Below are 57420 nucleotides of genomic sequence, written 5' to 3'. Positions count from 1 at the left end.
GGGGCGAACCGTCGGTAGGCTGGCCGGATGGCGATCGAGGCGGTGCTGTTCGACTTCTCCGGCACCTTGTTCCGGCTGGAAGCCGACGAGTCGTGGTACTCGGATCTGACCCGGCCGGACGGGCGGGCCTTCGACGTGGACGAGAAGGCCGAGATCATGCGGCGGATGACGGCGCCGGTCGACCACATCGCCGAATTCGACGCCGAGGCGCAGTACGCGTGGGACAACCGGGACCTGGATCCGGCGCTGCACCGCAAGGTGATGATGACGGTGCTGCGCCAGTCGGGTGTGCCCACCGACGAGGACGCCGAACGACTCTACGCACGGCTGCTCGATCCGCTGGAGTGGATGCCGTATCCGGACAGCGAGGCCGTTCTCGATCTCCTGGCGGCACAGGAGGTTCCGGTGGCGGTGGTGAGCAACATCCCGTTCGACATCCGTCCGTCGTTCGCTGCGCGCGGCTGGGACCGGCTGGTCGGGGCGTTCACCCTCTCCTATGAGGTCGGCGCCATGAAACCCGATCCGGAGATCTTCCATGCCGCCTTGGGCGAACTGGGCGTGCCCGCCGAGGCGGCTCTGATGATCGGCGACAGCGCCGAGGCGGACGGCGGCGCCGAAGCCCTGGGCAGCCGATTCGCCCTGGTGGAGGCCCTGCCCACCGCCGAGCGTCCGGATGCGTTGCTGGCGGCCCTGCGGCGGCACGGTCTGGTGGAGTAGCTCCTCGTCCGGACGATGCGCGCGCCCCGTCGGTTCTTTCGCCGAAGTCCGAGTTCGTCGAAGTCCGAGTTCGTCGAAGTCCGAGTTCGTCGAAGTCCGAGTTCGTCGAAGTCCGAGTTCGTCGAAGTACGAGTTGTCCGGGATGTCACCGTGTTACCGTGCGATTCCGGCGTGTTCGTCCAGCGCGCCGGAACGTTCGGTACCAACGGGGGTACGGCTGTGAGCTTGGCGTTTTCGGGTGAGGAGCCGTCCATCGGTGTGGAAACCACCATGCCGGAGGCGGTTCGGGACGTGCGGGAAGCCGTCGCGGGTATGGCGGGATTCGGCCTGGCCTATCCGGTGCTCATGAATCTGACGCGCGGCGACGACGCGGCCGCCACGGCGTCCGTCCAGTTCTGCGTGGCCTGGGCTCTCGGTCTGCTCGTGCTCGGGTTCGCCGAGGGAGCGCACCCCGTGCGCCGCCTGACGATCACGCTCGCGATCCTGCAGGCCGTCGTCGGGTGCTGGGCGATCAGGGACCTCGAGACCGTACCGCCCGCCGTCGGCCTCGTCGCCGCCGGGTACTCGCTCGCCACCTCCGTAGCCGTCGTGCGCCTGCTGTGCCGCCCGGATGCCAAGGCCTGGTTCGGCGTCCGCGTACCGTGAGCCGTCCGGCAGCGCTGCCGTGGGCGGGTGGTAGTCGGCGGTCTCCGGGATCTGTCGAACCTCGCTCGGGCCGGATGGGCGGTGGACGAACTGTGTCCGACCGCGTCGATAGGCTGGATGGGTGGCAGATCCAGCGACGTACCGGCCCGCGCCGGGCACGATTCCCGTCGAACCCGGTGTCTACAAGTTCCGGGACGCCCATCGGCAGGTCATCTACGTCGGCAAGGCCAAGAGCCTGCGCAGCAGGCTGAACTCGTACTTCGCCGACGTCGCCGGTCTGCACCCGCGTACCAGGCAGATGGTCACCACGGCCGCGAGCGTCGAGTGGACGGTCGTCTCCACCGAGGTGGAGGCGCTGCAGCTGGAATACAACTGGATCAAGGAGTTCGATCCGCGGTTCAACGTCCGCTACCGCGACGACAAGTCCTACCCGGTGCTCGCGGTCACTCTGAACGAGGAGTACCCGCGGTTGTTCGTCTACCGCGGCGCGCGGCGCAAAGGCGTCCGCTACTTCGGCCCGTTCGCGCACGCCTGGGCCATCCGCGAGACGCTCGATCTGCTGCTGCGGGTGTTCCCGGCGCGCACCTGCTCCAACGGAGTCTTCCGGCGGCACCACCAGATCGGGCGTCCCTGCCTGCTCGGCTACATCGACAAGTGCTCCGCGCCGTGCGTCGGGCGGGTGAGCGCCGAGGAGCACCGCGCGATCGTCGAGGACTTCTGCGACTTCCTCGCCGGCCGCACCGACCGCTTGGTCCGGGAGCTGGAGCGCCGCATGCACGAGGCCGCCGAAGACCTGGACTTCGAATCCGCCGCCCGGCTGCGCGACGACGTGCAGGCGCTGCGGCGCGCGCTGGAGAAGCAGGCGGTGGTGCTCGGCACGGGCACCGACGCCGACGTGATCGCTTTCGCCACCGACGAGCTGGAGGTGGCGGTGCAGGTCTTCCACGTGCGCGACGGCCGGGTGCGCGGGCAGCGCGGGTGGGTGGTCGACAAATCGGGTGACGCGGTCGACGTCCCGGAGGCGGGCGGCGAGCTCGCCGCGCTGGTCGAGCAGTTCCTCACCCAGTTCTACGGCGAGCAGGTGACGGTGGCCGAGCAGGCCGCCAACGAGCAACCCGCCGCCGTGGTGCCCCGCGAAGTGCTCGTGCCCGAGCTGCCCGCCGACGTCGAGGAGGTCCAGCAGTGGCTGTCGGGGTTGCGCGGCGCGGCGGTGAAGGTGCGCGTGCCCCAGCGTGGGGACAAGAAGGCGCTCGCCGAGACCGTGCAGCGCAACGCGATGGAGGCGCTGGCCCAGCACAAGCTCAAGCGGGCGGGGGATCTGACGTCCAGATCCCAAGCGCTGCAAGAGATCCAGGACGCGCTGGAACTCGACTCCGCGCCGCTGCGCATCGAGTGCGTGGACGTCAGCCATGTGCAGGGCACGGACGTGGTCGCCTCGCTCGTGGTCTTCGAAGACGGTCTGGCCCGCAAGTCCGATTACCGCCACTACACGATCCGGGAAGCGGCAGGCGACGGCCGCTCCGACGACGTCGGCAGCATCGCCGAGGTGACTCGCCGCCGGTTCTTCAAATTGCGCCGCGAGCGCGACGCGATGGAGCAGGAAGACCTCGCCGCGACCGGAAGCGACGACGACGCGCTCGAGCTGATCTCCCGGCCGGGTATCGACCCCCGCACCGGACGCCCGCGCAAGTTCTCCTATCCGCCCAACCTCTACGTCGTCGACGGCGGCGCGCCCCAGGTCGCCGCCGCCGCGGAGGTGCTCGACGAGTTGGGCATCACCGACGTCGCGGTGATCGGTCTGGCCAAACGGCTCGAGGAAGTATGGGTGCCCGGCGAGAGCGACCCGGTGATCCTGCCGCGCAACAGCGAGGCGCTGTATCTGCTGCAACGGGTCCGCGACGAGGCGCACCGTTTCGCCATCACCTTCCATCGCAGCAAACGCTCGCGCCGGATGACCGCCTCGGCGTTGGACTCGGTGCCGGGTCTCGGCACGGCGCGCCGGACCGCGCTGGTTACCCATTTCGGGTCGGTCGCCAAGCTGAAGCAGGCGACGGTCGAAGAGATCACCGAGGTGCCCGGCATCGGGTTGGCGACCGCGAAAGCGGTCCTTGCGGCCCTCGAGTCCGAATAGTCAGTCGACAGTGCACCGGAAGATTCGGTTTCGCGTACGTTGTGTGTCTGCGGCCGATACCGAAACCGGTGCGCGATGATCGGAAGGCACCCCAGAGACGGATCCGGTAGGACATGACACGCGTCGAATCGAACAGCAGTGCGGGCAGTCCGCCGACGAGTGCGGGACGAGTGGCCTCGTCCGGCGCCGTCGGCGGAGCGAACTCGCAGGTCGAGGTCGTGATCGTCACCGGGCTCTCGGGCGCGGGCCGCGGCACCGCGGCCCGAGTGCTCGAGGACCTCGGCTGGTACGTGGCCGACAACCTGCCGCCCGAGCTGTTCGGGCGGATGGTCGAACTCGGTGCTTCCGCGAAGCCGCCGATCCGCCGCCTCGCGCTGGTCATGGACGTGCGCAGCCGGTTCTTCACCGGCGATCTGTCGGGGGTCACCGACCAGTTGCGAACTCTCGGCGTGCGCACCAGGGTCCTGTTCCTCGAGGCCTCCGACGACGTGCTGATCCGCCGCTTCGGCTTCGCGCGGCGCAGGCATCCGTTGCAGAGCGAGAGCAAGGACGGCACGTTGTCGGCGGGTATCGCCGCCGAACGGGTGCGGCTGTCCGCCGTGAAGGCCGCCGCCGATGTGGTGATCGACACCACCGAGCTGTCCATCCATCAGTTGCACCGCAAGATGGAAGAGGCCTATGGCGGCGGCGCGCCGAGCGCGTTGCAGCTCACCGTGCAGTCCTTCGGCTTCAAGTACGGGGTTCCGCTGGACGCCGACATGGTGTTGGATGTGCGTTTTCTACCCAATCCGCATTGGATACCGGAGTTGCGGGAACACACCGGTCAGGAGACCGTGGTCAGCGAGTACGTGTTGTCGCGCCCCGGCGCGGACGACTACCTGCGTACCTGCCACCACCTGGTCGAGCTGACCACGAACGGTTACCGCCAAGAGGGGAAGCGATACATGACGGTCGCAGTGGGCTGCACCGGAGGCAAGCACCGAAGCGTCGCGATTGCCGAGGCGCTCGGCGAGTTGATGAGCGAGGTCACCGGCGGGCCGGAGGAATCCGCCGACGTGGTCCGGGTGGTCCATCGAGACCTGGGGCGCGAATGACCGGCTGGGAATCGAATCCCAGCATCGTCGCGCTGGGTGGTGGACACGGCCTGTACGCGACACTGACCGCAGTGCGGCGGCTGACCAGGAAGATCTGCGCGGTGGTCACCGTCGCCGATGACGGCGGCTCCTCGGGCCGGCTACGCGCGGAGCTGGGGGTGCTGCCCCCGGGAGATCTCCGGATGGCGCTGGCCGCCTTGGCCGCGGACGCCGACGGCGTCTGGACCCGGACGGTCCAGCATCGTTTCGGCGGGACCGGCGCTCTGGCCGGGCACTCCGTGGGCAACCTGATCCTGGCCGGGCTCACCGAGGTGCTCGGCGATCCGGTCGCCGCGCTCGACGAAGTCGCCCGCATGTTGCGCATCACCGGACGGGTGCTCCCCATGTCGCCGATCGCGCTCGATATCGAGGCGGATGTCTCTGGGCTGGAGGCGGATCCACGGGTGAGCCGTTGCATTCGCGGTCAAGTTGCCATCGCGACGACGCCGGGTAAGGTGCGGCGAGTGCGGCTGATTCCGTCCGATCCACCGGCCAGTCCGGAGGCGACCTCGGCGATCGAACACGCGGATGTCGTGGTCCTCGGCCCGGGATCGTGGTTCACCAGCGTGATTCCGCACGTCCTCGTCCCGGAACTACGGGAAGCCCTGGTATACACCAGGGCACGGAAAGTGCTCGTGCTCAACCTCGCCGCGGAACCGGGGGAGACCGCGGGGTTCTCCGCGGAGCGGCATTTGCATGTGCTGTCCCAGCACGCGCCGGAATTCGTCGTCGACGAGGTGCTGGTCGACTCCGGCTCGGTCCCGGAAGGCCGTGAGCGGGAACATGTGGCCAGGGCTGCCGAACAGTTGCGGGCACGAGTAACCTTCTCCGATGTCGCCGAAGCGGGAACCGACCGGCATCACCCCGGAAAGCTTGCCGCCGCACTGGATCAACTGATCCGGCAACCTCGGCCGCAAATGGCAGGGCTTCGAGTCGAGGGACGGCACATGGGTCAGGATGTGCGTTCCGGGTTGGGTGGAAAGGAGCGCGTCCCGTGGCGATGACAGCCGATGTGAAAGACGAGCTGAGCAGGCTCACAGTGTCGCAGGTGAGTTCCCGCAAGGCGGAACTGTCCGCACTGCTGCGTTTCGCGGGCGGCCTGCACATCGTCGGCGGCCGGGTGATCGTCGAGGCCGAGGTGGACATGGGGTCCATCGCGCGCAGGCTGCGCCGGGAGATCTTCGAGCTCTACGGCTACGGCTCCGATGTGCACGTGCTCGGCGCGGGCGGACTGCGCAAGACCTCCCGCTACGTGGTGCGCGTCTCCAAGGAGGGCGAGGCGCTGGCCCGGCAGACCGGACTGCTCGACGTTCGCGGTCGTCCGGTGCGCGGCCTGCCCGCGCAGGTGGTCGGCGGCAGCATCGCCGACGCCGAAGCCGCGTGGCGCGGCGCGTTTCTCGCCCACGGCTCGCTGACCGAACCCGGACGGTCCTCGGCGCTCGAGGTCAGCTGCCCCGGCCCCGAGGCGGCGCTGGCGCTGGTCGGCGCGGCTCGGCGGCTCGGCATCACCGCCAAGGCGCGGGAAGTGCGCGGCACCGACCGCGTGGTGGTGCGCGACGGTGAGGCGATCGGCGCGCTGCTGACCAGGATGGGCGCGCACGGCACCCGGATGGTCTGGGAGGAACGCAGGCTGCGCCGGGAGGTGCGCGCGACCGCGAATCGGCTGGCCAATTTCGACGACGCCAACCTGCGCCGGTCGGCGCGGGCGGCGGTCGCCGCGGCGGCTCGGGTGGAACGCGCGCTGGAGATCCTCAGCGACGACGTGCCCGACCATCTCGCCGCCGCGGGCAAGCTGCGTGTGCAGCACCGGCAGGCGTCGCTGGAGGAACTCGGCCAGCTCGCCGACCCTCCGATGACGAAAGACGCTGTCGCGGGCCGCATTCGGCGGCTGCTGTCGATGGCCGACCGGCGCGCCAAGGAACTGGGCGTCCCGGACACCGAGTCGGCCGTCACGGCCGAACTGCTCGACGAAGCCTGACCTCGGGCTTTCGGTGATTTCCGCGACGATCCCCGCGACGCTGCCCGTCGCGGGGATCGTGGCGTTCCCCGGCTGCCGACTTTGGGTTGGTCGGGCGTCTGACCAGGCAACCCGTCTCGACGAAAGCCAGGTGCGTGTCGGCGGAGGCACGGCAGGGCGTTAGTGTGGGTGGGCATCGGAACGATCCGCTGGAAAGTTGAGGAGCGATAACGTGACTGTCCGGGTAGGCATCAACGGCTTCGGTCGTATCGGACGTAACTTCTTCCGGGCGGTGGAGGCGCAGAAGGCGCTCGGCACCACCGACATCGAGATCGTCGCGGTCAACGACCTCACCGACAACGCGACCCTCGCGACCCTGCTCAAGTACGACTCGATCCTGGGCCGGTTGCCCCAGGATGTCTCGCTCGACGGCGACGACACCATCGTGGTGGGCGACCAGCGGATCAAGGCGCTGGCCATCAAGGAGGGCCCGGCGGCGCTGCCGTGGGGCGATCTGGGCGTCGACGTGGTCGTCGAGTCCACCGGCATCTTCACCGATGCCACCAAGGCCAAGGGCCACCTCGCCGCGGGCGCGAAGAAGGTGATCATCTCCGCTCCGGCCAAGGGCGAGGACATCACCATCGTCATGGGCGTCAACGACGACAAGTACGACGGCAGCCAGAACATCATCTCGAACGCCTCGTGCACCACCAACTGCCTCGGCCCGCTGGCCAAGGTGCTCAACGACGAGTTCGGCATCGAGCGTGGCCTGATGACCACCATCCATGCCTACACCCAGGACCAGAACCTGCAGGACGGCCCGCACAGCGACCTGCGTCGCGCGCGCGCCGCCGCGCTGAACATCGTGCCCACCGGCACCGGCGCCGCGAAGGCCATCGGCCTGGTGCTGCCCGAGTTGCAGGGCAAGCTGGACGGCTACGCGCTGCGCGTGCCGGTCCCGACGGGCTCGGTCACCGACCTGACCGCCACCCTGCGCAAGTCGGCCACGCTCGAGGAGATCAACGCCGCCTACAAGGCCGCCGCCGAGGGCCCGCTGAAGGGCATCCTCAAGTACAACACCGACCCGATCGTCTCCTCCGACATCGTCACCGACCCGGCCTCGTCGATCTACGACGCGCCGCTGACCAAGGTGATCGACGACCAGGTGAAGGTCGTGTCCTGGTACGACAACGAGTGGGGCTACTCCAACCGTCTCGCCGATCTCATCGGCCTCGTCGGCAAGTCGCTCTGACGCGCATGGCTGTCAAGACACTCGCGGATCTGCTCGGCGAGGGTGTCGAGGGTCGGGGCGTGCTGGTGCGCTCCGACCTGAACGTGCCCCTCGACGACAAAGGACAGATCACCGATCCCGGCCGCATCATCGCCTCGGCGCCGACCATCAAGGCGCTCGCCGAAGCGGGCGCGAAGGTCGTCGTGACCGCGCACCTCGGCCGCCCGAAGGGCGAGCCGGACGCGAAGCTCTCGCTGGCGCCGGTGGCCGCCCGGCTCGCCGAGGAACTGGGCCGCAATGTGCAGCTGGCCGGTGACGTGGTGGGTCAGGACGCGCTCGCGCGGTCCGAGGGCCTCACCGACGGCGACGTGCTGCTGCTGGAGAACATCCGGTTCGACCCGCGTGAGACCAGCAAGGACGACGCGCAGCGGGCCAAGCTGGCCGCCGCGCTGGTCGAGCTCGTCGGCGACGACGGCGCGTTCGTTTCCGACGGTTTCGGTGTGGTGCACCGTAAGCAGGCGTCGGTGTACGACGTCGCCCAGCAGTTGCCGCACTACGCGGGCACGCTGGTCGCGGCCGAGGTCGAGGTGCTGGCCAAGCTGACCGAGAACCCCGACCGGCCGTACGCGGTCGTGCTCGGCGGTTCCAAGGTCTCCGACAAGCTGGCGGTCATCGAGGCGCTCGCGCCGAAGGTCGACACGCTGGTGATCGGAGGCGGCATGTGCTTCACCTTCCTTGCGGCACAGGGCCTCTCGGTGGGCTCCTCATTGCTGCAGGAGGAGATGGTGGACACCTGCAAGCGTCTGCTCGAGCAGTACGCCGACGTCATCCACCTGCCGCGCGACATCGTGGTGGCCGACGCGTTCGCCGCGGACGCGGAGTCGAAAGTTGTTGCTGCACATGAGATCCCGGACGGCTGGCTGGGTCTGGACGTGGGCCCGGACTCGGTGGACCGCTTCGCGGTACTGCTGACCGAGGCGCGCACCGTCTTCTGGAACGGGCCGATGGGTGTGTTCGAGTTCGAGAAGTTCGCCGCGGGCACCCGCGGGGTGGCCGAGGCGATCGTGACCGCGACCGGTAAGGGCGCGTTCACCGTGGTCGGCGGCGGTGATTCGGCCGCGGCCGTGCGCGCGCTCGGGCTGCCGGAGGACGGTTTCTCGCACATCTCCACCGGCGGCGGCGCGTCGCTGGAATACCTGGAGGGCAAGGAACTCCCCGGCATCGCGGTGTTGGAGGGCTGAGCATGGCACGCAAACCGCTCATCGCGGGCAACTGGAAGATGAACCTCAATCACCTCGAGGCCATCGCCCTGGTGCAGAAGATCGCGTTCGCGCTGCCGGAGAAATACTTCGACAAGGTCGACGTGGCGGTGATCCCGCCGTTCACCGACCTGCGCAGCGTGCAGACGCTGGTCGAAGGGGACAAGCTCCTGCTCACCTACGGCGGTCAGGACGTCTCCGTGCACGAGGCGGGCGCCTACACCGGTGAGATCAGCGCGAGCATGCTCGCCAAGCTGGGCTGCACCTTCGTCGTGGTGGGGCACTCCGAACGGCGGCAGTACCACAACGAGGACGACGCCACCGTGCTGGCCAAGGCCAAGCAGGCGTTGAAGCACGGCATCACGCCGATCGTCTGCATCGGTGAGGGCCTGAACATCCGCGATGCCCGAACGCATGTCGAGTACAACCTCGAGCAGCTGCGCGGATCGCTGAAAGGCCTTACGGCGGAGCAGATCTCGAAGATCGTCATCGCCTACGAGCCGGTGTGGGCGATCGGCACCGGCAAGGTGGCCACCCCCGCCGACGCGCAAGAGGTCTGTGGCGCGATCCGCGGGGAGCTGGAGAAGCTCGCCTCGCCGGAGGTGGCTTCGGGGGTCCGCGTGCTCTACGGCGGGTCGGTGAACGCCAAGAACGTCGGAGAACTGGTCGCCCAGACCGATATCGACGGCGCACTGGTCGGCGGCGCTTCGCTCAAGGGTGACGAATTCGCCACCCTCTCCGCGATCGCCGCGGGCGGCCCGCTGCCCTGACCTGGGCATCAGCGCGACAGCCCGGTATCGCTTCCCGCGATACCGGGCTGTGTCGTTTCGCCGACAGTGATCACGGGTGCTCGGCGGCCGGTGCTCGTGCGATGATGGCCGAGCTCGATTCCGTGGCTCGACAAGGACTTTCGTGACTCTTCGCAAGCTGTACACCGCACTTCCGGTCGCGCTGGTCGCGCTGGCCACACTCGTCGGCTGTTCCGACGATTCGTCGCACGATCACGATCACGATCACGCCCATCCCGGCGTGACATCCACCACCACCACCACCGCGGCGGTGCGACCGGAGCAGCAGGACGCGGGACACCGCAGGCTCAATCAGCTGGTGGGGGAGTGGAAGGGCGAGAAGTCGACCTTCGTCGCGGGCGGCACGGCGGACAACCCGATCAAGCGGGAGATCGTCTCGCGCTGGGAGTGGATCGCCGAGACCGGCAACAACTTCCTGCGCGAGGAAGCCGAGGACATCCAGGGAAGCGCCGCCTACTACCGGCTCGGACTGCTCGGATTCTCGCCGACCGACAACCGCTACGAGTGGTCGACCGTCGACAGCATCACGCCGATGACGATGAGCTACAAGGGCGCCAAGGGAAGCGGCGGCGACGCCGAAATCGTCATGGCCGGTGAATTCACCGATCCCGGCGTCCTCGGCGAGCAGTTCATCGGCAAGACGATCGCGATGCGAACCGTGATTCGGCTGGAGTCGGCCGACCGGGTGGTCATGGAAATCTCCTTCACGCCGCCCGGAGAAGCCGAGCGAGTCGCCGATCGCGTCGTGCTCACCCGGCGGAAGTAGTCCGCGCGCTCACTGCGCGTGCAGGACCAGGCCCGCGCCGTTGTCGTTGCGCAGGGTCAGCGTGCCGGCGTCCACCGTGGCGTTCGTCCCGCCGTCCAGAGCGTTCAGGACGGCTTGCTCGACCTCCATCACCTCCGGGGAGCACATCATCTTCGTGGTGGCGATCCGGAAAGTGATCTGCGCACCCGACACCTCGGCGCTGCCGGTCATCTGGTTGCACCCGGCGGCGCCGGAGACGCTGCCGTCCTCGGCGATGGTGAGCGTCGGCCGCGCTTCGTCGAGGGCGCGCGAGCGGACCTGGCTGTTGTCGGTGATGAGCGAGGTGACCCGCCAGGACGTGCCCTTGACGGGCTTGTCCGGCTGAGCGACCTTCTTGTCGAGCAAGGTCACCGTGCGGTCGGCACTGTGCAGGGTCAGGCGCGAGTCGTCGAGCCGCCAGCTGGGCTGAGAGTTCAGCAGGCCGCTGAGCCACTCGTCGGCGCCTCGCCGGTCGTCCTCGCAGGCCATCAGCGTGGTGGCCAGGCCGGAGACGTGCAGAACGTGATCGTCGAGAGTTACCGCGCCGGTGAACTTGTTGCATCCCGCGTCGGCCGCCAGCCGCCCCTCGGTGAAGCTGATCGTCAGCGGCCCGCCGCCGGGAATCGGGGCGCCTTCGACGTTGGTCGAGAGGAAGGTGCGGCCCACCGGAGTCGGCTCGTCGGCGCCGCGGTCGGGTTCCTGGCCCGAGCAGCCCGCGATCGCGCAGAGAGCGAGCAGGACGACCGGTCCCAGTCGCACGAAGTGTGCCGCCATGCGGCGATGCTACCGGCGATTCGTCCGCTGACCTGGATTACGCCGGTCGCGACGGCCTGGCGAGGAGCCCCGAGAAGGATCTTCGCGGCGGGAAACCGAAACTCATGGGATGACTCGTCCGGTGTCGTATTAGTATCTGTGCGTGCACCGATGCTTCCCCATCACCCCGCCGCCCGCCTCCTGAGCGAGGTGTAGATATCCAGCGCGCCACCGTGCGGTGAGCGCGCTCTTTCGGCATCGCTGTGCACCTCGCGTCCGCGACCTCTATCCCTTTTCGTCGCAGGAGCGCGATCTTTCATGTCCTCATCTGTCTCCACGCCCGCCCGTTCCGGGCTGGTCTACCTCGTCGGCGCCGGAATTCTCTGGGGCACCGGCGGTCTGCTCGGCACGTTGTTGCACCGGGCCACCGGTTTGGCGCCCGTCTCCGTGGCCACCTGCCGGCTCGCCGTCGGCGGGCTGCTGCTGATGATCCTGCTCGCGGGCACACGGCGGCCATGGCCGCGAAATGCGACGGCGTGGCGGCGGATCGGCGCCGTCGCCGTGCTCGCGGCGACCTTCCAGGCCGCCTATTTCGGCGCCGTCGCGGCCTCGTCGGTCAGCCTCGCCACGCTGATCACCATCGGTACGTCGCCGGTGGTCGTCGCGGTGGTGGAGCACGTCACCGGAAGGCGGGCGGTGGACCGCCGCCGTGCGGCGACGATCGGCATCGCCCTGTGCGGGCTGGCATTGCTGGTCGGGGTGCCGACCGGAAACACAGGGACGGCCGGGTTGCTGGTCGGCGCGGCCCTCGCTGCGGTGGCCGCGACGGCGTTCGCGACCGTCACCGTGATCAACGCCGTGCCGGTTCCCGGGCTCGACGCGACGACCACCATCGCCCTCGGATTCACCGGTGGAGCGTTGCTGCTCGCACCCCTCGCGGCAACGAGCGGGCTGGGATTCGACCCGACGCCGGGCAGCGTCGCGCTGGTTGTTCTGCTGGGCCTGGCGCCGACCGCGGTCGCCTACACGTTGTACTTCCGCGGACTGTCGGATTCCGGCCCGGGAATTGCCGCGGTGCTGGCTCTGCTCGAACCGCTTACGGGAGCGACGCTTGCGGCAGTCGTCCTGGGAGAACGTCTCACCGCGCCCGGGGTGGCGGGGGCGGCACTGCTCATCGTGGCACTGCTGCTCACCGCCACACCCGCGCGTCCGGCGGTCCAGGGGCCGGACTCGGCGGCGGAGCGGCGCCACGCCCGCGACTAAGCTTCGGCGCGTGACCACTGCCGCGACGAGCCCGGGTTCCACCTGGGCGCCGCTGCGTTCGCCGGTGTACCGGGCGCTGTGGGTGGCGCAATTGGTGTCGAATCTCGGTACCTGGATGCAGACCGTCGGCGCGCAGTGGATGATGGTCGACCTGCCCAACGCGGCGGCGCTGGTGTCGTTCGTGCAGACCGCCATCACACTTCCGGTGATGCTGCTGGCCATCCCGTCCGGCGTGATCGCCGATCTGGTGGACCGGCGCAGGCTGCTGCTCGGCGCGCAAACCACGATGGCGCTGCTCGCCACGGTCCTCGCTGTGTCCACGGCGACCGGGCACACCACCCCCGCCGTGCTGCTGACCTTGTTGTTCCTGCTCGGCTGCGGTCAGGCGCTGACCGCGCCGGCCTGGCAGGCGATCCAGCCGGAACTGGTTTCGCGCGAGCAGATCCCGGCGGCGTCCGCGCTGGGCAGCATGAACATCAACCTCGGAAGGGCGGTGGGGCCCGCGCTGGCCGGTGCGCTGGTCTCGCTGTCCGGGCCGACGCTGGTGTTCGCGCTGAACGCGATGTCGTTCGCCGGGATCGTCGCGGTACTGACGGTCTGGCGCAGGCCGTCGGCCGACCGGCGCTTGCCCACGGAACGTCCGATGGCGGCATTGCAGGCGGGTACCCGGTTCATCCGGGCGGCGCCCGCGATCCGCCGGGTGCTGCTGCGCTCGATCCTGTTCATCGCGCCCGCCAGCGCGGGGTGGGCGCTGCTGCCGGTGATCGCTCGCGACCGGCTGGGGTTGTCGTCGTCCGGGTACGGCCTGATGCTCGGCGCCCTGGGCGTCGGCGCGGTGCTCGGCGCCGCGGCGCTGTCCCGGTTGCGGGCGTGGCTGACCCCGACACAGCGGCTCACCATCGCCGCGACCCTGTTCGGGGTGGCGACGGCGGGTACGGCACTGCTGCGCGTCGTTCCGGTGGTGCTGGTGCTGCTGGTGTTCGCGGGATTGGCCTGGCTGCTGGCGATGTCCACGATGAACGCGACCATGCAGCTGCTGCTGCCCGCCTGGGTGCGGGCGCGCGGGCTGTCGGTCTATCTGCTGGTGTTCATGGGCGGCCAGGCGATCGGCTCGCTGGTCTGGGGTCTGGTCGCCGACTCGATCGGCTCGGTGCAGGCGCTGTTGTGGGCCGCGTCGCTGCTGGCGCTCTGCGCGGTCAGCACCGTGTGGCTGCCCATCCGGAACGACCCCGAGATGCTCGACTTGACTCCCTCGGCGTTCTGGCCGGAACCTCAGCTGGCGGTCGAGCCCGATCCCGACGACGGTCCCGTACTGGTCCTGCGCAGCTACGACGTGCCGCCGGAGAGCGTGGAGGAATTCCTCGCCGCCATGGCCTTCGTCGGCCGGTCCCGGCAGCGCACCGGTGCGATGGAGTGGCGTCTCTATCGCGATGTCGGGGTGATCGACCGCTACGTGGAGGCGTTCGTGGTGCGGTCCTGGGCCGAGCACATGCACCAGCACCAGGTCCGGCTCACCGCCCAGGACCAGGTGCGAGAAGAGGCCGTCGCGAAGTTCGGCACCGCAGAGGGGGAGCAGGTCACCCACCTCGTCGCGGTCGACCGGCGCTAGGTCGGCACCCGGCGGCGCGGGCCCCGAGTGCCTGATTCGGTGCGATCGCACCGACCGCCTAGACTGTCCGGCATGCGGATGTTCCTGGATATCCTCCTGATCATCACCAGCGTGCTGCTGGTGCTGCTGGTGCTGCTGCACCGCGCCAAGGGTGGAGGTCTGTCCAGCCTGTTCGGCGGCGGTGTGCAGTCCAGCCTGTCCGGGTCCACCGTCGTGGAGAAGAACCTCGACCGCGTCACCATCTTCACCGGCGTCATCTGGCTGATCGCCATCCTCGGCATCGGCCTGGAGATCAAGTTCGCCTGATTCCGGCGGCCGCCGTCAGCACCGCCACGTCGAGCGCGAGTTCGGCCAGGACGACGGCGGGACAACTCGACCGAGTCGGCGCATAGCGCCGCGCCCTCACCCCCTGGCGAATGGTGGGTCGGCTGCCGCGCGCGGAAGGTTCGCTTCGTCTTGCGCGTGTTGCCCTCGGGGCAGGGTCGGCCGACGCGCGCGCGTACCGCTCGCGCCGTACCGGGTGGCGCAAGCGGTGGCCGCACATCGAGGCGCGCCTCGGAACCCGAGCGCGCCTCCACCGGAATCAGTCGACGCGCGGAACGCGACCGTCGACGTCGGTGAACCCGTAATACTCGGCGAGATCCGCTACCGGCCAGGGCAATCCCGTGCGGGAGCGACGGCCCGCGTCGGTGGCGAGCGCGACGACGGCGCGGCCGGTGAAGCGCGGCGTCTGCGCGTCACCGAGGTCGAAGGTGCCCTCACCGGGCAACGTGACCAGACGCCTGCCGGTGGCGTCGGCCGGAACCAATTGCAGCAGTTCGGTGTCGACGATGCCGGGCCAGAGCGAGACCACGGTCACTTCCGTGCCCGCGAGGTTGTGCGCCATGTCGGCGGTGAGCCGGTCCAGAGCGGATTTCGCGACGCCGTACACCGCGTTGTGCATGTATCGGCGTGCCCCTGGCGAGGAGATGTTGACGATCAACCCGCCCGACTCGATCAACAGCGGCGCCGCGAAAACGCTCGCCACGTAATGCGATCGGACCCCCACGTCGAACGACTCATCCCATGCCGCCGGCGGCACCTCCCAGAACGGCTTGCCCAGCCAGCGGGCCGCGGCGGGGGAGTTGTAGACGTTGTTCACCAGGACGTCCAACCTGCCGTGCTCGTCACGGATCAGCTCGAACAGCCGCTGCACCGCGTCGTCGTCGCGGTGATCGCACACGAACGGGATGCCGACTCCGCCCGCGGCATCGATTTCCGAGGCAGTGGCGTGTACGGTGCCGGGTAGCCGTCCCTGTGTCGCCGAGCGTCCGGTGACGAGCACCGTGGCGCCCGCCGCACCCAGTTCCAGCGCGATCCCCTTGCCGATGCCGCGGCTGGCGCCGGTGACCACCGCGACCTTGCCTTCGAGCCTTTCCGGTATTCCGTTCACGGAATCGGAACATTACCGTGAAGCGATAACGTGTTCTAGGTTTTGGAGGTCCGAGTGGAGCTGACTCATCGGTTCGTGACGACCGACGGTATCCGTATGCACGTCGCCGAGCAGGGCGAGGGGCAGCCGGTGGTCTTCTGTCACGGGTTTCCGCACACCTGGTACATCTGGCACCGGCAGCTTCCCGCGATCGCCGCGGCCGGCTACCGCGCCCTGGCGCCGGACCTGCGCGGCTACGGGCGGACCGACGTCCCTGCCGACCTCGAGGCCTACACCAATCGCGCGGTGTGCGGCGACCTGCTCGCGCTGCTCGATGACATCGGCGCCGAACGGGCGGTGTTCGTCGGCCTGGATTTCGGCGCGGCGCTGGTGTGGGAACTGGCGTTGCGCGCGCCGGAGCGGGTGCGCGGCGTCATCGTCCTGAACAATCCGTTCGCGCCACGTCCGCCGCGTGCTCCGTCACAGCTGTGGGCGAAGGCCGCGGCGCGGCACTTCTTGCACCTGCACTACTTCCAAACTCCGGGCGTAGCCGACGCGGAACTCGGCGCGCGGCCCCGGGATTTCCTGGCCCGCGTGTACTACGCGCTCAGCGCCGACTATCACTACCTGGACACCTGGCGTTTCCCGGCCGAGGGCACCGGCTACCTCGACGTGCTGCCGGAGGCGCCCGCACTGCCCTGGCAGTGGCTCGGCACGAACGAGTTGGACGTACTGGCAGCGGATTTCGAGCGCACCGGGTTCACCGGCGGATTGAACTGGTATCGCAGCCTGGACCGCAACTGGGAGCTCACCGCCGAGTACGCGGACGCGAAAGTCACTGTGCCCGCGTATTTCCTGTACGGCGACCGCGACCCGGACATGGAAGGCTTCAGCGGACGTGACCCGCTGGCCACCCTGCGCGAGCACGTCGTCGATCTGCGCGCGGTGACCGAGATCGCCGGAGCGGGCCACCTCGTCCAGCTGGAGCGAACCGAGCAGGTGAACGCGCTGCTCACCGCTCATCTCGGCCACCTTGCCGCGCATCCCGCCGAGCTCCCGGCCTGAAGCGAATCGCCTTCGGTCCCAGTGGCGTTCGTTGTCGGTGGGCACCGCTAATGTTCGGTGAATGAGTTATAGCCTGAGCATCTACGTCGTCGAACTGGACAGGGTCAAGGGCGCCATCGGGTCCGGGGACGAGAAGCTCCGGCGCATGATCGGCGGCCGGTTCAAAGCCCAGCTGACCCACGACGACGACTGGTTCGCCGACGAGATCGCCGGCGGCGCGCCCACCCGCTACGAGGCCGTGCGCGCCGTCATCGACGGCGGCCCGTTCGACCCGGCCTACGGTTTCCAGTACGGCTACGCCTACCAGACGATCTGCCAGTTCTACGGCCGCTTCGCCGACAACCGCTATTTCTCGGCGTTCCGTGGTCGCTGGCTCGACCACATCGACGACGGGCTCGCCACGCTCGGCATCAAAGCGGTCAGCGTCCGCGCGTTCATGTACCACTCGCTGCCGCCTTCGCTGCCGCAACCGGACGAACTGCCCGGCTACGGCGAATGGACGCCCGAGCAGTGCGCGGAGGCGCTCGTGCAGTGGGAATCGACCACGCCACCGCAACGCGAAGAGGTCGATCACGAGGTCCTCGCCGCCATCGAGTCCTGCATCGAGTGGATCCGGGAGGCGCAGGCGCGCCCCGGCTGGGGGATCGCCGGGTTCTTCTACTGAGCCGCCGGGTCAGCGCATGCCGCCATGGCTTCAACTCATGCGTTGCGCATGCCGGGGGAACTGCCTGGCGGATCGAGTTCGTCCAGCGGCGTCGAGCGCACTCCGGGAGGCCGCTCGGCTCGCGATCGGGTGCAGTCCCGCGGAAGGCGCGAGGCCTAGCGGTATTCCTCGGCCAGCTTCGGGTAGTCCGACCACCGCGGCAGCGGCTCGAAGTCGAGATAGGCGGTGAGACGGTCGAGCAGGTACTGCCAGCGGGGGCCGATCGCCCCGGCATCGGCGGGGCAGACGTGGCGGCGGGTCAGTTCGACGGTGGTGACCACGCCGACCTGGCTCATCCGGACTTCGAGCAGACAGCCGTCGATGTGCACGACCAGTTCGTGCGGCGCTTGACAGTGGTCGACCCGCACCGCGACCGGGCCGGGAACAGGACCGTCGAACAAGTCGATGGTGAGGTTCCCGTTGCCGCCGGAGACGGCGCCGAGCCAGCGCGCGAGCTGGCCGCGTTCGGTGGCCGCCGACCAAACGTCGAGCACAGGCTTGTGGAAGGAACGCAGGTAATGCAAGAGCACCAGGTCCCCGTCGGCCGTGTGCTCGTGCTCCGGTCGCACCTCGCCGAGCATGGACATCGTGGTCATCGCCATGTCCTTTCCGCTGCTGGTCACCGTCACCCTGACTGTATGTCCACTATTCCCCGGCCGAATCGAATTCCCGCGAAGGCCGGGCCTCGGCGCGGCGCGGTTGCGCGACGGTCGCTCCGCTCAGCAGCCGCAGGGCCGCGGCCTCGATCCGGTCCTCGTCGAGCAGCACCGTCGCGGCGGCCGGACCCAGCGGCACGAAACTGTCCTCGCTGGTGACGCGCGCGAGAAGCCCGGTGAAACCGGCGTCGATCACGGCCGCGCACACAGCCTCCGACACGCCACCACTGCGACGGGTCTCGTCCACGACGAGGACCCGGCCGGTCGCGCGCGCGTGCCGCAGCAGATCACTCACCGGTAGCGGAGTCAGCCAGCGCAGATCGAGCACACGCGCGTGGACGCCGTGCCGGGCCAGGCGGCGCGCCGCCCGCAGGCTCATCGGCACACCGTTGGCGAAGGTGACCAGGGTCACGTCGGTCCCGTCGCCGTAGACGCGCGCGCGGCCGATCTCGACGTGATCGGACGTCGACGGGTGCGCCAGCCAGCCGTCGTCTCCTGGATGGTGCAGGTCGCGGGTGTGATAGAGCGCGATGGGCTCGAGGAACAGACACACCCTGCCATCCACTCGGGCAGCCGACACACAGGTGCGCAGCATCGCCGCGGCGTCGTCGGCGCGAGCGGGTGAGGCGAGCACGATACCGGGGATGTCGCGCAGCGCGGCCACCGAGTTGTCGTTGTGGAAATGACCGCCGAAGCCCTTCTGGTAGGCGTATCCGGCGATCCGCACCACCATCGGGTTCCGATAGCGGCCGTCGGAGAAGAACGACAGCGTGGCCGCTTCGCCGCGGATCTGATCCGCCGCGTTGTGCAGATAGGCGAGGTACTGGATCTCCGGGATCGGCACGAATCCGGCCAGCGCCGCGCCCAGCGCGGTGCCGAGGACGCTCTGCTCGTCCAGCAGGGTGTCGAACACGCGGCGCGCGCCGAAGGTCTTCTGCAACCCCTTCGTCACGCCGTACACACCCCCTTTGCGGCCGACGTCCTCCCCGAAGACGAGCACGTCGCGATCACGCGCGAGCAGACCGGCGAGGGTGTCGTTGACCGCTTGGGCGAAGGTCATCGGACCGCCTTGTGTGACAGCGCCGTTCGCGCTCACAGGACGAATGGCCGCCGGGCCCGGATGACCCGTGTCCGCGCGTTTGGTCTCGTCGATCGGAAGCGGGCCGGTTCTGAGCGCGTCGGCGCGCACGAGGGCGGGACGGGATGCAGCGATCGGTGCGATCACCGCCGCCGCGGAAGCGAGTTTCGGTTCCGCGGCGACGAGTTCGGCTGTCGTGGCGACGCGGCGGCCCGACTCGGTGTAAAGATGGAGCACGTCGGCGGGTGTGGCGACACCGGACTCGACCAGCAACCGTGCGGTCGCCAGGACCGGATCGCGGGCGAGGTCGGCGGCGATATCGGCCGGGCGGCGGTAGGCGGTTTCGACGTCGGATCCCGCGTGCGCGAGCAGTCGCACGGTCCGCAGGTGCAGGAACGCGGGCGCGCGGTTGTCCCTTACCCACCGCACGGCGGCATTCGCGCTGGTCAGCGCATCGAGGGCAGCGCAGCCGTCCGCATCGAAGTACGCCAGGCCCGGCCGGTGGCCGTAGGCCTGCTCGATCCAGTCCGGCGGCGTGGGAACACTGATGCCGATGCCGTTGTCCTCGCAGACGAACAGGACCGGCACCGCGATCCCCTGGTGGGCGGTGTGAATCGCGGCATTGATGGCCCCGGCCGCGGTGGAATGGTTGGCCGACGCGTCACCGAAACTGCATATCACCACGGCATCGCAGGGCCATGGGCTCGCGACGCCGAGCCGTGCCGCGCGATCGATCGCGAACGCCAACCCGACCGCGCGCGGAAGGTGGGAGGCGATGGTCGACGTCTGCGGGATGATGTTCGCGGCAGCACTGCCGAGCACCTTGTGCCGTCCACCCGAGATCGGGTCCGCCGCCGCGGCGACCACGCCGAGCAGGACATCCCGGATCGGGTCGAGCCCGGGAACGCGCCGGGCGCGGTGCACGAAGAACGCGCCCGACCGGTAGTGCAGCAGAGCGGGATCGGTGGTCCGCGAGGCCGCCGCCAGCGCGGCATTGCCCTCGTGACCGGACGATCCGATGCTGTAGTAACCGCGCCGGGCGCTGCCGAGGCGGCGCGCCGCGAGATCGAGGTGCCTGCTCGTCGCCTGTGCTTCGAACAGTCGCAGGCACGCCGTGCCGGTGACCGCGCACCCGGGAGCGATCGGCTGATCCGCCGGATGGCCCGGTCGCGGGACGAGTGCGGCGACGGCGGTGCGGAACCGCTCGTCCAGATCCACTGCCTGCTCGGTCACCGACCGATCATCTCGTAGATTCCGCCACCAGGTGGCATTATCTCTCGGCGTTTTTCCGGTAGCGGCAGAGAGAAGCAAGCATATTTACGAGGAATCGGGACCGACTCACGTACGAGCCGATCCCGATCGGCGTCACCGGAACGCTCAGCGCACCGCGGACGCGGCCTCCTGATCCAGCAGCCAGGTGGTGGAGTCGATACCCGTCGCACCGGCGGCGGGCACGTCCACCGGGTCCGCGCCGCCGATGGCCGCGGCGACCGCCTCGGCTTTGGCCGCGCCGCCGACCACCAGCACGACGTGCCGGGTGCGGCGGACGGCGGGCAGGGTGAGGGTCACCCGCACCGGCGGCGGCTTCGGCGAGTTCGTGACGGCCACGACGAGCTCGTGCTCTTCACGCACCGCGTCGGTGTGCGGGAACAGCGAGTTGACGTGGCCCTCGCCGCCCATGCCGAGCAGGTGCAGATCGAAGGCACCGTGGTCGGTGAGGTAGGCGTGCACCGTCGCGGAGTACTCGGCGGCGGCTTCCACCGGGTCGGGGTACTCGCCGTCGGAGGCGGCCACCGGATGCACCCGTGCCGGGTCGACCGGCACGTGGTCGAGCAGCGCCTGTCTTGCTTGCAGGTGGTTGCGCTCCGCGTCGTGCGCGGGCACGAAACGCTCGTCGCCCCAGAACACGTCGAGCCGGGACCAGTCGATGTCGCCGGGCGACTTGCGTACCTGCTCGAGCAGGGCGATGCCGGTTCCGCCGCCGGTCAGCACCACCGACGCGGAACCGCGCTCGGCCTGGGCCGCGACGACGACCGAGACGAAGCGGGCCGCCGCGGCGGCGACCAGCGATTCGGTGTCCAGATGCACCTCGACGGTGTCGCTGGGGAACGGCGAATCGGTGTGCTCACTCATAGATCACCTTCTCGATCCCGGCCAGCGCCTCCGCGTAGATCTCGTCGGCGTCCAGCCTGCGTAGGTCTTCGGCGAGGCAGTCACGGGTCTCCCTGCGCGCCAGCGCGATCCGTTGCACCGGCTCGCCGGTGCGGGTCAACGTGGCGGTGCGGCCGGTCTGCGGTCGTTCGATCGCGATGGAGACGGTGGGGCGGTGCAGTTCCACCCGCAGCGGGCCGGTGCGGCGGCGAACGGGACAGTCGAGCCGGGCGGCCAGCCAGCCGGCCAGGATGTCCAGGGCGGGCTCGTCGCGCAGCCCGGAGACCGTGACGGCATCCACCGCCTCGAAGGGCGGCTCGTCCATGGCCGCCGCGAGCAACGCACGCCAGTACGTGATCCGGCTCCAGGCCAGATCGGTGTCACCGCTGGCGTAGGAATGCAGCCGCTTCTTGATCGCCGCCTGGGGATCGGGCGCGAACGTGGCATCGGTGATGCGGCGGCCCGCCAAGCGCCCCACCGAATCCTTGGACGGGAACTCCGGGGCTCCGCGCGGCCACCACGCCACCACCGGAGTATCCGGCAAGAGGAACGGGGTGACGACGCTGCTCTCGTGGCTGACCAGTGCGCCTTGCAGCCTCAGCACGATCACCTCGGCGGCCCCCGCGTCGCCGCCCACCCGGATCTGGGCGTCCAGCCGAGTGGCAGCCTCCCGGTCGCCACGCGCCAGCACCACCACGCGACAGGGGTGCTCGCGGCTGGCTTCGTTCGCCGCGTCGATCGCCTGCTCGGCCTCGGAGCTGTCCAGCGTGCACACCACCAGCGTGAGAACGCGACCCACGGTGATCACGCCGTTGCTCTCGCGCAGCTGCACGAGGCGCTTGGTGACCTCGCTGGTCTTGGTCTCGGGCATGTCGACGATCACGGGCGCCGCCATTCCCGCCCGGTGCGGGCGATCATCTCGTCGGCCGAGGCCGGACCCCAGGTGCCCGCCTCGTACGGTTCCGGCCTGCCGTCGGCGGCCCAGTGTTCGAGCACCGGATCCAGGATGCGCCACGACAATTCGACCTCCGCGTTCACCGGGAACAGCGACGGCACCCCGAGCAGCACGTCGAGGATCAGGCGTTCGTAAGCCTCGGGGGAGGACTCGGTGAACGCCTCGCCGTAGGTGAAGTCCATGTTGACGTCGCGCACTTCCATGCCGGAGCCCGGCACCTTGGAGCCGAACCGGGTGGTGATGCCCTCGTCCGGCTGCACGCGGATGACCAGCGCGTTCTGGCCCAGTTCCTCGGTCATGGTCTGGTCGAACGGCAGGTGCGGCGCTCGTTTGAAGACCACCGCGATCTCGGTCACCCTGCGGCCGAGCCGTTTTCCGGTGCGCAGGAAGAACGGCACGCCCGCCCAGCGGCGGGTGTCGATCTCCAGGCTGATCGCGGCGTAGGTCTCGGTTCTCGAGTTCGGGTCGAAACCCTCCTCCTGCAGCAGGCCTGCCACATGCTCGCTGCCCTGCCAGCCCTCGGTGTACTGTCCGCGCGCGGTGGTCTCGTCCAGCGGTGCGATGAGCTTGGTCGCCGAGAGCACCTTGATCTTCTCGGCCTGCAACTGCTTGGGCTCGAAGCTGATCGGCTCCTCCATGGCGGTGAGCGCCAGCAGTTGCAGCAAGTGGTTCTGGATCACGTCCCGCGCGGCGCCGATGCCGTCGTAGTAACCCGCCCGACCGCCCAGGCCGATGTCCTCGGCCATCGTGATCTGCACGTGGTCGACGAAGTTGGCGTTCCAGATCGGCTCGTAGAGCTGGTTGGCGAAACGCAACGCCAGCAGGTTCTGCACCGTCTCCTTGCCGAGGTAGTGGTCGATGCGGAAGACCTGCTCCTCGGGGAATACCCCGTTGACCAGTGCGTTGAGCTCCTGCGCGCTGTGCAGGTCGTGCCCGAACGGCTTCTCGATCACCACCCGGCGCCAGGGTTTGCGGGCCCCGTCCGGCCCGGTCGTCTGCGCCAAGCCGCGCGCGCAGAGCTGATCGAGCACGACCGGGAACATGTTCGGCGGGATCGACAAATAGAAGGCGTGATTGCCGCCGGTGCCGCGTTCCTTGTCCAGGGTGGTCAGGGTGTCGGCGAGCCGGTCGAACGCCGCGTGGTCGTCGAAGGTGCCCTGGACGAACCGGATGCCCTCCGAGAGCTGATCCCAGACCTCCTGGCGGAACGGGGTGCGCGCGTGCGCTTTCACCGCCTCCAGGACGACCGCGGCGAAGTCCTCGTCGGCGTAGTCGCGGCGCGCGAAGCCGACCAAACCGAACGCCGGGGGCAGCAGCCCCCGGTTCGCCAGGTCGTAGATGGCCGGCATCAGCTTCTTCCGGGACAGGTCACCCGTGACGCCGAAGATGACCATGCTGCACGGTCCGGCGATGCGGGGGAGCCGTTTGTCCCGTTTCTCGCGCAGCGGATTCTGCCATTCGACGGTGTCGGGCCGATCCGCGGGCGCTGCCCCGGCCATCGATCAGCCGTTCCCGGTCGACGCCGACTTCAGCTCGTCGGTCGTGGCGGCAAGCAGCTCCTCCCAGGACTTCTCGAACTTGTCCACGCCCTCGCGCTCGAGCACCGCGAACACGTCGTCGAGGTCGATGCCGACCGCGGCGAGCCGGTCGAAGACCTCCTTGGCTTCGGCTGCCTTGCCGCTGACGGCGTCGCCACGGATCACGCCGTGATCGGCGACCGCCTCGAGTGTCTTCTCCGGCAGCGTGTTCACCGTGTTCGGCGCGACCAGTTCGGTGACGTACATCGTGTCGGCGTAGTCCGGGTTCTTCACGCCGGTCGAGGCCCACAGCGGCCGCTGCCGATTCGCGCCGGACGCGGCCAGGGTCTGGTAGGTGGAGGTGTGCTTGCCGCCGTCGAACACGTCCTGGTACTCGGCGTAGGCGAGGTGGGCGTTGGCGATGCCCGCCTTGCCGCGCAGCGCTAGCGCCTCCTCGGTGCCGAGCGCCTCGAGCCGCTTGTCGATCTCGGTGTCGACGCGGGAGACGAAGAACGAAGCGACGGAATGGATCTTGGCCGGGTCGTGGCCCGCGACCTTGGCCTTCTTCACGCCCTCGAGGTAGGCGCCCATCACCGCGCGGTAGCGCTGCACCGAGAAGATCAGCGTGACGTTCACGCTGATGCCCTCCGCGATCACTGCGGTGATGGCGGGCAGGCCCTCTTCGGTGGCGGGGATCTTGATGAACAGGTTGGGCCGGTCGACGATCTTCCACAGTTCGACCGCCTGGGCGACGGTCCGGTCGGTGTCGAACGCCAGGCGCGGGTCGACCTCGATGGACACCCGGCCGTCCACGCCATTGGTGGCCTCGAAGACCGGAGCGAACACGTCGCAGGCCGCGCGGACGTCGTCGGTGGTGATGGTGCGGATCGCGGCGTCGGCGTCGGCGCCTTGCGCGGCAAGCTCTTTCAGCTGGCCGTCGTAGGCGTGGCCCTGGCTGAGCGCACCCTGGAAGATTGTCGGGTTGGTGGTGACCCCGACGACGGACCGGGTCTCGATCAGCTCGGCCAGGTTGCCGGACCGGATCCGGTCCCTGGACAGATCGTCGAGCCAGGCGGACACTCCCGCCGCCGACAAGGCGGCGAGGTTCTCGTTCTGAGCCATGAGCGCTTATCCCTTCACGTTCTCGAGCGTGCGCTGCGCGGCGGCAACGACGGCTTCCGGAGTGAAGCCGAATTCGCGGAACAGGGTCTTGTAGTCGGCGGAGGCGCCGAAGTGCTCGATCGACACGATCTCGCCCGCGTCACCGGCGAACCGGTGCCACGGCATCGCGATACCGGCTTCGACGACGACGCGCGCGGCGACCGCGGGCGGGAGCACTTCGTCCCGGTAAGCCTTGTCCTGTGCGTCGAACCACTCCACACACGGCATCGACACCACGCGGGTGGCGATGCCCTGCTCTTCCAGCGTAGTGCGGGCGGCGACCGCCAGCTGGAGCTCCGACCCGGTGGCGATCAGGATCACCTGCGGGGTGCCGGTGGACGCGTCGGCCAGGATGTAGCCGCCCTTCGACACGCCCTCGTAGCTGGTGCCTTCCACGATCGGCAGATCCTGGCGGGTCAGCGCCAGCGCGGACGGGCCGTCCTGGTGCGGCGGCTCGGAAACCGAGAAGTGCGAGCTGTGCTCGGCGCTGTCGCGCTCCAGAATGGTGCGCCAGGCGTAGGTCGTCTCGTTGGCGTCACCCGGGCGGACCACGTTCAGGCCGGGGATGGCGCGCAGCGCGGCGAGGTGCTCGATCGGCTGGTGCGTCGGACCGTCCTCACCGAGGCCGATGGAGTCGTGGGTCCACACGTAGACCGCGGGCACCCGCATCAGCGCGGCCAGTCGGACGGCGGGACGCATGTAGTCGCTGAACACCAGGAAGGTGCCGCCGTACGGACGGGTCGGACCGTGCAGCGCGATGCCGTTGAGGATCGCGCCCATGGCGTGTTCGCGGACGCCGAAGTGCAGGGTGCGGCCGTACGGGTTGGCCTTCCACATGCCGGTGGAGATCGACTCCGGCCCGAAGCTGGGCTGGTCGGGCATGGTGGTGTTGTTGGATTCGGCCAGGTCGGCCGAACCGCCCCACAGCTCGGGCAGCACCGGCGCCAGCGCCGCGAGCACCTTGCCGGACGCCTTGCGGGTGGCCATGCCCTTCGGATCGGGTTCGTAGCTGGGCAGATTCGAGGTCCAGTTCTCCGGCAGCCGTCGCGCGAAGAGGCGGTCGAACAGGGCCTTGTTCTCCGGGTTGGCCTCGGCCCACGTGTCGAAGGACTGCTGCCATTGCGCATGGGCCTGCTTGCCGCGCTCGACGGCCTTGCGGGTGTGCTCGATGACGGCGGGATCCACGTCGAAGCTCTTGTCCGGATCGAAGCCCAGGATCTTCTTGGTGGCGGCCACCTCGTCGCCGCCCAGCGCCGCGCCGTGGGCGGAACCGGTGTTCATCTTGCTGGGGGCCGGGTAGCCGATGATGGTGCGCAGCACGATGATCGAGGGCTTGCCGGTCTCGGCCTTGGCGGCGGCCAGCGCGTTTTCGATCGCGACGACGTCCTCGCCGCCTTCCACGATCTGCACGTGCCAGCCGTAGGCCTCGTAACGTTTGGCGACGTCCTCGGTGAAGGCGATGGTGGTGTCGTCCTCGATGGAGATCTTGTTGTCGTCGTAGATCACGACGAGGTTGCCCAGCTCCTGGGTGCCCGCCAGCGAGGACGCCTCGGAGGTGACGCCCTCCTCCAGGTCACCGTCGGAGGCGATGACGTAGATGAAGTGGTCGAACGGGCTGGTGCCGGGTGCGGCGTCGGGATCGAACAGGCCGCGCTCGCGCCGCGCCGCCATCGCCATGCCGACCGACGCGGCCAGACCCTGGCCGAGCGGGCCGGTGGTGATCTCGACGCCGTCGGTGTGCCGGAACTCGGGGTGGCCCGGGGTGAGCGAGCCCCACTTGCGCAGATTCTTCAGGTCGTCGAGTTCCAGGCCGAAGCCCGCCAGGTACAGCTGGATGTACTGGGTGAGGCTGGAGTGCCCGGCCGACAGCACGAACCGGTCCCGGCCGACCCAGCTCGGATCGCTGGGGTCGATGCGCATGGTGCGCTGGTAGAGCGTGTATGCCAGCGGCGCCAGGCTCATCGCGGTACCGGGATGGCCGTTGCCTGCGTTCTGCACCGCCTCGGCGGCCAGGACCCGGATGGTGTCGACGGCCTTGGTGTCCAGATCCGTCCAGTCGTCCGGGTGGTTCGGCTGAGTGAGGGCGCGGATGTCGTCTGTGATCGACACGACCGAGGTTCTCCTGACATTGGTTCGTCGACGGCGGGTGGGTTTCTGACGGCGATGATCGCGCGGCAGCTACGGCGTGCGTACCGGATATACCCAACTACCCTAGATGTGCCCGATGACCGGCACACCATTAACCCTGTGTTGGTTTCGCGGGGCCGGTTGCGCTGCGTGTTCGCAGGTGGCGTTCCGTCGGTGGCCCGAGGGTCGGCGGCGTGTTCGCGGCCTTGCACGGCCGAGGTTCCAGCGGGGCCGGATTCGCGGTTCGGTCGCACGCGCTTCGCTCCTCTCGAACGCGAGGCGCGCCGCGCACGTGCTCGAACGAGTCGCGGTCGATGGGCAAAGGTGCTGGTCAAGCGTTTGCTTCGGAGCCCTTGCGAAATGGTCGCGAAGAGTTGCCGGTGCAGGACCGTTCGGTGCGCCGAGTATTCGCCGGCCTCCCGAGCGCCCGAAAAGAAACTTCGCGCTCCGGAATGCGCTGCGTGTCGTGGGCGAGTTCGGCAGTCGGGCACCGCGAAGCGGACCGTGCCCTGGGGCCCCCGACAAGGGGGGCACCGGCGGGTCGAACGTCCCTGGCGAAGGCCGTGTCCCCGACGCGAGACGGGCAGTCGGGCGCGTCACATACGGGTCCCGTTGCGCGGGGGCGAGGGGAGGGGCGGGGGCGGCGGGGGTCTACCATCCTCTGTAGTAGTAGTCGCGCCGTACCGGTCGGATCGGGCGCCGGGGCGGACGGCAGTCCGGCACGGACACATCCGTAGCACCGGAACCAGCGCACTGCTGGTCGATGCCGGATGCGATGCACAGCGTGCGAGGAGAGACAGTGCGGATTGGGCAACAGCCGGGTGGCGATGGTGCGCACGGCTCCTCCGCGACGGCGCTGGCCGACCGGTTCACGGGTCCCGGCCTACCGTCCCGGCTGATGCGACGGACACTGGCCTACATCGCGCTGACCAAGCCCAGGGTGATCGAGCTGCTGCTCGTCGCGACGATCCCGACCATGCTGCTGGCCGACCGCGGCGTCGTCGACATCCGGCTGATCCTCGCGACCCTTTTCGGCGGTTGGATGGGCGCGGCCAGCGCGAACACGCTCAACTGCGTCGCGGACGCCGATATCGACAAGGTCATGAAGCGCACTGCCAAGCGCCCGCTGGCCCGCGAGGCGGTGCCGACCCGCAACGCCTTCGTCTTCGGTGTGGTGCTGGGCGTCGGCTCGTTCGCCTGGCTCTGGTGGCAGGCCAACCTGCTCAGCGGCCTGCTCGTCGTCGCGACGATCCTGTTCTACGTCTTCGTCTACACCTTGGGCCTCAAGCGCCGCACGTCACAGAACGTGGTGTGGGGCGGCGCGGCGGGCTGCATGCCCGCGCTGGTCGGCTGGTCGGCCGTGACCGGCGGCATCGGCTGGCCCGCCCTCGCGCTGTTCGGCGTCATCTTCTTCTGGACGCCGCCGCACACCTGGGCACTGGCCATGCGCTACAAGGAGGACTACCGCGCGGCGGGCGTGCCGATGCTCCCGGTGGTCGCCACCGAGCGGACCGTCACCAAGCAGATCGTCGTCTACACCTGGCTGACAGTGCTCACCACCCTCGCCCTGGCGCCCGCGACCGGCGTCATCTACGCGGCCGTGGCGCTGGTGGCCGGAGCGTGGTTCCTGCTCATGGCCCACCAGCTGTACGCGGGCGTGCGGCGCGGCGAATCGGTGAAGCCCCTGCGGCTGTTCCTGCAGTCGAACAACTATCTGGCCGTGGTGTTCTGCGGTCTCGCGGTGGACTCGGTGCTCGGCTGGGACACCGTCGGCAGCTTCTTCAGTTGATCGCGCCGACTGATCGCACCGACGTAGCCGTCGGGCCGCACGACCACCCGGGTGCCCTCGACCGCGGCATAGGCCGCGTGGGCGTGTCCGTCGACATCCACCACGTGCTGCCCTGACACCCGCGTTCCGGGGTGTACCACCGCATACGCGTGTGGGTCCGCCTCCGCGGGCGCGCCGAACGACAGCACCGTCGCGTGCGGGCCGCGAAACAGGTCGAACAACCGGACGTGCCGACCTCCCTCGTCTTTCACCGGCGCGTCCGGAGCCCGGTCGCCCGCGGCCAGCGGCTCGCGCACGGCCGGATCGCGGTAGCTGATGTCCAACTGCTGAGTCTCCGGTCCGCGCCGCATCGCGTCCTCGTCGCCGTCGACGAGTTTGTCCAGCAGTTCGGAACTCAGGCCGAGCACCCTGGCGGCGACCGTCCTGCGCTCGGTCTCGTAGCTGTCCAGGAGCGTGTCGTCACCGGCGAGGGCGGCGGCCAGCTTCCATCCGAGGTTGTAGGCGTCCTGGATGCCGGTGTTCATACCCTGGCCGCCGGTGGGCGGATGCGCGTGCGCGGCGTCCCCGGCGAGGAAGACCCGGCCGTCGCGGAACCTGCGCGCCAAGCGGACATTGGGCCGCCATACCGTCACCCAGGTCAGGTCGCTGAGCGTGACGACGTGGCGTCCGCAGTAGCGATCGGCGTAGGACTGCAGCAGTTCGAGACTCGGTGGCGCGTCCGCGCTCAGTGGCGCGGCGAATTGGAAGTGACGTCCGCCTGGCAGCGGAGACAGCGCGATGCCCCGCATCGGCTGGTCGGCGGCGGCGAACCAGTAGCCGAAGTCGTGGTCGAGCGCGTCGGCGCGCACATCGCCGAGCAGCATCCGGATCGACTCGTCGGTCTCGCCCTCGAACGCGATGCCCAGCGTCTTGCGCACGGTGCTCCTGCCGCCATCGGCGCCGACCAGGTACGCGGCGCGGACGGTCTCGCGGGCGCCGTCGCGCTCCAGCGTCGCCGTGACGCCGCTGTCGTCCTGGCCGAATGTAACCAGGGCTGTTCCCAGCTCCACGGGTACGCCGAATTCGGCGAGCCGTTCGCGCAGGATGGCCTCGGTGCGGGATTGGCCGAGGACCCACCCGTTGGGGTAGGGGACGGCAGGGGAGGGCTCGACCGGCTCGCTCATCCTGCGCTCGGCGACGAACGTGCCGTCGAGGTGCACGCGCATCACCGGCGCCGGCATCCCCGCAGTGTGCACCGCGTCCAGAACTCCCAGGTCGTCGAAGACTTCCAAGGTGCGCGGCTGGATGCCGTCGCCGCGGGAGCCCGCGAAGAACGTGTCCGCCTTGTCGATGATCCGAACGGGAATGTCCCGGCGGGCGAGATCGAGGGCGAGGGTGAGGCCGGTGGGTCCGGCGCCTGCGACGAGAACGAGCTGTGACACCAGTAACTCCTCATATGAATTTTGATTCACTGAATGCTGATTCAGCATCGCTCTTGATACCTTTCGTTGTCAAGGAGGTGAGCTGGTGTCGTTGAGTCGCAAGGAGAAGTCGGCCGAAACCGAGCAAGCGTTGAAGGCCGCGGCGCGGCGGTTGTTCGCCGAGCGCGGCTATCTGAACACCAAGATCACCGATATCACGGCGGCGGCGGGCCGGGCGGCCGGGTCGTTCTACAACCACTTCGCGAGCAAGGAAGAATTGCTCCAGGCATTGCTGAGCGATCTGGCCGCGGCAGGGGACGAGCGGGCGCAGGGGCCCGGCCACAACCCGGACTTCGGCGACCCGGAGGCGGTCCGCTACCACGTCGCCGGGTATTGGACTTTCGCGCGGGAGCACGCGTCCGTGCTACGCGCGGTGAACCAGGCGGCTCTGGTCAACGACGAGTTCGCGCGCATGGTCGCGCAGTTCGGCGTGCAGCAGCGCGCGGACCTCGCCGATCACGTGGCGGGTTTCGCCGACCAGGGATTGCGGCTGCCGAGCACGGTCGATGCCAGCCTCGCGATGATGTTCCTGCTCGCGCAGAGCCTGCTGGCCGCGGTAGAGGAAGGCAATGTCGAACTGACCGACGAGCAGGCCGTGGACGGGCTGACCCGCTTCATCTATCGCGGTCTCACCGGCCGCGACTACTGACCGGGCGGCGGACGACCCGTCGGATCGCCCGCCGCCGGTCACGGGAGCAGGACGATGGAACCGGTGGTCTTGCGGCCTTCCAGGTCGCGGTGGGCCTGTTCGGCGTCGGCGAGCGGGTAGGTCGCGCCGATCCGGATGTTCAGCGTGCCCTTGGCGATGGCATCGAGGATGTCGCCCGCGCGCCAGGTGAGCTCGGCGCGGTCGCGGGTGTAATGCGCCAGCGTGGGGCGGGTGACGAAAAGCGAACCGGCCGTGCTGAGTCGTTGCAGGTCGAACGGCGGCACCGGACCGCTCGCGCCACCGAACAGGGCGAGCGTGCCGCGCACGCGCAGCGCCGCCAGGCTCGCCTCGAAGGTCGCGGCGCCGACGCCGTCATAGACCGCCGCCGCGCCGACGCCGTCGGTGAGTGCGCGCACCTGGTCGGCGAGGTCGTCGCCATAGCGCAGCACCTCGGCCGCTCCTGCCGCGCTGGACAGCGTCTCCTTCTCGTCGGACGACACGGTGGTGATCACCCGCACGCCGCGCGCGGCGAGCAGTTGGGTGAGGATCAGCCCGACGCCGCCCGCGCCGGCGTGCACGAGCACCGTTTCCCCCGGCTCGGGCCGATAGATCGACTCGATGAGATAGTGCGCGGTCATACCCTGCAACAGCGCCGAGGCGGCCACTGGCGGCTCGACGCCGTCCGGCACCGCGATGGCGACGGCGGCCGCGATCGCGACCTTCTGGGCGTAGCTGCCCGGCCCGGCGGCCCAGGCGACCCGGTCGCCGACCGCGAAGTCGCTGACGTTCGCGCCGACTTCGGCGACCACGCCGGTGCCCTCCGCGCCCGGGATGTAAGGGACATCCTGGGGGTAGCGCCCAGTGCGGATGTAGGTGTCGATGAAGTTGACGCCGATCGCCTGGGTATCGACCAGCAACTGGTCCGGCCCGACCTGCGGATCAGGCGCCTCCATGTACTTCAGGACCTCGGGACCACCGTGTTCGGAAACCTGAATGGCGCGCATGAGTTTCAGTTCTACACCCGAGCGGCGGGGCCCGCTTTCTACCGGCCGGTAAACTGCCTGCCATGAGTACTGAAACCGCCACGACGCCGGTGAAGCTGTCGGGCGCCCTCGTGGAGTCCGTCAAGGGATTCGTCGCGGACCACGGCAAATCCGCCACGGCCGTGCTCCAGCCGATCGGTCGCGCGGGCGTCCGCGTCACGCTGGTCGGTTCCGACGGCGTCCTCGGCGACCGGGTCGTCTCCGACCTGGCGACCGCCAAGGCGCTGGTCGACACGATCGACGGTCTCACCGAGGCCGATGAATGGGATCGTGAACTCACCTCGATCGTCACTCCCCGCCAGGGCCACTGGGCCAAGATGGCGGGCTGGGTCGCCAAGCAGGCCCGTTTCCCCAAGGCGCGCAACGAGAAGTGATCGGTGCGTAACCGAGTGACGCCGACCGGCCGCGTCGGCGCGGTTCTGGCCGCCGTTTGCGCGGTCCTTGCCGGCGCCGCGGTTCCGGCGGCCGCGCGACCGGCGGAGATCTCGACGGTGCTGCGCGCCTGCACGCCCGGCGACTATCCGCCGTACTCGATCAGGGACGACGAGGGCGGCTATCGCGGCGTGGACGTCGATCTCGCGCGGGGGTTCGCCACACTGCTCGGCCGCCCGATCGAGTTCGTGCCCGTGACGTGGGCGACGCTGCGGACGGACTTCGCCGAGCGGAACTGCGACCTCGCGGCCGGGGGAATCTCCGACCTGCCGTCACGACGCGCGTTCGCGGACTTCTCGATCACCTACGGCACCGACGGAAAAGCGCCGATCACCCACCGTGCGAACGGCGCCGCCTACGCGACCATCGCGGAGATCAATCGTCCCGGTGTTCGCGTGATCGCCAATCGCGGTGGAACGAACGAGGAGTTCGCGCGCAAGAACTTCCCCGACGCGCAGTTGACCTTGTGGCCGGACAACCTGACGATTTTCGGCGAGATCGAACAGGGCCGCGCCGAGGTGTTCGTCACCGACTCCGTCGAGGGCCGCTACCGCGTGCGCGAGCACCCGGACCTGCAAGTGCTGCACCCCGAAGCGCCGTTCGACTCATTCGGGAAGGTGTGGCTGGTACGCAAGGACGATCCGGTCCTGGCGACCGCCCTGGACGCGTATCTGGCGACCCAGCTCGCGACCGGCGCGGTGGACCGGCTGTTCGACCAGTGGATCGGACCCGGCGCTTCCGCCCCCTGATCTTCCCTCAGCGGACCTCCCGGGATGCTTCGCGGGCGCGTTCTCAAACCCCATTGCGAACCGATCCCGCACGTACGCCATTGAGAAAATCGGTTGTCATAGCTGGTCCCAGCGAACAAGGTCTACGCCGTGAACATAGACTGGAACGCTGAGATACGTGCTCAACTCCAGACGCATTGGACGAGGCAGCTGCGCCCTCGGCTCGAGGGGCTGACTGACGAGGAGTACTTCTGGGAGCCGGTGCCTGGTATGTGGACCGTGCGCCCCGTCGACGGTCGGTTCGTCAGCGACTTCGCGGTCCCTCCGCCCGAGCCTGCGCCAGTTACCACCATCGCTTGGCGGCTGGGTCACGTGGTGTTCTTGCTGGAGGCAGGCCTGCATCGATTCGGCCACCCACCCATCGACTTCCGATCGTTCCGTTATGCCGGGACTGCGGAGGAGGCGCTGAGTCAACTCGATGACGCGTACCAGGCGTGGATCGACGGCGTCAGCGGTCTGGGCGTCGACGGGCTGGCTGAACCCGCGGGGCCTCCGAACAGCATGCTGGCCGACTGGTCGACCGCGGGAATCGTTCTGCACACACAGCGAGAGCTGCTACACCACGGAGCAGAGATTGCACTGTTGCGTGACCTGTATCGCGCTGGCATGCGACGGTGACTTCATTCCGGCGCCCACCAACACCCGGGTCTGTCCGGCCGACGTGAGGCAGAGCCGTTTTATCCAGTGTGACGATCTTGTGGTCGATCGGTTCGCTCCGCCGTTGTTTTCCCGCTTTCGTGGCTGTTGTAAGTTTTGCGGCCGGCCGACACTCGGGACCGGCCGACATGGCTCGAGAGGAGCGTGACATCGCCCCGACCAAGATTTCTCAGACACGCCTCGGGGACCCGTTTGCAATCCGGCGGGTGAATGGATCGGCGGCCGTCACGATGGTCAGCATGACGGACACGGGAGAGCATTGAACAGCGTCGATTCGGCGGACGCCCTGCCAGAAGACCTTTCCGCAAATCGGTGCTGGATGCCGGGCAGGGTCAGGTAGCAGGACACGATCCCGTGGTGCAAGGCCGGTTCGGCAGTGCGGCATGTGGCAGTTGAGGGCGTGTCGGCACGGCGTGACTGCTGTATTCGGCAACGTGTTTCGCCTTGCATCTGACGTAGGGTCAGGTTCTAACGTCGGCGACACCGGCGCAAGGTGCGTCGGTGGAAGTGAGATGAAAACGGATGGACCAGCCCGGAACCGAACGTGTATGGAAGGTCGGTGAACTCGCGGCCGAGGCCGGACTGACGGTGCGGACGCTGCATCATTACGACCGTATCGGGTTGATACATCCAGCGGAGCGGACCAGCACCGGCCACCGGCTCTACACCGCGGGCGATGTCGAGCGTCTGTACCAGGTGCTGGCCCTGCGTCAGTTGGGTTTGGGACTGGACCAGATCGGGGACCTGCTCGAGGGCGCCGTGGCGGTGTCGCAGGTGCTGTCTGCTCATCGCGACTTTCTGGCCGCGCAACTGGCCGCGACCCAGGACCTACACGCCTTGGTCGCGGCGCTGGCCGCCACGGCGGAGAGCAGGCCCGACGCATCCGCGGATCGCTTCCTCGAATTGATCAGGAGGACCGTCATGGTAGACGACACCTTCAAGGAGTATTTCACCGAGGAACAGCTGACGCAGCTCGCGCAGCGTCGGGAAAAGCTCGGTGAACAGCGCATTCAGCAAGTCGAAGCGGAATGGGGTGTGCTCATCCCCAAGGTCGACGCGGCGATCGCAGCGGGAGTGGACCCGGCCTCACCCGAGGCGCAGAAATTGGCGGCGCAGTGGATGGAGCTGTTGGAAGGGTTCCACGGTGGTGACGCGGGTCTGCGTGACAGCCTGTACCGGATGCAGGCCGGCGAGGCCGACCGGATCGAGAGCGAGTTCTGCGGACCGTCACCCGCTCAGATCGAGTTCATCACGGCCGCGAACGCGGCACGCCGATAGCGGCTTCGGCAGCCGGCGTATCGATTGAGACGGGAGCAGCTGAGGTTACGCACGGCGCCTGGTGTGCGGGAGAGTTTCTTGCGCACCAGGCGCCGTGCTCTGGATTCCGGCATGAGGATGTGGTCGGCAGGCTCCCTCAGTCCGACGAAATGCACGTCCACGACGTCGCTTTTACCGATACCAATCGTTCGGGGGCACACTGACCGACGCCCGTATTCGCCGATGGACGGCGTCGGAATTCACCAGCACAGCCATGCTTTCCGCGTCGTCTCCCGGTGTGGTGTGGGGCTGTACCCAACACCACGGCCGTCGCCGGACGAAGGCTGTGCGGCCGGAATCGCTGAGGCTTACCTGTTCAGACGACGCGAAACTCAGTGCAATCAATCGACATCGGACGTTGACCTCTCGATCCGATACGGCCCGATCAGCGGCGCGAACGGCATCTGCCCGGCTTCCGGCCGGACGCCGGGGTTCAGGGGATTCCACCCCACCTGAGAGCGACCGAGCCCGTGGTTGCCCGGTGCGGCGGGGTCGCTGATCGGTCCGACGAATTCGGCGTGAGCGTTCAGAGTTGGCCGATGAGCAGGTCACCGGCCAGGACAACGGCAGGTTGTGGCTCACGCCGTTGTGGTTGTTTGCCCAGGGCTGCCTGTTGCTGATTTCCTCTTGTCTTCGGCAAGAAGGTTGTTCGACGAGAGGGCGAAATTGAAATTCGTGGAAAAAGTCCAGCGTGCGATCCGGCTGACCGAGGAGCTGAACATGCTTCGGTACGCCGATCAGAAGGCGATCCAGGAATGCTGGAGCGAGCTCACCGGCCAGGCTGTCGAAGAGACTTTCCATCTCATCCCGCCGGTCTACTCCGATCACGGAGTCAACATCCGGATCGGCCGCAACGTCTTCGTCAACCAGGGCTGTCGATTCAATGACGTCGGTGGGATAGAGATCGGCGACGACGTGATGATCGGGCCCAGCGTCAGCCTGATCACTTCGGGTCACCCGGTCGAGCCGGCACAGCGCCGTACGGGGATAACCGCGGCGCCGATCCGGATCGAGCGCAACGTCTGGATCGGGGCCTCCGCGATGATCATGCAGGGCGTGACCGTCGGTGAGAACGCGGTTGTCGCTGCCGGAGCCGTGGTCACCCGCGACGTGCCTGCGGGAACTTTGGTGGCCGGCGTGCCGGCGACTGTACTCCGGCAGATCGCTTAGTCAGCTCGGCAACATCCGGACCTCGTACCACGAGCGGCCATCGGTGAAGTCTGACGTCATCGGCGAGCGGGCACGGCGGGCGCTTGGGTACGTCCGGCAAACCCACGCTATTGCCGGGATGAGGACGTTGTCTCGTACGTTAAAGCACGATTCGACTGGACTTGACAGGGGTTGCTCGGTCAGGGCTTTGTGGCTTCGATCAGGGTGCGGGTGGAGTGGGCGAGGAATGGGCGAGCGCTAGGTCACGACGCCGGTCTCGGTCGCGCTCGCGGTTCTCGCCCTGCTCGTCGCCCTGACGTGACTGCGGGCGCGAGCCAAAGGTAGCCCCGTCTCGACAGCGCCGCTTTGCCGCGTCCCGCCCTCGTCGGGGCAGAAAGGGCGTTCATGATGCACACGCTCGAGCTGTTCAGGGTTACCGCCGGTCAACGATCGGTCGCCAGCCGCCGCAGCGAGGCGTCCAGTTCCCGCCATAGCTCTCCCACGCGGCCGCGGCCACTCGGGGCGTGTGGGTAACGCATCAGGACGTTCACCACGATGGGCCCGGCCAGATCGGTCACTTTCCGGATGTAGTCGACGCCGACGTCACGGTCGTCGCCTGCCTCGAGTTCGAGCGCTCGAGCCGCGTGGGCGGCCGACATGAGGATGTGCCCGCCCTGGGTCGCCTTCGCCAGCGGGTGCAGGTACGCGGCCGCTCCCGCGTGACCGGCGGCGCTCGCCGCGTCGAACGCGGCGGAATGTCCTTCCTCTCGAGCTGCTTTTGCGGCCCGGTGCGCGTCCAGTGCGGTCACTCGAAGCGCCTTCGTCCGCTTGGCTCCGGCCGCGAACCTACGCGCCTCGTCGAGCACGGCCCGGGGGCGCGGGTCATCGGGACAGTCGCGCTCGAAGATCACCAGCACAGGCTCCGCGCATGCCAGCGCGAAGGTCGTGACCTCGCGTAATTCGGCCATGCTGAGTTCGATGTTCAGATGCTCGTCAGCCGCACTCATGACATTCGACAGTATCGTTGAACCGCCGGTTGGGACTTTTCGGCAACAATGGCAGGACAGTGCGGTAAAACCTTCAAAACGAGAGGAGGCTCAGCTGTCGACCGGCCCCATGTCGGAGACCGGCCTGGTGACTTCGCCGCCACTGCCGGTCTCGTACCGCACAGTGTCGGGAACGCGCACGCGTTGTCGGCACAACCGAGCGGCGTGGTGTCCAGCGGCGGTGCGAGTCAGTTCGGATGGTCGGCGCTGGTTCGGCGTGGATGCCCGAGGAGCGCTTTCCAGGCCGCCTGCCATGGGAAGTGGGGCAGACGCGCTTCCCCGGTGCCTCGCTCGTGCGGTTCACCCTCACCGATCACGATGGTTACGCCCCAATCGGACAGCTTGCGCAACCCCTCCTGAATGGCGGGAAAGCTGATCTGCGCGCGATTCGAGTAAGGCACGCCCACGATCGGCAAACCCTTGCCGAGCCCTTCGACCAGCAGGCCGAGCAGAAGCGTATCGGATATGCCCGCAGCCCATTTCGCGATCGAGTTGCCGGTGAGCGGAGCGGCGATGATGCCGTCGGCGGGCGGCAGCACATCCGGCGTGCCGGGTTCCTTGTACTCACTGCGCACGCGATAGCCGGTTTGCGCCGCGATCGCGTCGGCGTCGATGAACCGCGTGCCGGATGGCGAGGCGATCACGCATGTGACCCAGCCATCCGCTCGAGCCAGGGTGATCAACTTGCCGACATCACGTGCGGCGGGCGAGCCGGTCACCAGGGCGTACAGCACGGGATTTCCATTGGCGTCCACGGGATCATGGTGTCACGCCCGCGTCGCGCGCATGGGGCGTGAAGTCGGCATGAACAGGGACGGCGTTCGCCGCAGTCGCGGCAGCGACGAGGACGCCCACCGCTCGCGCCGAGGCGATGAGCAGGCGCGGGTTTGTCGATCTAGTGTGTTTCGTCGGACTCGGGGGAGTTGTCAGGTGGGGACGGCGCCGATGCGTTTGGCGAGGCGGCCCAGGTCGCCGGTGGTGAGGTCGCGGCGGGCGGTGCGCATCATGTGGCCGACGAGTTCGCGGACGTGGGTCATGCCGCGGATTTGTTGGGGGGCGATGTGTTCGGCGCGCAGCAGGGCGTGCAGGGAGTTGCGGTAGTCGCGCCGGAGGGCGTGGGCGCGGCCGATTTCGACGAAGTATTGGGCTCGGCGGCCTTCGGCGGGGATTGTCTGGGGGTCGAGGGTGGGGGCGAGTTCGAGTACCTGTCCTGGTTCGCGACGTTCCATGGCTGCCGACATCTGCCACAGAGTGACGTTCGCGGCGTCGAACGTCGGGTTGCGCAGAGTCGCGGTTTCCGGGGGAACCTGAGCGAGGCGGGTCACTTGCTGGCGCGCTTCGTCCAAGTGATCGCCCGGATCGCCACCGAGTGCGGCGGTGACGAGGGCGGCCTGTAGATGCAGCATGCCGTAGGTTTCGATTTCCCCCAGCGATCGCACATCCGAACCAAGGCGCTCGGCAACATCGGCCGCGCCGTCGAGAGCGGCTTTCAGTGAGCCTGGGCGCGACAAAAGGATTTGGCTTCGGGTGAAGGCGGCGGTCGCTGGACCTGATGTGCCACCGATGTTCGCGGTTGCGTACTCGATCTCCTGCGACGCCGTCCAAGCCAACGCCGGATATCCCCGCGCCTTCAACGACGCGGCTGTCGTATATGCCGCCGCCGCGAGTACGTCCCACGCGACATCACGATCGGCTCCGGTCGAATCACGGGTGCGTCGATAGCAGTCGGTCAGCAAAGGAGGCAACAACGGTCCGAGCGCCGCGTAGTCGCACGCACGGCGCAGATGGGCGGCATGACGTGCTGTTGCGGCGAGGTCCTCGAGGCTGCGGGGCGGCGCAATCGGGGTGCTGTCGCCCCGGGTCCAGAGGGCGGTTTCGATAGCGGGCACTGCGGCATGGAATCCGGCCGACGACGGGTCGAACCGGTCGTCCTGGTCGCCGGTCAGGTCACCGACCGCCACGCCGAGCGCCTGGGCGAGTGCGTGCAGAGTGCGCCGGGAGTCGATGGGACGCTCGCCGTTCTCGTACTTGGCGATGGCTCCCCGGCTGACGCCGACGCGGTCGGCCAAGACTTGCTGCGAGATCCCCCGCCGTAGGCGAATGGTGCGCACTCGACGGCCGATGTACCGGCCTTCGTCGTCCTTCCCCAGATCTTCGCTCATCGGCTCTCCCTCGCCGGGTGCTGATCGAAACCCCATGCTAGAGGTAGGCTGCTGCACCCCACCCCGCAAAGCGGTATGACTACCGGTGCATCGGGTACCTCGATTCAGCTGGATTTCAGTGTGAAGACCATCTGAAAGTCAGCGTGACCAGGGGAGACGACGTGTCCGTTGGTGGCTTGGAACGCGCAGTCCATGATCAGCTTGTACCGCTTGTCGAGCTGCAGGTTCTTGACCACCGAATGCCATCGGTAGTCCTTCGGGATGGCACTGTGGTGATCGGTGTAGTTCGCTACACCCTCGACGTAGGCGCCGCACGCCATGTCGCCCACGATCAACCCCTGTACATAGGGCGACAGCGTCAAGGACCAGATCAAGCGATTACCGCCATCAGGTTGCTGGAACGAATAGACGGCGTCCCCGGTGAAGGTGCCGTGTTTTCCCTCGTATCGGTAACTCGTTGCATGGGGCGTGAAGTCGGCATAGCCGGGGACGGCGTTCGCCGGAGCCGCGGCAGCGACGAGGACGCCCATCGCTGAAGCCGAGGCGATCACGAGGGTCAGTTTCTTCGATGGACCGATTTGGCGCGGCATGTGAATTCCCCCTGTGGAATCTGCTCGATATCGACGTCGACCGGCAGACCTTCGGCGATTGTGGTGATGTTCAAATCACCGCAGGCGTCCGACAGGTGGAACCATACGAGCGTGCTGTCGGCGTCATCGAGCTTGATCACGCCGGTACCGTTCCCCGGCTTCCAGCGCCATACAGTTCCGCTTTGCATCGTTTCCGTCTCCTGTCCCGTCGTACCCGGTCGATTGCAAGGATCGCTCAAAATCTTGTGTACTGCGAAGGATTTGATCTCGGATGAGCAGGCGCGGGTTTGTCGATCTAGTGTGTTTCGTCGGATTCGGGGGAGTTGTCAGGTGGGGACGGCGCCGATGCGTTTGGCGAGGCGGCCCAGGTCGCCGGTGGTGAGGTCGCGGCGGGCGGTGCGCATCATGTGGCCGACGAGTTCGCGGACGTGGGTCATGCCGCGGATTTGTTGGGGGGCGATGTGTTCGGCGCGCAGCAGGGCGTGCAGGGAGTTGCGGTAGTCGCGCCGGAGGGCGTGGGCGCGGCCGATTTCGACGAAGTATTGGGCTCGGCGGCCTTCGGCGGGGATTGTCTGGGGGTCGAGGGTGGGGGCGAGTTCGAGTACCTGTCCTGGTTCGCGGCGTTCCATCGCCGCAGACATCCGCCACAAGGTCACGTTCGTCGCGTTGAAGGTCGGGTTGCGCAGGAGGGCGGGGTCCGGGGTCGACCGCTCGCGCCGGGCGACTTGCTCGTCCGCCTCGTGCAAGTGGTCGGCCGGGTCGCCGCCGAGTGCGGCGGTGACGAGTGCGGCTTGCAGGTGCAGCATGCCGTAGGTTTCGATTTCCCCCAGCGATCGCACATCCGGTGCCAGCCGCTCGGCTGTGGCCGAGGCGTCATGGAGGGCGGCAGGCAGAGTCCCGGGACGGGCGAGGAGTATCTGGCTTCGAGTGTAAGCGGCTGTCGCCGGACCCGATGTGCCGCCGATTTTTTCGGCCGCGCGTTCGATTTCCTGCGCCGCTGTCCACGCCAGCGCGGGATACCCCCGGCGCGATGCCGACTGGGCCGTGAGATAGGCGACCGTGGCCAGCGCGTCCCAGGCTCGGTCCCGGCCTGCGCCGGTCGCCTCGCGAGTATGGCGATAGCAGTCGATCAGCAGAGGGGCGAGCATTGGACCAAGCGTGGCGTAGTCACATGCACGCCGCAGTTCAGCAGCGTATTGCGTCGCAGCGGTGAGTTCGTCCAGACTTCGCGACGGGGCGGCGGTCGTGATGTTCCCGTGCGTCCAGAGCACGGTTTCGATGTCGGATACCGCGGAGTGGAACCCGGCGGAGATCGGATCCAGCCGATCCTGCTGGTCGCCGGTCAGGTCACCGACCGCCACGCCGAGCGCCTGGGCGAGTGCGTGCAGAGTGCGCCGGGAGTCGATGGGACGCTCGCCGTTCTCGTACTTGGCGATGGCTCCCCGGCTGACGCCGACGCGGTCGGCCAAGACTTGCTGCGAGATCCCCCGCCGGGCGCGAATGGTGCGCACTCGACGGCCGATGTACCGGCCTTCGTCGTCCTTCCCCAGATCTTCGCTCATCGGCTCTCCCTCGCCGGGTGCTGATCGAAAACCCCATGCTAGACGCGTTGCCAGGTGTCCCGCACCGGGACAGCGCGAGTTTCGCTGCCCGCCAAGCTTTCTCGAGCACTCGCCCTGACACGGGCCGACCATGCGCGCGGCGCGTCGGCGCGCCGCACATCGGTTGCGCTCGCCCGGTGGGTGCTCACAACGAACGAGCAGGGGAAGGCAAAGTGATGCGGGGAAAGGTTTTCGCGTGCGCGCGGTACGACATGTCCGTGGAACCGGACGCTGACGACATCGTGGTGCGGCCGGTCGCCGACCGGTGCCGGCATGAGGTCGGCGCGAGCTGCGCAGCCGGTGTGGAGCTCGAGCCGGGTTCGGCGCTATGGCTACTGAGTTGCGGCGCGTCGGCCGCGGCGGAGAGCGCGCGGTGAGCGAACCCACCGATCCGGCGGCCGACACCCCGGTCAGCCGGTGCCGCTTCTACCGGCAGTGCGGACTCGCGGCGGCCGTGCAACCGGAGCTCGGGCGCATCATCGTGCCCGCGGGCCGGGTGGGTGCGATCACCATGCCCGCTCGTCTCGGTCAGGAGGTGAAGGCGCTGATGCAGGTCCGGCGGGCGGCGCTGGGGCCGATCATCTCGCATCCGCGCTCGAAACGCTGGACCTATCTGGTGCGGCCGGACCTGCCCGACGAGGTCGGCTTGTTCGCCGAACTGTTCCGCCTGGACGTGTCGGTCGCCCGCTGCGGTGCGCAGATCGCGCTGCCTTCGCCCGCCGACCGGTCACCGTGCTTCCGGGTGTGGATCGAACCGCCGCGCGACACGTTCCGGCCATCGGGCTCGGTCGTGGTCGCGGCGATTCGTCAGCGCACAGGGCGCCGGTGGTGACCGCGCCGGACCAGCCGTCGCCACGGCCGGAGGAGAACGATGTCCACCTGTCGGTCCAATTCCATGATGTGCGTTTGGATTTCGCGGCCTGCGCGACCGCCGCCGCGTTGTTCGTCAAGGAATGGCGTTCCCGTCACTACGAGGATGCGGTGACGGTGCTGCCGGATGATCCGACCGGTCTACCTCGCCTGCCCAACGAGAGGCTGTTCCTCGACCCGTGAGGGTGAGCGGGAGGTGCACGCGGCTGCGGCTTCCGAGCGCCGAGGTGGACTCGGCGGGAAGTCGCGCTGCGATCGGTGTCTGGACGGTTGATCGGTTCCGGAACGTGGGTCGCGGCGCAGGCGGCGCGTTGGCCGGTTCAATCGTCGAAGACGGCAATGCGGGTGCTGCCGCCGGCGAGGCTGTGCTGTGAGTGAGCGAGTCAGCGAATTATGTGCAACGTAATCAATCTGTAGGTCTCGCGCAGATGCAGCGCCTGCCCCACGCGGAGCGATACCCTGGAACAGGGGAATTCAACGTCGAGGAGCGGATGTGAAACACCTACAAGGCAAGGACGCATCGTGCGAAGCCGCCGTTTGATCGACCACGGCTGATTCTGAGCTACCGATGCGTGAGCCGATCGATCTGGCCGATGCGGCGGAACGAACCCGTGGGGCGCTCGCCGCCGTCGTGGCGCAGTTCGCAGAGGCTTGGGCGTCCGGATCTCCACCCGACCTGTCGGCCTACCTACCTCGGGACCGAGCCGAGCGGCGCACGATCCTGATCGAATTGATCAAGGTCGACCTCGAATATCGCTGGATTCGCTACGACTTCCCAAAGCGGCTGATCGACTACCGCGCGGAATTCCCCGAGCTGCGAAACGGGCCGTTTCCGGCCGACCTGGTCTACGAGGAATACCACGCCATGCGCCGCGGCGATCGTGGAAGCGATGCCGCCGACCTGACCGCCACCGCCACGGCGGCCGCTGGTGAACTCGACCGGCTCACCAGCGACTACCGCAGCACGATGATCGCCCGCCCGGGTGCGCAAATCGCGCTCGACGCCATCGACGTCGGCGACCAGGTCGACGATTTCGACCTCCTGATGAGGATCGGGGTCGGTGCGTTCGCGCAGGTGTATCTCGCTCGCCAGCAATCGATGCAGCGACTGGTCGCGGTCAAGATCTCGCACAACCACGGCAACGAGCCGCAGACGCTCGCGCAGCTGGACCACGACTACATCGTGCGCATCTTCGACCAGCGACTCATCGCCGACGGCGAACTGAAGCTGCTCTACATGCAGTACCTGCCCGGCGGAACACTGCTCGACGTGCTGCGCTTGTCGCGCGCGACGCCTCGGGACCGGCGTGGTGGGCAACTGCTGCTCGACGCCGTCGACAAGGTACTCGCCGACAAAGGCGAGGTACGGCCGACGGAATCAGCCGTTCGCACCCGGATCGCCGCACTGACCTGGCCGGAGACCGTCGCCTGGCTCGGCCGCCGACTCGCGGACGCGCTGCAGCACGCGTCCGAACGCGGGGTGCTGCACCGGGACATCAAACCCGCGAACGTGCTGTTGAGCGCCGAGGGAATTCCGAAGCTGGCAGACTTCAACGTCAGTTTCAGCGAACGGGTCAAGGGCACGAGCCCCTTGGCGTACTTCGGCGGATCACTGGCGTATATGTCGCCCGAGCAGTTGGCAGCCTGTCATCCTGACCTGCCCGGCACCGCCGCCGACCTCGATACTCGAAGCGACATCTTCGCGCTGGCGGTCATGCTGTGGGAGTTGCTCACCGGACGCCGCCCCTTCGTGGACGAAACCTCCGCAGGCGAGTCGGAGACATCGCTGGCCCGCATGATCGAACTGCGGCGCAGACCCGTCGAGCCGAAGTTCCTCTCGGAGCTTCCGCCGGATTGCCCGGTCGCGCTGCGCCGCGTGCTGTTGAAATGTCTGTCACCCGACTGTGCGGACCGCTACTCGTCCGGTGCGGAACTGGCCCAGCAGTTCGACCTGTGCCTCGAGGAGAGGGCCCGCGATCTCGTCTATCCGCCGCCGAACAGCTGGCGGCTACGACTTTCCCGCTGGCCCACCCCCGTCCTGTGGTTGTCGTCGCTGGTCGGCGTCGGCCTGGCCACGATCTATATGGCCGCGCACGTGCAAGAACTGCTCAGAGAGCGTCTGTCGGATGCCACCAATTGGCAGCTCAACATGGGTGTCTACATTTTCGTTCTCATCGCAGGCCCGCTGTCCATCGTCATCTACGTATTCATGTCCCGTGATCAGCTCGCGGTTCTTCGCGGCTTGCGCGAGGGCAGACGCTATGACGACGCTCTGCTCGCGCGGGTGCGGGCGCGAACACTGTTCTGGGGCGATATGTGTGCGCTGAACACCTTCCAGACCGGGCTGACGGCCACCGTGACGGGGGTGTTCCTGTGCCTCTGGCTCACCGACCTTCCGGCGCGGCTGGTGATCCACGCGGCGATGACGGTTTTCATGGCAGCCGTCATCTCGGTCGCCTACACGTTCTTCCTGTCGACCTTCTACATCGTCCGCTCCGTCTATCCGGTCTATTTGCGCTACAGCCGCCCCACGGCGCACGACTCCGGCCATATTCGCGCACTGCGTCGAAGAACCACGATCTATCTCGCGGTCACCGCGTCCGTTCCGGTGGTCGGAGTGCTGGCCGGATTCAGCCTGCTCGAACCCGAGCAGGAGCTTCCGCTGGTGCGCGATTCGGTCCTGGGCCTGTGCGCGGTCGGCGGACTCGCTTTCGTCGCCGTCTATTGGCTCTACCGGACGCTCGACGCGGATCTGCGCGCGTTGCAGCGGGTGGTCAGGGGACCGGTGGCGGGCGTGCGCTGATCGGCCGCGCCGGTGGAGCCTATGTGGCGAACCGGGCGATCGCGCGCAGGACGGCGGCACCCATGGCCGAGCTGCCGGTGTGCCCCGAATCATCGATGACCTGCAGTTCGGATTCGGGCCATGCTCGGGCCAGCTGCCAGGCGGTGTACAGCGGGGCGCTCAGGTCGAGCCTGCCGTGGATCAGCACGCCCGGAATGCCCGTCAGCCGGTGCACGTCGCCCAGCAATTGCCCGTCCTCCAGCCAGGCCGCGTTGGCGAAGTAATGCGTGCAGATCCGGACGAACGCCAGTCGCGCGGCGTCCGGCTTGGCGCTGTACTGGCCTGGGCTGCCCAGATTCTCGTGCGCGATCACCGCGTCCTCCCAGGCGCACCACCGCAGCGCGGCCGCCTCGCGGGTCGGGGCGTCGGGGCTTTCCATCAGTCGGCGATAGGCGTCGACGAGGTCGCCGTGACGGTCGGCGAGCGGAACGCCCGTGCGGAAGGTCTCCCACTGTTCGGGCAGCAGCCGGGCGAGGTCGCGGTAGAGCCAGTCGATTTCCTCCTGCCGGGTCATGGTGACCCCGACCAGTACGATCTCGCCGACCCGCAAGGGGTGGCGCTGCGCGTAGGCGAGGATCAGCGTCGCGCCCCAGGAGCCGCCGTAGAGCAGCCAGCGTTCGATACCGAGGTGTTCACGCAGCCGTTCCATGTCGGCGATCAGGTGCTGGGTGGTGTTGTGTGTCAGATCGACCGCGGGGTCGGAGGCGTGCGGCAGGCTCTCCCCACAGCCACGTTGATCGAACAGGACGATTCGGTATAACGCCGGGTCGAACGTCTTGCGCGATCCGCGCCCTCCGCCGCCGCCGGGACCGCCGTGCACCACCAACGCCGGTTTGCCGTCCGGGTTACCGCTGGTCTCCCAGTAGATCCGCTGGCCGTTCCCGACGTCCAGCAGTCCGCGGGCATACGGCTCTATCTCGGGAAAAGGCTGCGGTGCATCGGAATGCGGGTCAGGCCTGGACACGATCGACAACGCTACCGCCGAGTGCGGCGGTAGCGCTCGCTCAGGCGGCCTGCGTCGCGGCGTCCGCCTTCGGGACGGCCACCCGCTCCCGGGTGTGCAACGAAGCCCACAGTGCGGCGGTGGCGGCGGTGCACGCCGCGGCCCCGCCCACGTGCACCACGACCAGCGCCGCGGGGACGTCGGTGAAGTACTGCACGACTCCGACCAGCGCCTGCGAGCAGACCACGCTGAGCAGCACGAACAGGCGGGTGCGCACGGCGGGCGTGATGCCCACCGCGAACAGGCCGAAGGCGAGCCCGACCAGCAGCGCGAGATACCCGACCAGCAGTTGGGAGTGCAGATGCACCAAGGTGACAATCTCGACCTGCAAGCGCTCCACCTGTCGCTCGATGCTCTTGTCGCCCGCGTGCGGACCGGCCGCGGTCACCAGAGTTCCCGCGATCAGCACCGCGGCGAGCGCGACCCCGGCGAGCACGGTGAGCCAGCGCAGCGGCGCGGGCGCCCGCACGGTGTCGACGCCGTCGTCGGGTTCGCCGATCTTCGCGTACAGCACCACCGCGAGCCACACCATGACCATGGACGCGAGCAGGTGGGTCGCGACGGTCCACCACAGCAGTCCGGTGCGCACCGTGATGCCGCCGATGATCGCCTGCACGACCGTGCCGCCGGGCATCAGCCACGCGTACACCAGCACCTCACGGCGGCGGCGCGCCCGGGTGACCGCGAGGACGATCAGCCCGGCGAACAGCGACACCACGAAGGTCAGCAGCCGGTTGGAGAACTCGACCGCCTGATGGATGGCCGGGACCTCCGACACCGCGACCGGCGTGAAGCTGCCCGGGAAGCATTGCGGCCAGGTCGGGCAGCCCAGACCGGACGCCGTGACCCGCACGACGGCGCCGGTGACCGAGATACCCGCCTGCGTCAGGATGACCGCCAGTGCGGTCAGGAGCTGCGCCCGCAACGAGGGCAGCGGCAGCTTGTCGACGAGTCGCAGGAACGCGCGATACAGCACGTCGCACATGGTAGCCCCGCCGGATCCGGGGGCAGCACCCGGTCTACTACCTTTTGTCGTTGAGCCTCAGTGGAAGCGGAACAGCCGGGTGGCCGCCACGCCCGCCACGAGGCCCCACACCGCCAGCACAGCCAGCCCCAGCCAGTCGACGCCGGTGTGCATCGCGTTCTCCAGGGCTTCGGCCAGCGCGCCCGAAGGCACCAGCCGCGCGAGCACGCTCGCCACGGCGGGCAGGTCGTCGGCCGCGAACACGATGCTGGCGACGCCGAGCATGACGAACCACAGGATGTTCGCCAGCGCGAGCACCACCTCGGCCTTGAGGGTGCCGCCCAGCAGCAGGCCCATCGCCGCGAAGGTCGCGGTGCCGAGCGCGATCACCGCCGCTCCCAGCAGTAGCCCGGCGGGTTCGGGCCGCCAGCCGAGCGCGAAGCCGATCACGCCGAGCAACACCGCTTGCAGCACGACCACGATGAGCACGGCCGCGCTCTTGCCCGCGATGACGCCCCACCGCGGCAGCGCCGTCGCGCCCAGCCGCTTGAGCGCGCCGTAGCGCCGGTCGAAGCCGACCGCGATGGCCTGACCGGTGAACGCGGTGGACATGACGGCCACCATCATCACCGCGGGCACGATCTTGTCCACCCGGTGCGAGCCGAGGTCGCCGAACGGCAGCAGGCTCAGTCCCACCAGCAGGGTGATCGGGATGAACATGGTCAGCAGGAGTTGTTCGCCGTTGCGCAGCAACAGGATCAGCTCGAGCCGGGTCTGCGCGAACAGCATCGCCGCGCGGCTGCTCGGGCGCGGCCCGGGGGCGAAGGTGCCCGGCGCGAAACGGTTGGCGTTCCGGTCGTGCTCGCTCATCCGCGCAGGTCCCGTCCGGTCAGTTCCAAGAAGACGTCTTCCAGCCGGCGCTGGTCGATCCGGATGTCGGTGGCCAGCACGTTCATTCGCGCGCACCACGCGGTGACGGTCGCGAGCACCTGCGGATTGATCTCACCCTCCACCAGGTAGGTGCCCGGGGCGGTCTCCCGGGGCGCGAACCCTTCCGGCAGGGCGTTCGCCAGCAGCTCCAGGTCCAGTTTGGGCGGCGCGCAGAACCGCAGCTGCCCGGCCGCCCCGTGCGCGGTGACCTCGGCCGGCGTGCCCGAGGCGACGATGCGACCGTGGTCGATGATCACCAGCTGGTCGGCCAGCTGCTCGGCCTCGTCCATCATGTGCGTGGTCAGCACGACGGTCACCCCGTCGCGGCGCAGGGCATCGATCAGTTCCCAGACGATCAGCCGGGCCTGGGCGTCCAAGCCCGCGGTGGGTTCGTCCAGGAACACGATCTCCGGCCTGCCCACCAGCGCGCAGGCGAGGGCGAGCCGCTGCTGCTGCCCGCCGGAGAGGCGGCGGTAGGGCGTACGGCGGTTGTCTTGGAGGCCGAGGGTGCGCAGCAGCCAGTCGGGGTCGAGTGGATCCGCCGCGTAGGCGGCCACCAAGTCGAGCATTTCACCCGCTCGCGCACCGGGATACGCGCCGCCGCCCTGGAGCATGACCCCGATGCGGGGACGCAGCCGTTCGGAATCGGAGATGGGGTCCAGGCCGAGTACGCGCACCGTGCCCGCATCCGGGGTGGCGAAGCCTTCGCACATCTCCACGGTCGTGGTCTTGCCCGCGCCGTTCGGGCCGAGCAGCGCCAGCACCTGCGCCGATTCGACCTCGAACGTCAGGCCGTCGACGGCTGTGGTGGAGCCGTACCGCTTGACGACGCCGTCCACGCTGACCGCCGGTCCGGAAGCTGTGGTCACGACTCCGCCTCGTCCGCGCTCGGCTGCGTCGCACCCGGTGGTGCTGTGTAGATGGCTCCCTCGCCACGCTCGGTCACGATGTCACACCGTAAGAGGTGGGCACCTGTGACGGAGCCGACACCCCCGTCTGCCCCCGCCACGGCAGCGAGTTGCGGGTGAGCGCGATGAACAGCACTCCGACGATCACGGTGGCGATCGCGGCGCCCACGATCTGGAACACCTCCAGGTCGGCGCCGCGCGGCATCAGGATGACGCTCACGATCGCCGAGAACGCCACCGCCGGAACGCGGAACACCGGCCGGGTCGCCCACGCCGCCATCGGCACGATCGCCCACAGCAGATACCAGGGCTGAACCACGGGGAACAGCAGCACGATCGCGCCGAGCGCCACGCCGAGCGCGCCGACCGGGTGCAGTCGCCCGGTGCCGGTGGCGACCAGCATGCGCACGGTGAAGAACCCCGCGACCACCGCGGCGATCGGCCGGGTGATGCTCAGCAGCGCGGTGGTGTGATCGCCGAGCCCGAGCAGCACACCGCCGAACCCGGTGATGATGCCGAGCACCGTCGGCAGCGACATCCAGCTGCGGACGACGCTCGCGGTGTTCAGCGTGTAGATCCACCCGAAGCCGAGACCGCTCACCGAACTGATGAAAAGCGTTGTACCGATGGCGATGGCGCCGAGCATGGCGGCCGCGACGGCGACCGTGCGGAGCGAGGCGCCCCAGCGCCGAGCCAGGGCCATGCCGACGAACCCGAGCACGATGATCGAGGTGAACTTGATCGTCGACGACAGGGTGATGATGATCGCCCCGCTGATCAGCCACGCGTAGGCGCGGCCGTCGAACGGGTGGGTGTCCTCGATGGCACGCAGGCAGAACTCCAGGCCGGCCAGCATCAGGCCGAGCATCAGCGCGTCGTTGTGCACGCCGCCGACCAGATGGAACAGCACCAGCGGGTTGGCCGCGCCGAGCCACAGCGCGCTCACCGGCGCGACGCCGCAGCGCACCGAGAGCCGCGGCAGCGCCCACACGATCAGCGCGACGCCGCCGAGCGCGAGCAGACGGTGCACCCAGACCCCCGCGATGATGTTGTCGCCGGTGAGTTCGGCGATACCGCGGCCGACCCAGAGGAACAGCGGACCGTAGGGCGCGGGGGTGTCGCGCCAGATGGTCGGAACGTTGTTGGTGAGAACGTTGTCGATCCCGAGTCCCGCGACCGGGCCTTCCTCGTAGGGATCGATGCCGCGCGCGGCGATCTCGCTCTGCGCCAGATAGGAATAGACGTCGTTGCTGAACAGCGGCGGCGCCACACTGAGCGGGATGAGCCACAGCAGCAGCGTGCGGTCCAGCTGCGAGCGAGTCAGCCGGTGGATGGGGGAGCCGCCGATGCCGCCGACCGCGAACCGGCCCAGCAGCAGCCAGGCCAGCACGACGACGACGGTGCCGGTCATGCACATGGCCAGCGAGCCGGTGTGGGCGCGGGCGAAGATGCCGAGCACGCGGACACACGAGGTCGGATTCTGGTGCACCGGCTGCGCGCCGATGCCGAGCGCGCTGATCGCCATCAGCACCGTGCCGGTCGCGCCCATCAGGCGGATCCGGTCGAGCTGCGCGAGTTCCTTGCGGTCGAGACCGGGCACCTCCGACTCGTCCCGGTGCAGCACCGCGATCGTGTGATCGGCCGCGGGCACGTCGAGTCCGAGTGCCCGGCGCCCGAACGCCAGTGTCCTGCGCCGCGCGCCCTCCAGTACCGCCACGCAACGAAGCCTAGTTCCAGCGGCGGCGCCGCACCGCGCACGGACCCCGCTCGTTCCGGCCGGGCCCGGCCCGCCCGCGGGGCACAATCGACGGATGGTTTCGGAGTCCAGGCGGCGGATCGAGGTCGCCGCGTGCGGGCTGCTCGCGCGGCACGGATATCACGGGTTCGGTCTGAAGGCGTTGAGCGAGGCGGCCGAACTGCCGTACGGCTCGATCTACCACCACTTCCCCGGCGGCAAGGAGGAGATCGCGGTCGCGGCGATCACCGGGACCGGAGTGCTGACCGGCCGGATGATCCGGCAGGCGCCGACCGACGTGTTCGCCACCATGGGCACGCTGTTCGAGTTCATGGTCGCCAAGCTCGGGGACTCGGACTGGACCGACGGGTGCCCGATCGGGACGCCCGCGCTGGACGGCGGCAGTGACGTCGAGGCGGTGCGCTCGGCCTGCGTGCACGCATTCGACACGATGGAGCAGGCGTTCGCGGGGCTGCTCGCCGAGCTCGGCCTCGGCGGAGCGGACGCGGCCGAGCTGGCCACCACCGTGGTCGCCGCCTACGAGGGCGCCACGATCCTGGCACGGATCCGGCAGACGGACGCGCCGCTGCGCACGGTGGCCAAGTCGATGGAGCGGCTCATCCGGTCGACCTTCGCGGCGGCGGGGATCGGAGGCGCGCCGTCCGGGCCGGACGGATCGGCGCCGACGGCCGAGCCCGGTGCAACGGCCGCGGCCGGAAAACCACCGGAACTACCTGCCGAGCAGGGCGGTTCCGGGTGAAGGCCTTGACTAGAAAGAACGTTCTAGCGACACTCGGACGATGAAGCGTCTGATGCTCTCCGGTCCCGGTGCGATGCGCTGGGAAGAACACCCCGAACCCGTCCTGAGCGACCCCGGCCAGGCGCTGGTACGGCCGGTCGCGCTGGCTACCTGCGACATCGACCCGGCCGTGCTGCGCGGGGCGTTCCCGCTGCCGGGGCCGTACCCGTTCGGGCACGAGGGCGTCGCGGAGGTGGTCGCGATCGGCCCGCAGGTCCGCGGCGTCGCCGTGGGCGATCTGGTCGTGGTGCCGTTCCAGATCTCGTGCGGCGCCTGCCGACCCTGCGCGCGGGGCAGGACCGGCAACTGCGCGAGCCATCCGCCGCTGTCCACCTTCGGGCTCGGCACCCTGGGTGGGCTGGACTGGGGCGGCCTGTGGGCCGATCTGGCACTCGTGCCGCACGCCGACGCCATGCTCGTCCGGCTGCCGTCCGGCGTCGACCCGGTCGCGGTGGCCAGCGCGAGCGACAACATCCCGGACGCCTACCGTGCCGTGGGGCCGCGACTGGCCGACGATCCCGGCGCGGAAGTGCTGGTGATCGGCGGCCCGGCCGCGCCCTCGATCGGCCTCTACGCGGCCGGACTCGCGGTCGCCCTCGGATCCGCTCGCGTGGTGTATCTCGACGACGCCGCCGAGCGGTTGGAGATCGCGAAGTCGCTCGGTGCGGAGGCGATCGAAGGGCCGCAGGACGCGCGGATCGGCCGGTTCCCCGTCACCGTGGAGGCGGCGGGCGGGGCGAAGGCGCTGCGCGCGGCGATCGGCGCGACCGCATACGACGGCTGGTGCACGAGCGTCAGCGTCCAGTTGCGGGACGTCGCCCTGCCGATCTTCGACATGTACTCCCGGTGCTGCACCTTTCACACCGGCCGCGCGCACGTCCGTCCGGTCATTCCCGAGATCCTCGATCTCGTCGCGGCCGGTCGTTTCGATCCGTCGCTGGTCACCACGGCCACAGTCGCCTGGGACGAGGCGGTGGACGCGCTGCTGGAGACGCCGATGAAGCTCGTCGCCGTGCGATGAGCAGGGCTGTGACGAACGGCACTTCACGGAATCGCCGCGGCAGGTGGGAGTCCCGGCGATCGCGCCGGATGCGAGGCGCCGCACGCTCCGCGTCTTGCTCACGTGCGCCGACCGGTGCTGGCCCCCGTTCCTTCTGCGCAGGTCAGCCGGAAAAGTTCCGCTCCGATTACCGGCATGCGAGGGTGGACACCTGTCCGAAGAGTGGAACCGGTCAGCTCCGGCACGCCGGATCGCCCGCCGGCCGAACAGCCCGCTGACTCAGGGCACCCTTATTAGATTTTAGGAACGAATTCCGCCACACTGATGTTGTGAAAACCGTGGGTTTGCGGAGGGACGACGCAGGAGCTGGTCGCAAGGCCGGCGCCGGGTCGGTTGCTGCGCCCGCGACGGTCGGCGGTGAAGGGCATACCCGAGCGGCCATCGTGCAGTTGCTGCTGGAAGAAGGGCCGATCACCGCTACCGCCATCGGGAACAAGCTGGGCTTGGCCCCGGCGGGCGTGCGCAGGCATTTGGACGCCCTGATCGACTCCGGTCAGGCGCGCGCGGGCCGATCGGCGCCCTGGCAGCAGAAAGGCCGCGGCCGCCCGGCGAAGCAGTACCAGCTCACCGCTGCCGGGCGAGGCCAGCTCGGCCACGCGTACGACGATCTGGCCGGAGCCGCCATGCGGCAGCTGGGGGAGATCGGCGGCGAACAGGCCCTCACCGAGTTCGCTCGCAAACGGGCACGCACTATCGTGGCCGGGATCGAACCGGTCGCTCAGCACACCCCGGATCAGACCGAGGCCAAAGCCGAGGAGATCGCCGAGGCGTTCACCGACGCCGGATTCGCCGCCACCACCCGCAAGGTGGGCGCGGGCGTGCAGATCTGCCAGCATCACTGCCCGGTGGCGCACGTCGCCGAAGAGTTCCCGCAACTGTGCGCGGCCGAACTCGAGGCGTTCCGGGAACTGCTCGGCACGCACGTGCAGCGGCTGGCCACGATCGCCAACGGCGACTGCGCGTGCACCACGCACGTGCCGCTGCTCGTCCTGTCGGCCGACCGGACCGAAACGTCAGCACCAACCGCTGCACAGCCCGCAGCGGTACGAACGAACGACTCCGGAAGGAGTGCCGAATGACGACGACCACCGACCAGGTGCAACCGCTCACCCAGGAAGAGGCCATTGCTTCGCTGGGCAAATACGGTTACGGCTGGGCCGATTCGGATGTGGCCGGCGCCAGTGCGCAACGAGGTCTGTCCGAGGCGGTTGTCCGCGACATCTCGGCGAAGAAGAGCGAGCCGGAATGGATGCTCGAACAGCGGCTCAAGGCCCTGCGCATCTTCGACCGCAAGCCGATGCCGCTGTGGGGCTCCAATCTCGACGGCATCGACTTCGACAACATCAAGTACTTCGTGCGCTCGACCGAGAAGCAGGCCGCGTCCTGGGACGAGCTGCCCGAGGACATCAAGAACACCTACGACAAGCTGGGCATCCCCGAGGCGGAGAAGCAGCGGCTGGTCTCCGGTGTCGCCGCGCAGTACGAGTCCGAGGTCGTCTACCACCAGATCCGTGAGGATCTGGAGCAGCAGGGCGTCATCTTCCTCGACACCGATACGGCGTTGAAGGAGCACCCGGAGATCTTCCGGCAGTACTTCGGCACGGTCATCCCCGCTGGTGACAACAAGTTCTCCGCGCTGAACACCTCCGTGTGGTCGGGTGGCTCGTTCATCTACGTGCCGCCGGGCGTGCACGTCGACATCCCGCTGCAGGCCTACTTCCGGATCAACACCGAGAACATGGGCCAGTTCGAGCGCACGCTGATCATCGTGGACGAGGGCGCGTACGTGCACTACGTCGAGGGCTGCACCGCGCCGATCTACAAGTCGGACTCGCTGCACTCCGCGGTGGTGGAGATCATCGTGAAGAAGGGCGGCCGCTGCCGCTACACCACCATCCAGAACTGGTCGAACAACGTCTACAACCTGGTCACCAAGCGGGCCAAGGCCGAGGCGGGCGCGACCATGGAGTGGATCGACGGCAACATCGGTTCCAAGGTCACCATGAAGTACCCGGCGGTCTGGATGACCGGCGAGTACGCCAAGGGCGAGGTGCTCTCGGTGGCCTTCGCCGGCGAGGGCCAGCACCAGGACACCGGTGCGAAGATGCTGCACCTGGCGCCGCACACGTCCTCGACCATCGTGTCGAAGTCGGTGGCGCGCGGCGGCGGCCGGGCCTCCTACCGCGGCCTGGTGCAGGTGAACAAGGGCGCGCACGGCTCGAAGTCGACGGTGAAGTGCGACGCGCTGCTGGTCGACACGATCAGCCGCTCCGACACCTACCCCTACGTCGACATCCGCGAGGACGACGTGACCATGGGTCACGAGGCGACCGTCTCGAAGGTCTCCGAGGACCAGCTGTTCTACCTGATGAGCCGCGGCCTCACCGAGGACGAGGCGATGGCGATGGTGGTGCGCGGCTTCGTCGAGCCGATCGCCAAGGAACTGCCGATGGAATACGCGCTCGAGCTGAACCGCCTGATCGAACTGCAGATGGAAGGAGCCGTCGGCTGATGGCAGTGGAGAACGTTGCCGAAGCGGCCGAGGCCCGTACCCCCGCGGTCAACAAGGGTGAGGTGTTCACCTCCTTCGACGTCGACGCCTTCGAGGTGCCGTCGGGGAAGGACGAGGCGTGGCGGTTCACACCGCTGCGCGGCCTGCACGACGGCACCGCGGTCCGGGACGGCCACGCGGTCGTCGAGGTCGCCGCGGCCGAGGGCGTGACGGTCGAGACCGTCGACCGTGCCGACAGCAGGCTCGGCGCGGGCGGCGTGCCGTCCGATCGCGTCGCGGCGCAGGCCTACTCCGGCTTCGAGCAGGCCACCGTCGTGTCGGTCGGCCAGGAGGTCGAGGTCTCCGAGCCGGTCACCATCACCATCACCGGGCCCGGCGAAGGCAAGACCGCCTACGGCCACCTCCAGATCCGGCTGGACCGCTTCGCCAAGGTGACCGTGGTCATCGACCAGCGCGGCAGCGGAACCTACGCGGAGAACGTGGAATTCGTGCTCGGCGATTCCTCCAAGCTGACCGTCGTCGCCGTGCAGGACTGGGCCGATGACGCCGTCCACGCCACCGCCCACCACGCCAAGCTCGGTCGCGACGCCACGCTGCGGCACATCTCGGTCACCCTCGGCGGCGACCTGGTGCGCCTGACCGGCAACGTCCGCTACGAAGGCCCCGGCGGCGACGCCGAACTGCTCGGCCTCTACTTCGCCGACGCGGGCCAGCATTTCGAGCAGCGCCTGCTGGTCGATCACGCCGTCCCGAACTGCAAGTCGAACGTGTTGTACAAGGGTGCGCTGCAAGGGGATCCGCACTCGCCGAAGGGCGACGCCCGCACCGTGTGGGTCGGCGACGTGCTCATCCGCGCCGCCGCCGAGGGCACCGACACCTTCGAGGTCAACCGCAACCTGGTACTCACCGACGGCGCCCGCGCGGACTCGGTGCCGAACCTGGAGATCGAGACCGGCGAGATCGTCGGCGCCGGACACGCGTCCGCGACCGGCAGGTTCGACGACGAGCAGCTGTTCTATCTGCGCGCCCGCGGCATCCCGGAGGACGCCGCCCGCCGCCTGGTGGTGCGCGGGTTCTTCCACGAGATCATCCAGAAGATCGCGGTGCCCGAGTTCCGGGAGCGGCTGGAGGCGGCCATCGAGGCCGAACTCGCCGCCATCGGCGCCTGATCAACGACCCCATACCTGGCAAAGGAATTCGAATTCGATGACCACCCTGGAAATCAAGGACCTGCACGTCGAGGTCGCCAACCCCGACGAGTCCGGCGAGCCCATCAAGATCCTCAAGGGCGTGAACCTCACGGTGAGATCCGGTGAGACGCACGCCATCATGGGCCCCAACGGCTCCGGCAAGTCCACGCTGTCCTACGCGATCGCGGGCCATCCGAAGTACACGGTGACCTCCGGCTCGATCACCCTCGACGGCGAGGACGTGCTGGCGATGTCGGTGGACGAGCGCGCGCGTGCCGGCCTGTTCCTCGCCATGCAGTACCCGGTCGAGGTTCCCGGCGTCTCGATGTCGAACTTCCTGCGCACCGCCGCCACCGCCGTGCGCGGCGAGGCCCCGAAGCTGCGGCACTGGGTCAAGGAGGTGAAGGAGTCGATGAGCGAACTGGAGATCGACGCCGCCTTCGCCGAGCGCAGCGTGAACGAGGGATTCTCCGGCGGTGAGAAGAAGCGCCACGAGATCCTCCAGCTGGGCCTGCTCAAGCCGAAGATCGCCATCCTGGACGAGACCGACTCCGGCCTGGACGTCGACGCGCTGCGGATCGTCTCCGAGGGCGTCAACCGCTACAAGGAGCGCGAGAACGGCGGCGTTCTGCTGATCACGCACTACACCCGCATCCTGCGGTACATCCAGCCGGAGTTCGTGCACGTCTTCGTCGGCGGCCGCATCGTCGCCGAGGGCGGCGCCGAACTCGCCGAGGAACTCGACGCCAACGGCTACGTCCGCTTCACCGCTAACGCCACTGCTGGAGCCTGACATGACCGCTACGGTC

The 57420-nt window shown here is 68.6% G+C and carries 54 protein-coding genes (1 of these 54 only partly in view); 32 read left to right on the top strand and 22 right to left on the bottom strand.

What is annotated here, in order from left to right; all coding sequences use genetic code 11:
* The first annotated feature begins 27 nt into the window (after nt 1-27).
* From GVY39_RS18645 to GVY39_RS18600, 10 genes are all read left to right on the top strand, one after another.
* On the top strand, nt 28-717 hold the full coding sequence (locus GVY39_RS18645) for an HAD family hydrolase (protein ID WP_159926195.1): 690 nt from the start codon (nt 28-30) through the stop codon (nt 715-717).
* Between the two features lie 219 nt (nt 718-936).
* Complete coding sequence (locus GVY39_RS18640) at nt 937-1362, top strand: hypothetical protein (protein ID WP_159926193.1); 426 nt, start codon at nt 937-939, stop codon at nt 1360-1362.
* A gap of 121 nt (nt 1363-1483) precedes the next feature.
* Nucleotides 1484-3493 (top strand): excinuclease ABC subunit UvrC, encoded by a 2010-nt coding sequence (uvrC, locus tag GVY39_RS18635; RefSeq protein WP_159926191.1) that lies wholly within the window; start codon nt 1484-1486, stop codon nt 3491-3493.
* 113 nt (nt 3494-3606) lie between these two features.
* Nucleotides 3607-4587 (top strand): RNase adapter RapZ, encoded by a 981-nt coding sequence (gene rapZ / locus GVY39_RS18630; RefSeq protein WP_159926189.1) that lies wholly within the window; start codon nt 3607-3609, stop codon nt 4585-4587.
* Nucleotides 4584-5630, top strand: coding sequence for a uridine diphosphate-N-acetylglucosamine-binding protein YvcK (yvcK, locus tag GVY39_RS18625; protein ID WP_159926187.1), 1047 nt, complete (start codon nt 4584-4586; stop codon nt 5628-5630). The genes rapZ and yvcK overlap by 4 nt, the downstream gene beginning before the upstream one ends.
* Nucleotides 5621-6604: a DNA-binding protein WhiA gene (gene whiA / locus GVY39_RS18620; protein ID WP_159837678.1), complete on the top strand. Its 984-nt coding sequence runs from the start codon at nt 5621-5623 to the stop codon at nt 6602-6604. Before yvcK ends, whiA begins: the two co-directional genes overlap by 10 nt.
* A 211-nt stretch (nt 6605-6815) precedes the next feature.
* Nucleotides 6816-7835, top strand: a complete 1020-nt coding sequence (gap, locus tag GVY39_RS18615) for a type I glyceraldehyde-3-phosphate dehydrogenase (protein ID WP_159926185.1) — start codon at nt 6816-6818, stop codon at nt 7833-7835.
* Between the two features lie 5 nt (nt 7836-7840).
* Nucleotides 7841-9055, top strand: coding sequence for a phosphoglycerate kinase (gene pgk / locus GVY39_RS18610; RefSeq protein ID WP_159926183.1), 1215 nt, complete (start codon nt 7841-7843; stop codon nt 9053-9055).
* A gap of 2 nt (nt 9056-9057) precedes the next feature.
* Nucleotides 9058-9843: a triose-phosphate isomerase gene (tpiA, locus tag GVY39_RS18605; RefSeq protein WP_159926181.1), complete on the top strand. Its 786-nt coding sequence runs from the start codon at nt 9058-9060 to the stop codon at nt 9841-9843.
* Between the two features lie 142 nt (nt 9844-9985).
* Nucleotides 9986-10648, top strand: a complete 663-nt coding sequence (locus tag GVY39_RS18600) for a DUF1579 family protein (protein WP_159926179.1) — start codon at nt 9986-9988, stop codon at nt 10646-10648.
* Between the two features lie 9 nt (nt 10649-10657).
* Here the strand turns inward: GVY39_RS18600 and GVY39_RS18595 are convergent, their stop codons facing one another.
* A complete protein-coding gene (locus GVY39_RS18595) occupies nt 10658-11440 on the bottom strand; it encodes an META domain-containing protein (protein ID WP_159926177.1) in 783 nt (260 codons plus the stop codon).
* Between the two features lie 297 nt (nt 11441-11737).
* Between GVY39_RS18595 and GVY39_RS18590 the strand changes: the two genes are divergently transcribed.
* The 3 genes from GVY39_RS18590 to secG all read left to right on the top strand — a co-directional run bounded on the left by GVY39_RS18590 (nt 11738) and on the right by secG (nt 14597).
* Nucleotides 11738-12682, top strand: coding sequence for a DMT family transporter (locus GVY39_RS18590; protein WP_159926175.1), 945 nt, complete (start codon nt 11738-11740; stop codon nt 12680-12682).
* Nucleotides 12683-12692: 10 nt separating this feature from the next.
* Nucleotides 12693-14291 (top strand): MFS transporter, encoded by a 1599-nt coding sequence (locus tag GVY39_RS18585; RefSeq protein WP_159926173.1) that lies wholly within the window; start codon nt 12693-12695, stop codon nt 14289-14291.
* 72 nt (nt 14292-14363) lie between these two features.
* A complete protein-coding gene (secG, locus tag GVY39_RS18580) occupies nt 14364-14597 on the top strand; it encodes a preprotein translocase subunit SecG (RefSeq protein WP_039798855.1) in 234 nt (77 codons plus the stop codon).
* Nucleotides 14598-14874: 277 nt separating this feature from the next.
* On the opposite strand, the gene GVY39_RS18575 is transcribed toward secG, so the two are convergent.
* Entirely contained in the window at nt 14875-15723 is an 849-nt protein-coding gene (locus GVY39_RS18575) for an SDR family NAD(P)-dependent oxidoreductase (protein ID WP_159926171.1), read from the bottom strand.
* A gap of 96 nt (nt 15724-15819) precedes the next feature.
* Here GVY39_RS18575 and GVY39_RS18570 point away from each other — a divergent pair, with 96 nt between their 5' ends.
* The gene (locus GVY39_RS18570; RefSeq protein ID WP_195071403.1) at nt 15820-16767 is read left to right on the top strand and encodes an alpha/beta fold hydrolase; all 948 of its coding nucleotides are present in this window, start codon (nt 15820-15822) and stop codon (nt 16765-16767) included.
* A 61-nt stretch (nt 16768-16828) separates the two neighbouring features.
* Entirely contained in the window at nt 16829-17431 is a 603-nt protein-coding gene (locus GVY39_RS18565; RefSeq protein ID WP_159926167.1) for a hypothetical protein, read from the top strand.
* Nucleotides 17432-17586: 155 nt separating this feature from the next.
* Here the strand turns inward: GVY39_RS18565 and GVY39_RS18560 are convergent, their stop codons facing one another.
* From GVY39_RS18560 to tkt, 7 genes are all read right to left on the bottom strand, one after another.
* On the bottom strand, nt 17587-18093 hold the full coding sequence (locus GVY39_RS18560) for a hypothetical protein (protein WP_223513592.1): 507 nt from the start codon (nt 18091-18093) through the stop codon (nt 17587-17589).
* Between the two features lie 22 nt (nt 18094-18115).
* Entirely contained in the window at nt 18116-20437 is a 2322-nt protein-coding gene (locus GVY39_RS18555; protein WP_159926165.1) for a transketolase C-terminal domain-containing protein, read from the bottom strand.
* A gap of 144 nt (nt 20438-20581) precedes the next feature.
* Entirely contained in the window at nt 20582-21337 is a 756-nt protein-coding gene (gene pgl, locus GVY39_RS18550; protein WP_159926163.1) for a 6-phosphogluconolactonase, read from the bottom strand.
* Nucleotides 21330-22238 carry a glucose-6-phosphate dehydrogenase assembly protein OpcA gene (opcA, locus tag GVY39_RS18545; protein WP_201295265.1) on the bottom strand — a complete coding sequence of 303 codons (909 nt, stop codon included), beginning with the start codon at nt 22236-22238 and terminating at the stop codon, nt 21330-21332. Before opcA ends, pgl begins: the two co-directional genes overlap by 8 nt.
* Nucleotides 22235-23809 carry a glucose-6-phosphate dehydrogenase gene (gene zwf, locus GVY39_RS18540; protein WP_159926159.1) on the bottom strand — a complete coding sequence of 525 codons (1575 nt, stop codon included), beginning with the start codon at nt 23807-23809 and terminating at the stop codon, nt 22235-22237. Before zwf ends, opcA begins: the two co-directional genes overlap by 4 nt.
* 3 nt (nt 23810-23812) lie before the next feature.
* Complete coding sequence (gene tal / locus GVY39_RS18535) at nt 23813-24949, bottom strand: transaldolase (RefSeq protein ID WP_159926157.1); 1137 nt, start codon at nt 24947-24949, stop codon at nt 23813-23815.
* A 6-nt stretch (nt 24950-24955) separates the two neighbouring features.
* Nucleotides 24956-27097 (bottom strand): transketolase, encoded by a 2142-nt coding sequence (gene tkt / locus GVY39_RS18530; RefSeq protein ID WP_159926155.1) that lies wholly within the window; start codon nt 27095-27097, stop codon nt 24956-24958.
* A 916-nt stretch (nt 27098-28013) separates the two neighbouring features.
* Here tkt and GVY39_RS18525 point away from each other — a divergent pair.
* Nucleotides 28014-28904: a heme o synthase gene (locus tag GVY39_RS18525; RefSeq protein WP_223521945.1), complete on the top strand. Its 891-nt coding sequence runs from the start codon at nt 28014-28016 to the stop codon at nt 28902-28904.
* Here the strand turns inward: GVY39_RS18525 and GVY39_RS18520 are convergent.
* Nucleotides 28826-30325: an FAD-dependent monooxygenase gene (locus GVY39_RS18520; RefSeq protein WP_159926153.1), complete on the bottom strand. Its 1500-nt coding sequence runs from the start codon at nt 30323-30325 to the stop codon at nt 28826-28828. The two genes, GVY39_RS18525 and GVY39_RS18520, sit on opposite strands and share 79 nt — an antisense overlap.
* Nucleotides 30326-30410: 85 nt before the next feature.
* On the opposite strand from GVY39_RS18520, the gene GVY39_RS18515 reads away from it, so the two are divergent.
* Nucleotides 30411-31013: a TetR/AcrR family transcriptional regulator gene (locus GVY39_RS18515; protein ID WP_159926151.1), complete on the top strand. Its 603-nt coding sequence runs from the start codon at nt 30411-30413 to the stop codon at nt 31011-31013.
* Nucleotides 31014-31051: 38 nt separating this feature from the next.
* On the opposite strand, the gene GVY39_RS18510 is transcribed toward GVY39_RS18515, so the two are convergent.
* Nucleotides 31052-32017, bottom strand: a complete 966-nt coding sequence (locus tag GVY39_RS18510; RefSeq protein ID WP_159926149.1) for a quinone oxidoreductase — start codon at nt 32015-32017, stop codon at nt 31052-31054.
* Between the two features lie 62 nt (nt 32018-32079).
* On the opposite strand from GVY39_RS18510, the gene GVY39_RS18505 reads away from it, so the two are divergent.
* From GVY39_RS18505 to GVY39_RS35130, 5 genes are all read left to right on the top strand, one after another.
* On the top strand, nt 32080-32430 hold the full coding sequence (locus GVY39_RS18505; RefSeq protein ID WP_159926147.1) for a hypothetical protein: 351 nt from the start codon (nt 32080-32082) through the stop codon (nt 32428-32430).
* Between the two features lie 3 nt (nt 32431-32433).
* Complete coding sequence (locus GVY39_RS18500) at nt 32434-33237, top strand: transporter substrate-binding domain-containing protein (RefSeq protein WP_159926145.1); 804 nt, start codon at nt 32434-32436, stop codon at nt 33235-33237.
* Between the two features lie 135 nt (nt 33238-33372).
* Nucleotides 33373-33894 (top strand): DinB family protein, encoded by a 522-nt coding sequence (locus GVY39_RS18495; RefSeq protein WP_159926237.1) that lies wholly within the window; start codon nt 33373-33375, stop codon nt 33892-33894.
* A 561-nt stretch (nt 33895-34455) separates the two neighbouring features.
* On the top strand, nt 34456-35211 hold the full coding sequence (locus GVY39_RS18490; RefSeq protein ID WP_159926143.1) for a MerR family transcriptional regulator: 756 nt from the start codon (nt 34456-34458) through the stop codon (nt 35209-35211).
* Between the two features lie 612 nt (nt 35212-35823).
* Nucleotides 35824-36420 carry a DapH/DapD/GlmU-related protein gene (locus GVY39_RS35130; RefSeq protein ID WP_304654138.1) on the top strand — a complete coding sequence of 199 codons (597 nt, stop codon included), beginning with the start codon at nt 35824-35826 and terminating at the stop codon, nt 36418-36420.
* A gap of 422 nt (nt 36421-36842) precedes the next feature.
* Here GVY39_RS35130 and GVY39_RS18480 read toward each other — a convergent pair whose 3' ends face one another.
* From GVY39_RS18480 to GVY39_RS18455, 6 genes are all read right to left on the bottom strand, one after another.
* Nucleotides 36843-37406 (bottom strand): putative immunity protein, encoded by a 564-nt coding sequence (locus GVY39_RS18480; RefSeq protein WP_159926141.1) that lies wholly within the window; start codon nt 37404-37406, stop codon nt 36843-36845.
* A gap of 227 nt (nt 37407-37633) precedes the next feature.
* Complete coding sequence (locus GVY39_RS18475; protein WP_236565522.1) at nt 37634-38179, bottom strand: flavoprotein; 546 nt, start codon at nt 38177-38179, stop codon at nt 37634-37636.
* A gap of 192 nt (nt 38180-38371) precedes the next feature.
* Nucleotides 38372-39607, bottom strand: coding sequence for a helix-turn-helix domain-containing protein (locus tag GVY39_RS18470; protein WP_159926137.1), 1236 nt, complete (start codon nt 39605-39607; stop codon nt 38372-38374).
* A 104-nt stretch (nt 39608-39711) separates the two neighbouring features.
* On the bottom strand, nt 39712-40197 hold the full coding sequence (locus tag GVY39_RS18465) for a hypothetical protein (protein WP_159926135.1): 486 nt from the start codon (nt 40195-40197) through the stop codon (nt 39712-39714).
* Nucleotides 40164-40337, bottom strand: coding sequence for a hypothetical protein (locus GVY39_RS18460; RefSeq protein WP_159926133.1), 174 nt, complete (start codon nt 40335-40337; stop codon nt 40164-40166). The genes GVY39_RS18465 and GVY39_RS18460 overlap by 34 nt, the downstream gene beginning before the upstream one ends.
* A 186-nt stretch (nt 40338-40523) precedes the next feature.
* A complete protein-coding gene (locus GVY39_RS18455) occupies nt 40524-41759 on the bottom strand; it encodes a helix-turn-helix domain-containing protein (RefSeq protein WP_159926131.1) in 1236 nt (411 codons plus the stop codon).
* A gap of 367 nt (nt 41760-42126) precedes the next feature.
* Here GVY39_RS18455 and GVY39_RS18450 point away from each other — a divergent pair, with 367 nt between their 5' ends.
* From GVY39_RS18450 to GVY39_RS18440, 3 genes are all read left to right on the top strand, one after another.
* Nucleotides 42127-42630 (top strand): DNA-directed RNA polymerase subunit beta, encoded by a 504-nt coding sequence (locus GVY39_RS18450; protein ID WP_236565521.1) that lies wholly within the window; start codon nt 42127-42129, stop codon nt 42628-42630.
* Nucleotides 42627-42851, top strand: coding sequence for a hypothetical protein (locus tag GVY39_RS18445; protein WP_159926129.1), 225 nt, complete (start codon nt 42627-42629; stop codon nt 42849-42851). Before GVY39_RS18450 ends, GVY39_RS18445 begins: the two co-directional genes overlap by 4 nt.
* A 385-nt stretch (nt 42852-43236) precedes the next feature.
* Complete coding sequence (locus GVY39_RS18440) at nt 43237-45471, top strand: serine/threonine-protein kinase (RefSeq protein ID WP_159926127.1); 2235 nt, start codon at nt 43237-43239, stop codon at nt 45469-45471.
* A gap of 19 nt (nt 45472-45490) precedes the next feature.
* Here the strand turns inward: GVY39_RS18440 and pip are convergent, their stop codons facing one another.
* The 5 genes from pip to mptB all read right to left on the bottom strand — a co-directional run bounded on the left by pip (nt 45491) and on the right by mptB (nt 51032).
* Nucleotides 45491-46474 (bottom strand): prolyl aminopeptidase, encoded by a 984-nt coding sequence (gene pip, locus GVY39_RS18435; protein ID WP_159926125.1) that lies wholly within the window; start codon nt 46472-46474, stop codon nt 45491-45493.
* 40 nt (nt 46475-46514) lie between these two features.
* Complete coding sequence (locus GVY39_RS18430; protein WP_159926123.1) at nt 46515-47489, bottom strand: heme A synthase; 975 nt, start codon at nt 47487-47489, stop codon at nt 46515-46517.
* 66 nt (nt 47490-47555) lie between these two features.
* Nucleotides 47556-48347, bottom strand: a complete 792-nt coding sequence (locus GVY39_RS18425) for an ABC transporter permease (protein WP_159926121.1) — start codon at nt 48345-48347, stop codon at nt 47556-47558.
* Nucleotides 48344-49276, bottom strand: coding sequence for an ABC transporter ATP-binding protein (locus GVY39_RS18420; protein WP_159926119.1), 933 nt, complete (start codon nt 49274-49276; stop codon nt 48344-48346). The genes GVY39_RS18425 and GVY39_RS18420 overlap by 4 nt, the downstream gene beginning before the upstream one ends.
* A gap of 73 nt (nt 49277-49349) precedes the next feature.
* Entirely contained in the window at nt 49350-51032 is a 1683-nt protein-coding gene (gene mptB / locus GVY39_RS18415; RefSeq protein ID WP_159926117.1) for a polyprenol phosphomannose-dependent alpha 1,6 mannosyltransferase MptB, read from the bottom strand.
* Nucleotides 51033-51126: 94 nt separating this feature from the next.
* Here mptB and GVY39_RS18410 point away from each other — a divergent pair, with 94 nt between their 5' ends.
* The 7 genes from GVY39_RS18410 to GVY39_RS18380 all read left to right on the top strand — a co-directional run.
* On the top strand, nt 51127-51810 hold the full coding sequence (locus GVY39_RS18410; protein ID WP_159926115.1) for a TetR/AcrR family transcriptional regulator: 684 nt from the start codon (nt 51127-51129) through the stop codon (nt 51808-51810).
* Nucleotides 51811-51850: 40 nt separating this feature from the next.
* A complete protein-coding gene (locus GVY39_RS18405; protein ID WP_159926113.1) occupies nt 51851-52870 on the top strand; it encodes a zinc-binding dehydrogenase in 1020 nt (339 codons plus the stop codon).
* Between the two features lie 308 nt (nt 52871-53178).
* Nucleotides 53179-53988 (top strand): metalloregulator ArsR/SmtB family transcription factor, encoded by an 810-nt coding sequence (locus tag GVY39_RS18400; protein ID WP_159926111.1) that lies wholly within the window; start codon nt 53179-53181, stop codon nt 53986-53988.
* The gene (gene sufB, locus GVY39_RS18395) at nt 53985-55421 is read left to right on the top strand and encodes a Fe-S cluster assembly protein SufB (RefSeq protein ID WP_159926109.1); all 1437 of its coding nucleotides are present in this window, start codon (nt 53985-53987) and stop codon (nt 55419-55421) included. The genes GVY39_RS18400 and sufB overlap by 4 nt, the downstream gene beginning before the upstream one ends.
* Entirely contained in the window at nt 55421-56590 is a 1170-nt protein-coding gene (sufD, locus tag GVY39_RS18390; protein ID WP_159926107.1) for a Fe-S cluster assembly protein SufD, read from the top strand. Before sufB ends, sufD begins: the two co-directional genes overlap by 1 nt.
* 37 nt (nt 56591-56627) lie before the next feature.
* Nucleotides 56628-57404 (top strand): Fe-S cluster assembly ATPase SufC, encoded by a 777-nt coding sequence (gene sufC, locus GVY39_RS18385; RefSeq protein WP_159926105.1) that lies wholly within the window; start codon nt 56628-56630, stop codon nt 57402-57404.
* Nucleotide 57405: 1 nt separating this feature from the next.
* Nucleotides 57406-57420 carry the 5' end (the start) of a cysteine desulfurase gene (locus GVY39_RS18380; protein WP_159926103.1) on the top strand. Its footprint extends 1257 nt past the window's final position, so only the first 15 of its 1272 coding nucleotides appear in the window; its start codon is at nt 57406-57408; its stop codon lies off the right edge, out of view.

This window comes from Nocardia sp. CY15 (genome assembly GCF_009829295.1).
GTDB lineage: Bacteria > Actinomycetota > Actinomycetes > Mycobacteriales > Mycobacteriaceae > Nocardia > Nocardia sputi.
The sequence above is the reverse complement of the archived record's forward strand: the minus strand, read 5'-3'. Positions and strand labels throughout refer to the sequence as shown.

Excerpts from the sequence above, each read along its gene's own strand:
- GVY39_RS18645 (WP_159926195.1), top strand. The coding sequence starts at position 28 with ATGGCGATCGAGGCGGTGCTGTTCGACTTCTCCGGCACCTTGTTCCGG.
- rapZ (WP_159926189.1), top strand. The coding sequence starts at position 3,607 with ATGACACGCGTCGAATCGAACAGCAGTGCGGGCAGTCCGCCGACGAGT.
- yvcK (WP_159926187.1), top strand. The coding sequence starts at position 4,584 with ATGACCGGCTGGGAATCGAATCCCAGCATCGTCGCGCTGGGTGGTGGA.
- pgk (WP_159926183.1), top strand. The coding sequence starts at position 7,841 with ATGGCTGTCAAGACACTCGCGGATCTGCTCGGCGAGGGTGTCGAGGGT.
- tpiA (WP_159926181.1), top strand. The coding sequence starts at position 9,058 with ATGGCACGCAAACCGCTCATCGCGGGCAACTGGAAGATGAACCTCAAT.
- GVY39_RS18595 (WP_159926177.1), bottom strand. The coding sequence starts at position 11,440 with ATGGCGGCACACTTCGTGCGACTGGGACCGGTCGTCCTGCTCGCTCTC.
- GVY39_RS18590 (WP_159926175.1), top strand. The coding sequence starts at position 11,738 with ATGTCCTCATCTGTCTCCACGCCCGCCCGTTCCGGGCTGGTCTACCTC.
- secG (WP_039798855.1), top strand. The coding sequence starts at position 14,364 with ATGCGGATGTTCCTGGATATCCTCCTGATCATCACCAGCGTGCTGCTG.
- GVY39_RS18570 (WP_195071403.1), top strand. The coding sequence starts at position 15,820 with ATGCACGTCGCCGAGCAGGGCGAGGGGCAGCCGGTGGTCTTCTGTCAC.
- GVY39_RS18565 (WP_159926167.1), top strand. The coding sequence starts at position 16,829 with ATGAGTTATAGCCTGAGCATCTACGTCGTCGAACTGGACAGGGTCAAG.
- pgl (WP_159926163.1), bottom strand. The coding sequence starts at position 21,337 with ATGAGTGAGCACACCGATTCGCCGTTCCCCAGCGACACCGTCGAGGTG.
- zwf (WP_159926159.1), bottom strand. The coding sequence starts at position 23,809 with ATGGCCGGGGCAGCGCCCGCGGATCGGCCCGACACCGTCGAATGGCAG.
- tal (WP_159926157.1), bottom strand. The coding sequence starts at position 24,949 with ATGGCTCAGAACGAGAACCTCGCCGCCTTGTCGGCGGCGGGAGTGTCC.
- GVY39_RS18525 (WP_223521945.1), top strand. The coding sequence starts at position 28,014 with ATGCGACGGACACTGGCCTACATCGCGCTGACCAAGCCCAGGGTGATC.
- GVY39_RS18510 (WP_159926149.1), bottom strand. The coding sequence starts at position 32,017 with ATGCGCGCCATTCAGGTTTCCGAACACGGTGGTCCCGAGGTCCTGAAG.
- GVY39_RS18505 (WP_159926147.1), top strand. The coding sequence starts at position 32,080 with ATGAGTACTGAAACCGCCACGACGCCGGTGAAGCTGTCGGGCGCCCTC.
- GVY39_RS18490 (WP_159926143.1), top strand. The coding sequence starts at position 34,456 with ATGGACCAGCCCGGAACCGAACGTGTATGGAAGGTCGGTGAACTCGCG.
- GVY39_RS18480 (WP_159926141.1), bottom strand. The coding sequence starts at position 37,406 with ATGAGTGCGGCTGACGAGCATCTGAACATCGAACTCAGCATGGCCGAA.
- GVY39_RS18470 (WP_159926137.1), bottom strand. The coding sequence starts at position 39,607 with ATGAGCGAAGATCTGGGGAAGGACGACGAAGGCCGGTACATCGGCCGT.
- GVY39_RS18465 (WP_159926135.1), bottom strand. The coding sequence starts at position 40,197 with ATGCCGCGCCAAATCGGTCCATCGAAGAAACTGACCCTCGTGATCGCC.
- GVY39_RS18455 (WP_159926131.1), bottom strand. The coding sequence starts at position 41,759 with ATGAGCGAAGATCTGGGGAAGGACGACGAAGGCCGGTACATCGGCCGT.
- GVY39_RS18450 (WP_236565521.1), top strand. The coding sequence starts at position 42,127 with ATGGCTACTGAGTTGCGGCGCGTCGGCCGCGGCGGAGAGCGCGCGGTG.
- GVY39_RS18440 (WP_159926127.1), top strand. The coding sequence starts at position 43,237 with ATGCGTGAGCCGATCGATCTGGCCGATGCGGCGGAACGAACCCGTGGG.
- GVY39_RS18425 (WP_159926121.1), bottom strand. The coding sequence starts at position 48,347 with ATGAGCGAGCACGACCGGAACGCCAACCGTTTCGCGCCGGGCACCTTC.
- GVY39_RS18410 (WP_159926115.1), top strand. The coding sequence starts at position 51,127 with ATGGTTTCGGAGTCCAGGCGGCGGATCGAGGTCGCCGCGTGCGGGCTG.
- GVY39_RS18405 (WP_159926113.1), top strand. The coding sequence starts at position 51,851 with ATGAAGCGTCTGATGCTCTCCGGTCCCGGTGCGATGCGCTGGGAAGAA.
- sufB (WP_159926109.1), top strand. The coding sequence starts at position 53,985 with ATGACGACGACCACCGACCAGGTGCAACCGCTCACCCAGGAAGAGGCC.
- sufD (WP_159926107.1), top strand. The coding sequence starts at position 55,421 with ATGGCAGTGGAGAACGTTGCCGAAGCGGCCGAGGCCCGTACCCCCGCG.
- sufC (WP_159926105.1), top strand. The coding sequence starts at position 56,628 with ATGACCACCCTGGAAATCAAGGACCTGCACGTCGAGGTCGCCAACCCC.